A 57,671-nucleotide genomic window follows, 5' to 3' on the forward strand; every position below is an offset into this window, starting at 1 on the left:
ATCTATACAGGCAGTGCAAGTACCACAGTAATCTTTGTTGAGAGGGGTATCTGGGGCAACCTCCAGATCAATGATCAATTCAGCCAAGAAGAAAAAACTTCCTTGTTTTTTATTGAGCAATAAGCTGTTTTTACCGATCCAACCCAAGCCTGCTTTTTGTGCCCATTGACGTTCCATAACCGGTGCCGAATCCACAAAAGCCCGACCCTCGATTTCTCCTATTTCAGTCCGGAGGATTTTCAGGAAGTCTTTGAGTTTGTCTTTGATTACAAAATGATAATCCTCTCCGTAAGCATATTTGGCCAATTTGATGGATTCGGGAGAATCGGGAAGTGTGGTTTCAGGATAGTAATTATAGACCAATGATACTACTGTTTTGGCCCCTTCTACCAGTTTGGTTGGGTCCAGTCGTTTGTCAAAGTGATTAGCCAAATAGCCCATTTCACCTTGGTAATTTCGGCTTAGCCACTCTTCCAATCTCGGAGCCTCCTCTTCTAAAAAACCCGCTTTCGCTATGCCACAAGAATCAAATCCCAGCCGCTTGGCGGTGGATTTGATCAGGCTCGCATGTTTCTCGGCAGGAGTCATAGGGTAAAGATAAGAGAGTTAATTTTTTTCAATCAAACTAACCCTTCAATAAATCTGGCCTATCCTGATACCATTGCTCTTCGAAAGTTTCTTTGATTTCTACTGGAGCTGCCAAAACTGCCCAAACCATCCACAGTATTAAGGCTGGACCTGAAATAAATAGTAACCAGATCAGAGGTAAGGCTACTTCTAACTGGATTAAGGTGACGAAAACTATCAAAATCCCGGTCACGATTCCTATAACTTGCAAATAGTTTTTCATACGATTAAAATGTTTATTCATCGAAATTTGAAATCGCACTTTTTTTGACCCCGTTAGGGAGCTTTGTTCAAAATGCTCGATTTCAACTTTTTTTGGGATATTGTTTATTAGATTAAACTCATAAGCCACTTTAACTGTTACAAGTGCTATGAAAGGATTCCGATTTACGAAATTTGTTCCCTCTCAGGATCCGGAGAAAAACACCTTCGAAAACCTGCTGAATATATTTTTGCAACTGGTTACCATGACTGGTGGGGATGTTGCTGAAGCTTTGAGTTGGTTGACCAATTTAGATAATCGATATCAACTGACCAATCCCAACTATGGAATCGGTGACTTCATAGACGATCTGAAAAGCAAGGGTTACCTGACCGAGGAAAATCAAAAAGGAGAAATAAAAATTACCGGAAAAGCAGAGCAAACGATCCGAAAGTCTGCTTTGGAAGAGATTTTCGGTAAACTCAAGCGTGGAAAATCCGGACAACATAAAACCACTCACTCCGGACAAGGGGAAGAGCGTGGCACCGATCGAAGAGCCTATGAATTCGGAGATAATCTGGATCAGATTGCCTTGACGGATTCACTTCGTAATGCCCAGGCAAATCACGGGTTTGGAGGAGATTACTTGTTGACAGAAGATGATCTGGAAGTGGTAGAAAACGAATATCGCTCTCAGACTTCGACCGTGTTGATGATTGATATTTCCCATTCCATGATTTTATATGGGGAAGACCGAATCACTCCCGCCAAAAAAGTGGCCATGGCTTTGGCTGAATTGATTAAAACTCGCTATCCTAAAGATACCTTGGATATCATTGTATTTGGAAATGATGCCTGGCAGATAGAAATCAAGGATCTGCCCTATCTTCAAGTGGGACCATATCATACCAATACAGTAGCGGGATTGGAGTTGGCTATGGACTTGCTAAGAAGAAGAAAAAACCCTAACAAACAGATCTTCATGATCACGGATGGAAAACCGACCTGTTTGAAAGTGGGGATTAAATACTATAAAAACGCTTTTGGGATAGACGGCAAGATTCTAAGTGAGACGCTGAAATTGGCTGCTCAATGCAGGAAATTAAAAATCCCAGTAACCACCTTTATGATTGCTTCCGATCCATATCTGAAGGAATTTGTCAAAGAATTTACCAAAGTAAACAACGGGAATGCCTATTACAGTAGCCTGAAAGGGCTGGGCGACCTGATTTTTGAAGATTATAGAAGAAACCGAACCAAACGCTTTTAATCACCATGGAATACCAAAAACTGACTGGAAAAGAACTCAAGCAAATAAAAACATTAGGTCAGCTTAAGGCTGCCGGATACCAACCCAAATCCATTAAAGAAGAACTTCGTGACAATCTGATTCAAAAAATCAAAGCCAAAGAAAATGTTTTTGAAGGAATCTGGGGATATGAGGATACGGTGATTCCAGATATAGAACGCGCCATTTTATCAAGGCACAACATCAACTTATTGGGTCTTCGTGGACAGGCGAAAACTAGGATTGCCAGAATGATGACTCAACTATTGGATGAATATGTTCCGGTGGTTTTTGGATCTGAATTGAATGATGATCCAATGGCACCCTTGAGTACCTATGCAAAAGAGAAAATTGAAGAAAAGGGTGAAGATACACCTGTTGCTTGGTGGCATCGAGATGATCGATATACCGAGAAATTGGCTACACCCGATGTGTCGGTGGCAGATTTGATTGGAGATGTAGATCCCATCAAAGCAGCAACTATGAAATTGAGCTACAATGATGAACGTGTCATTCATTATGGGTTGGTGCCTCGCTCCCATCGCTCCATTTTTGTGATCAATGAATTACCGGATTTACAGGCAAGAATTCAGGTAGCCTTGTTCAATATTTTACAGGAAGGTGACATTCAAATTCGTGGTTTCAAATTGAGATTGCCTTTGGATATCCAGTTTGTCTTTACCGCAAATCCCGAGGACTATACCAACCGAGGAAGTATTGTCACTCCTTTAAAAGACCGGATTGAAAGTCAGATCATTACCCATTATCCGAAGTCTATTGAAATAGGTAGAAGAATCACTTCTCAAGAAGCGAATCTGAAAGGAAAGCCAATAGAGCATATTTTTGTGCCGGAATTGATGAAAGATTTGATCGAACAGATTGCCATCGAGGCTCGTGCATCTGAATATGTAGATGAGAAAAGTGGAGTTTCTGCAAGATTGACCATTTCTGCTTATGAAAACCTGATTTCTGCAGCAGAACGGAGAATGTATATGAATGGTGAATCCAATACCATGGTTCGAATTGCCGATTTGATTGGAGTAATACCAGCCATTACGGGTAAAGTGGAGTTGGTGTATGAAGGAGAACAGGAAGGTGCTGGAATTGTAGCGTATAGTTTGATTGGAAAAGCAATCCGTTCGCAGTTTGTGAATTACTTCCCTTCTCCAGAACAAAAGAAAAAGTCCAAAGAAGGAAATCCATATGTCATCCCGCTGGCTTGGTTTGGAGAGGGAAATGAACTGGATATTTTGGCTTCTCAACCCGACAAAGATTATAAGACCGCATTACAATCTGTTCCGGGATTGGAAGAAGTGGTTACTGGAATGGTGAAAAATTTGCCCGAAAAAGAAAAGGAATTCTTTATGGAATTTGCATTGCATGGACTGGCAGAATATTCTCAATTGAGTAAAAAAATGCTGGATACCGGTTTGAAATTCAAGGACCTCTTCAGTTCCATGTTTGATATGGGGCCTGGGGATCCCGACGATTTCGAGGAGGATGATTTATAGTTGATTTCCCGCAGATAAACGCAGATAAAAATCGCAGATATTCGCTGAATGTTTCTAATCAGCTTTTTTTTGCGAAAATAATTAGCGAAAATCTGCGGGAAAACCCTTTCCTTTCACCATTTCAAATGAAGTAAAATTAACGCTACCAAGGCCGGTAACCCCTGTATCCAAAAGATTTTTTTGCTTGCAGTCAAGGCTCCATAAATTCCCGCTATTAACACACAGCTCAAGAAGAAAATTGCGATATAAAATGACCAATGTGGATCTTTGATCAGTAAAGACCAAATGAGTCCTGCTACTAAAAACCCATTGTACAAACCCTGATTAGCCGCTAATACTTTGGTTTTAGGAAATACTTCGGGGGGTATTTGCTTAAATGTCTTGCGACCGATGGTATCCCAAGCGAACATTTCAAAGTACAAAAAGTAGAGATGCAGCGCTGCAATTAATCCAATTAGGATGTCTGTAAGAAGTGCCATGGAGTTGAAGTTTGGATTCAAATTACCTCTTTGTGATCAATAATTGAATAGGGATCTTCAGTGAATTAGAGTTTAGCCAGTTTAGGAAAAATATTCTTCGTCCGTGGTTTTTTGATCCATTTTCCTGGCAATCAACACCAAGAAATAAAGCAACGTTGAATTCCGTGGAAAATGGTAAGATGTATAGTTCTTATTAAATCTCCTCCAAAATAGATTCTCCTTTTGATCTGTCTCCCGAAGTCCATTGCCAGGATTCGTGGAGACGGATTTTTCCATTTTCCAGAAACTCAGGAACAGATTTGCAAAATCCAGTCATCAGCTCTCCTAAAATGTTGATTTGATGATACCGCATATCAATTTCTCCGGCATCGTTTACAATTCCGATCAAATGTCCTTTTATAATTTTTCCACCAGAATAGTCACAGGAAAGAATTTTTCCTTCTTGCTTGTAGTGAAAAAGGGTTTCTTCAGAAGTTTCCCCGTTCTCTGTATTGCTGATGGGGCGAAAAGATTTGCCATCGTAATTCATCATTGAGAGGAATTATCGGTTTCCTTCATTTCCCAATCCACTATTTCATTTTCAAGGTAATGTGGGTAAATTTTTCGATGGGCTTTCTTCACCTCAGTAACTAATGATTCTCGGAATTCCTCCACATGAAGTCCAGAGGCGGCGGCCATAAATACAGGCTTGATACCTGTTTTTTTCTCATAGGCATCAGACAAAGAAGGAAAATCCAAGTAATTAGCTTCTTCCAATTCCAGTTCACTCATATTCATGATGCCTTCCTCATCGGGCATGGTTTCTACCAAATCAATTTTGTTGAATACCAACAGAATGGGCTTGTCTCCAGCATTGATTTCTCTTAGAGTTTCAGTCACAACATTGATATGATCTTCAAAATTGGGATGAGAAATATCGACTACGTGGACCAATAAATCAGCCTCCCGGATTTCATCCAAGGTAGACTTGAAGGACTCAATCAAGTGAGTAGGCAGTTTTCGGATAAAACCTACCGTATCTGATAAAAGGAATGGAATATTATCCAAAACCACTTTTCTGACGGTGGAGTCCACGGTCGCAAAAAGCTTGTTTTCTGCAAGAATATCAGTTTTGGTTATCAGGTTCATCAAGGTACTTTTTCCCACGTTGGTATATCCAACCAAAGCAACCCTTACAATGCCTTTTCTACCTTTTCGTTGGGTAATCCCTTGCTTTTCAATATCCCTGAGTTTTGATTTCAGCAAGGTGATTTTATTCCGAATGTCTCTTTTATCTGTTTCAATCTCTTTCTCACCCGAACCACCACGAGTACTGGTTCCCCCTCTTTGACGCTCCAAGTGCGTCCACATTCGGGTCAAGCGTGGAAGTAAATATTGGAAACGAGCCAGCTCAACTTGGGTCTTTGCTTGGGCTGTTTGGGCTCTGTTTAGAAATATATCGAGGATTAATAAGGAGCGATCATAGATTTTTACTTTCAGCTCATTTTCCAAATTCCGCATTTGGGAAGGGGAAAGATCGTCGTCGAATATGACCATGTCCACTTCAAAATGCTCTACGTATGATTGTATTTCTTCCAGTTTTCCTGACCCTATAAATGTGCGGATATCAGGCTTTTCCATTTTTTGGGTAAAGCGATAAACTGTTTTGGCTCCCAAGGTTTCTGTAAGAAATGCCAGTTCATCCAAATGCTCTTCAGTTTCCCGCTCGGTTTCCCCTTGGCGGATGATCGTTACCAATACTGCTGTATCCACTTTTGGAGCGGTATCGTGTAATTTTTGAAGTTTTCTTGAAAATTTACCCATGAGATTCTGTTATATGCTACTAAAAAGCATTTGAGGTAGATTAAGTTTCATTTTATCAAATTCTCTCCTCTAAACTTAGAATTATACTCTATGCTTTTTATTATTCTGCAAAGTTCGGGATATTTCCTTAGAATTGATTAGGATACTCCGTATTGGCATGGTTATTTTACCATTTAATTAATTGCCGTATACGTACATCACCCATGGCTGAGATTTGTAAAACCAGTTTACCTGGTGTCTTAGAAATATTTCCTAAGGTTTTTAAGGATCAAAGAGGTTATTTCTTTGAATCATTCAGGGCAGACTGGTTAGAAAAAGAGAATGTTTTTGAAACTTGGGTACAGGATAATCAGTCTTATTCTCAGAAAGGAACGGTAAGAGGATTACACTTTCAAAAGGAGCCATTTGCACAAGCAAAACTAGTTCGGGTAATTCAAGGAAAGGTATTGGATGTGGTCGTGGACTTGAGGAGGGATTCCGAAACATTCGGGTCCTATTATTCTACTATTATGGACACTGAAAAGCATAATCTTTTGTATGTTCCAAGAGGATTTGCACATGGATTTTCAGTATTGGAAGATGCGATTTTTGTTTATAAGTGTTCCAATTATTACGATAAGGAAAGTGAAGGGGGTATTCTATGGAATGACCCAAGCCTTCAGATTGATTGGATGGTGAATGATCCGATCATATCTGAAAAAGATACACAGTGGCAAAGTTTAGAGGAATTCAAAGTAACTAGCGAAGGAGGATTGTAATGGGAATTTTTGATTTATTCAAAAAAAAGGAAGTAGTAGTTGAAGATTTGGACTTGAGTTGGATGCAAGTGGATATGCATTCCCACCTGATTCCTGGAATAGATGATGGCTCTAAATCTATGGAAGAGTCCTTGGGACTGATCAAACGCTTATCAGATTTTGGACTTAGGAAGATCATTACCACTCCCCATATCATGTCCGAATACTATCGAAATACGCCCGAAATAATAAATATGGGCCTTCAGGATGTTCGTCGAGCAGTAAAAAATGAGGGGATAGAAATCGAAATTGAGGCTGCAGCTGAATATTACATGGATGAGATATTCTTGGAGAAGGTAAAGTCCGGAGAGGAATTATTAACCTTTGGGCCTAATCATATTTTGGTAGAGACGGGATTTATCAATAAGCCTCAAATGCTTTTGGAAACTTTCTTCCAATTAGAAATGGCCGGTTATAAACCAATTTTTGCCCATCCTGAGCGTTATCAATATTTAATTTCTGATAAAAAACTTCTGGAAGACCTGGTAGATAGACAAATCAGTTTTCAAGTAAACCTTCTTTCTTTAACTGGGTTTTATTCCAAGCAAGTAAAAGATTTTGCGGAAATGCTATTGGAGCGAAACTTGATTAAATTTTTTGGGACGGACTGCCATAACCCAAGGTATCTAGACATGTTGGAGACCTTGACAAGGTCAAAGTCCTATCAAAAGATCAAGGAAATAGAAATTCTCAATTCAAGCCTTTAATCTATACAAGTGAAAATTTTTATCACTGGAATCACAGGTCTTTTAGGTAGCTATGTAGCCAAAGAGTTTGCCTCTTTGGGAGAAATACATGGTTTCAAAAGAAAGAGCTCTTCTACTCGACTATTGGATGGGATTAATTTTCCTATTCATTGGCATGAAGGCACTCTTTCAGACGTAGGGTCCATTGATGATGCAATTCAAGATATGGATTTGGTAATTCACTGTGCAGGGAAGGTCTCTTTTCTTCCAGGGGATGAGGAAGAACTGTTTGAAGTAAATGTTCGAGGTACTTCCAATTTGGTGAATTGCATGTTGAATGCTGGAGTCAAGAAACTAATTCATGTAAGCTCTGTGTCTGCATTGGGTAGAAATCCAGAATTAAGCGTAATTGATGAGGAGCATAAGTGGGTGGATTCACCTCTGAACACTAAATATGGCACCTCCAAATACCTTGGTGAATTAGAAGCCTGGAGGGGAGAACAGGAAGGGCTGGAATTGATTGTGGTAAACCCTTCTATCCTTTTAGGGAAAATAAGCGATGACAGAAGCAGTACCTCCATTTATTCTCATGTCTTAGGAAATTCGAGCTACTATCCTGTGGGTAGTATTAATTATCTGGACGTTAGAGATGCTTCGAAAATCATAAGGGAGCTTTATGAAAAGGCTTGTTGGGGAGGTCGATTTATTCTCAACAAAGAGACAATTAAATACCAGGAGTTTTTCGAAAAGATGGCGAAAGCATTTGGTAAAAAGGTTCCAACTAAACCTGTTTCTAATACCTTATTGAAGATAGGATTATTTTTCCTGGGCATAGCTCGAATGGTAGGGTTGAGTAAAAACCCGCTGAATAAGCAAACAGCAATGATTTCCCAACAGGACATTACTTTCAAAAATGATAAAATAGAAAAGCTCCTTCATTTTAACTATACTCCGATCGAGGAGACCTTTTTGTGGGCGAAATAAACTTATTTTTTGAAGCGATCGTTTGCTTCTTAGACGGTCGGAATCTTTTCGGAATTATTTCTAGATTTTGACATAAAAATTAACAAATTGAGATTTTGAGAGAACAATTTATTTGGTATCTTAAATAAACTTAACTCATCTTAATGACAGGAGATCACGATCACGAGTGGGAAAATGACAAAAAGCTGGTAGAACGGTTTGAAAATTCCCTGAAATCCAATTTGGAATTGTATTTTGAAGAGGAGGAATTAGAGGATATTATCCGATATTATTTTGATCAGCAAAAGTTCCTTAAAGCCTTGAGGGCTAGTGAGTTTTCTTTGGAAAAATTTCCCTACTCTGTTGAAATAAAGCTTTTAAAGGCGCAATGCTTGATTTTCAATGATGAATTGGAAGAAGGCTTGAGCATATTGGAAAATATCAACAATATTTCCCCTAACAACGAGGATATCCTGCTAGCCTTAGCCAATGCTCATATTTTGGCAGGAAGCCCCCAATACGGTATAGAATTATTGGAGAATTTTCTACCCTTGGCAGAAGATAAAGCTGAGGTTTATTATTCACTGGGAAATCTATACAGAGCGACTAGTGACAATAAAAAAGCTTCTTACTATTTCAAGGAAGCTGTAAAGCACCGAATCAATCATGAAGACGCTCTTTTCCAGTTGGCAATGATCACGGAAGAGGAAGGGTCTTTTGATGAGATTCTTCAGTTTTACCAAGAGTTTATAGATCAAGATCCGTATAGTGCAGGTGCTTGGTATAATTTAGGTGTGGTTTACAATAGACTCGGAAGATTTGAGGAAGCCATCAAAGCCTATGACTACGCCATCATTATCGATGATTCCTTTGCTTCTGCATATTTTAATTTGGGTAATGCCTTAATGAATACAGAGCAATATGAACTTGCTTTGGAGGCATATCAAAATACCATCAATTGTGAAGGAGCCAATGCGGAGAATTGTTGCTATATGGGTGCTGCCTATGAAAAGTTGGGAAATATTGAAGGGGCCTTTAAATATTTCAAAAAAGCAGCAAAGTTAGATGAGGAGTATGACGACGCCTGGTTTGGGCTTGGCATGTGTATGTTAAAAAAAGAGAAATTTTTTGAAGCGATTCACTACTTCAAGAAAGCGCTCAATTTGAATAAACAAAGTCCAAATTATTGGGTAGGTCTGGCAGATGCAGAGTTTAACCTAGGGAATTTACAAGCCAGTTCTGAGGCTTATGAAGAAGCTATCAACCTGGAACCCGGTATCTTAGAGACTTATATTAACCTATCGTTGATCTATTTTGATCAGAATAGATTTGAAGAAGCCGTGGATGTGATCAGTGAAGGAATTGACGAACTTCCTGAGGAAGCGGAGCTATATTATCGTATGGTTGTTTTTCAAATCAAACTAGCCAATTACAAAGAAGCGTTTTCATATTTGGAAAATGCATTAACTTTGGCCTACGATAGGCACGTGGTCTTGTACGAATTAATGCCAGAGCTGGAAAAGCAAAAGGCAATGTCCAAGATCATCGCCCAGTATCGGGAAGAAAATCCTGAGACATAACATATTAAAACCTAGCCAATGAATTATGAGCTGAAGAACATCCCTGTACGTACTGAAAAGCCACGTACCACGGGATTTACTATGGCCATGGACAAAGGTCTGAGCCTAAGAGCAACAGAGGATTTTGTCGATAGCTGTTCCGATTTTGTTGACATCGTCAAACTAGGATGGGCAACGTCCTATGTGACTAAAAATCTTTCTGAAAAAATTGCTGTTTATCGAGAAGCAGGTATTCCGGTTTATTTAGGAGGTACTCTATTTGAAGCATTTATCGTAAGGGGTCAATTCGATGATTACCGAAGAGTGTTGGATAAATATGGATTGGAGTATTGTGAGGTTTCCGATGGTTCCATCTCCTTAAACCATGATAGAAAATGTGAATACATTTCCACCCTAGCAAAGGATGTGACAGTATTATCAGAAGTTGGTTCAAAAGATGCCGCCAAGATCATTCCGCCATATAAGTGGATTGAACAAATGCAGACTGAACTGGATGCAGGTGCTTGGAAAGTAATCGGTGAAGCAAGAGAAGGAGGAAATGTTGGTTTGTTCAGAGATTCCGGTGAAGTTAGACAAGGGTTGGTAGAGGAGATTTTAACTCAAATTCCGGAAGAGAGAATCATCTGGGAAGCTCCGATCAAGGCACAGCAAGTTTGGTTTATCAAGCTTTTGGGCACCAATGTCAATCTTGGAAATATCAGTCCCACTGAAGTGATTCCATTGGAAACAATCCGCCTTGGGTTGAGGGGAGATACCTTCGATCATTTTATAGGAGAAATTAAATTATAAGTGGATCAAAACCATTAGAGGCTGATCGGTAATGCTTCCGGTCAGCCTTTCTTTTTATCTATGGATCTTATCAAAAAATATTTCCTGAATTACCTGAAAGGAATGGCGATGGGTGCTGCAGATATTGTACCTGGTGTTTCAGGCGGTTCTATTGCTTTGATTACGGGTATCTACAGCAAGTTGCTCGATAGCATTAACTCTTTCAATGCGAAGAATTTGAAATTATTGCTATCGTTCCATTTCAAGCCATTTTATAAAGCAGTTAATGGTACTTTTTTATTGAGTTTGTTTTTTGGGATCTTGACCAGCATTTTCACGCTCTCCAAAATCATTACCTATTTGATGGACGAGCATCCGGTGCCGCTCTGGTCCTTTTTCTGTGGATTGATCCTGATCAGTGCCTTTGTCATTTTGAAAGGGATAAAACGCTGGCATATTGGAGTGGTTTTGGCCATTATTCTCGGTACCATAATCGCTTATTTTGTGACGGAATTGCCTCCGGTTAGTTCTCCGGATTCTATTTGGTTTACTTTTATTTCTGGGTCCATTGCTATTTGTGCAATGATTTTACCGGGAATCAGTGGAAGTTTTCTATTACTGATCTTAGGAAAATATGAGACTATATTAAATGCGGTATCTGAACGGGATGTAATGACTTTAGGAGTTTTTGCTTTAGGATGTTTGGTAGGAATTTTATCTTTTAGTAGAGTAATCTCCTGGTTGTTAAAGAGATATTACGCAGTTACGATCGGGTTACTTTCCGGTTTTATGCTTGGCTCCATGAACAAGCTTTGGCCATGGAAAGTGGTAACTGCCTACAGAACTTCTTCTAGCGGAGAGGAAAAACCATTTCTGACAGAGAATCTGTGGCCAGGGGAATACTTGAACCAAGTAGGTCAGGACCCACAGGTTATGTATGCTGTTCTGGCTTTCCTTTTTGGAATAGTCTTAGTGATAGGAATTGATCGATTAGCAAGTATTTTGAATAAATCATGAGAAAATTCGGGTTGATAGGATATCCTTTAGGGCATTCATTTTCAAAAAAGTATTTCACTGTAAAATTTGAAAAGGAAGGAATTGAAGGATGCCAGTTTGATTTGTATGAAATCCCTAAGGTTGAGGATTTTATAGGCGTTTTAGAGGAAAATCCAACGCTGGAAGGAATGGCAGTGACTATCCCTTACAAGCAGCAGGTCATACCGTTGTTAGATCAGCTGGATTCAGCTTGTGAGGAAATCGGTGCCGTCAATTGTATCAAAATAAAGGACAAAAAACTCACCGGTTATAATACGGATTACATTGGGTTTAAGCATTCCTTAGAATTATGGATCGGGGAAGCAAGGCCAAATGCATTGGTTCTTGGTACTGGTGGCGCCTCAAAAGCAGTAAAGCAGGCTTTAAAAGATTTGGGGATGGGTTTTCTTTCCGTTTCGAGAACGAAAGATTCAGAGTCTATCAGTTATCAAGATCTGCTAAACGATCCTGAGATATTAAAATCACATCCCTTAATTGTCAATTGTACTCCTCTTGGAACGTATCCAAAAGTGGAAGGAATGCCTGCTATACCATTAGAGCAAATGGGGCCTGACATCCTGGTGTATGATTTAGTTTATAATCCTGCCGAGACCATGTTGATGAGGGCTTGCGTTCAAGCGGGAGGGAAAGCAAAAAACGGACAGGATATGCTTGAATTACAGGCAGAAGCTGCGTGGAAAATCTGGAATGATTAAATTATGCCGATGAACAAAGCAATTCTTCTAATTCAATGTCCCGATCAGAAAGGAATCGTCGCAGAAGTGTCGAGGTTTCTTTATGCTTACCATGGAAATATTTTGGAAATTGATCAGCATGTAGATGAAGAATTGAGTTTGTTTTTTATGCGAGCCGCCTGGGAATTGGATTCCTTTTCTCTCCAAAAAGATGAAATCGCCCAAAAATTTGAAGAAGAAGTAGGACAGAAATTCAAGATGGATTTCAAAGTTCATTTCAACTTTCCAAGGCCCAAAATGGCCATTTTTGTCAGCAAGTTATCCCATTGCCTTTTTGATATTTTGGCTAGGCATCATGCTGGTCAGCTAGAAGTGGATATTCCTTTGGTGGTTTCTAACCACCAGGAGTTAAAGTCCATCGTGGAGGCTTTTGGTATCCCTTTTTATTACATTCCGGTCAGCCGGGATACAAAAATGGAAGCTGAAAAGCAGCAATTGGAGTTGATGGAAAAGTATGAGATAGACTTTGTTGTATTGGCCAGGTACATGCAGATTATTTCAGCCAACTTCATCTCAAGATTCCCTAATAGTATCATAAATATTCACCACTCTTTTTTACCAGCCTTTGTGGGAGCCAAACCCTACCATGCTGCTTATGAGCGTGGTGTAAAAATCATTGGTGCCACTGCTCATTATGTGACAGAGGAATTGGATGCCGGTCCTATCATCGAGCAGGAGGTAGCGAGAGTAAGACATCATAATACTATCCCTGATTTAGTGCAGATAGGACAGGATGTTGAGAAAGTAGTGCTTTCCAAGGCGATTAAATACCATTTGGATAGAAAGGTATTGGCCTTCAAAAACAAAACCGTGATTTTTTACTAAGGAATAATCTTCCTTGGTATATCCTTGGGCAACCGGGTGAGCATCTCATAATTGACCTGCTGCGTAGATTCTGAAAAAGAGGCAACCGTAATTTCTTTATTCTTTTGCTTGCCAATCAAAACCACCTCATCCCCTACTTCTATATTTTTCAATTTGGTAATGTTTAGCGCAATGGCATTCATCATGACGGTACCCACCACCTGACAATATTGTCCTCCGATCAACACCTGCCCCTGATTACTCAGCAATCGACTATAGCCATGCCCATAGCCCACAGGAACAATGGCCAGCCTCATGTTGTGTAAAGCCATAAAGCTATTGCCATACCCTATAAACTCTCCCATTTTTACAGATTTGATGCTCATGACCGTACTTTTCCAGGTGATCAGCCGTTTTAGTGGATTTTTGTTTGCCTTAGGCAAGGAATTGAGTTTGGCATAAAACGTTTCCTTCGTCGGCCAGAAACCATATCCCGCAATCCCTATCCTGACCATATCCATGATGGTTTCAGGAAAAATCAAAGTTGCCGCCGAGCAAGCAGTATGGTATTTATGGAATACAATTCCTTTATGAGTGAAGTATTCTCTAAATTTATGGTAGACCTCAATTTGATTTTTTACTCGAACATAATTACTGATGCTCTCTGCCCCTGCATAATGGGTACACAGCCCTTCCAGTTCTAAAGAGTCAGATTCAGCAAGTAATATTTTAGAGAGACGATCTCGGGAGGACCATTCAAATCCTGTACGATGAAACCCCGTTTCCAACTCAATGTGTATTTTGGCAGGGATTCCAAGTTTTTTTGAAAGGTTGATGGCAAGTTCTAGCCTTTGAAAATCGTAGACATAAAAACTAATTCCGGCTTTGATCAGATCTCCCATCTCTTCGGGATAAAGCATCCCCAGAATCATGATCTGTGACTTTTTCTTGGAATGCCTGAAGACTTCCCAAGCCTCATCAGAACTGAAGGTACTGAAATGACGGATTCCTGCTTTTTCAGCAATTTCTACCATTTGAGGGATTCCATGTCCGTAGGCGTTTCCTTTTACTACGGCCGATATAATGGTTTTGGGACCTATTTCAGATCGGATATAGCGAATATTTTGGCGGTAAGCTTTTGCGCTAATTTCCAAGAAGGATGTAGCGATCATCGTTTTTAATTTATTGAAATGAAAAAGTAAGACATGCTGTACCTTTATCCCAATTCTCATTTAATTTTATTCTCAATCTTTTAGAAAATTTATATGAACGATCAAAAATCCCGATGTCCTTGGTGTTTGGGTTTCCCGGAGTATGTTGCATACCATGACGAAGAATGGGGAAAACCTGTTTGGGATGATCAAATCCACTTCGAATTTTTAGTATTGGAAAGTGCGCAGGCAGGCTTAAGTTGGGCTACTATTTTGAAAAAGCGACAAGGCTATAAAGATGCCTTTGCCAATTTTGATTATCGAGTAGTGGCGGAATTTCCTGAATCTTATGTGCAAGAACTACTTACGAATAAAGGAATCATAAGAAACGGAATGAAAATCCGAGCGGCCATCAATAATGCTCAACGCTTTATGGAAGTCCAAAAAGAGTTTGGAACATTTGCTGACTATATCTGGGGGTTTGTAGGTGGAAAGCCTATTCAAAATGAACTTAAAAAAGGAGATCCCTCTCCTGCCACCTCTCCTGAGTCCGATGCATTGGCAAAGGATCTCAAGAAACGGGGCTTTAAATTTTTAGGAAGTACTACGATATATGCGCATATGCAGGCAACGGGTCTTGTTAATGACCATTTAACGGACTGCTTTCGCCATTCAGAAGTTCAAAACTATTAGCCTACAAAGGCAAAGAACACCAGCCAAACCAAAATAAGGATTGGAAGTAATACAGGTAAGGAGAATCGAATGATATAGCCAAAGAAGGAAGGCATCTTGATTCCACTTTGCTCAGCAATGGATTTCACCATGAAGTTAGGTCCATTCCCAATGTAAGTCATTGCTCCGAAGAATACTGAAGCGACTGCTATAGCCATTAACTCAAAAGAAGAATCGGGGAATCCATTGGCTGCAAACTCCCGAACCTGACTAATATTATTGATGTCAGCCCCTTTAGAAGCCATGGCTGCGGCCAAGAAATTCAAATAGGTAGGTGCATTGTCTAAGAAGCCTGAGAGTGTACCAGTGCCCCAATACAAGGTATTATGGGAAATTAAGGATGCTCCTTCTGGAGATTTGGCAAAGTTCCCTACCAATTCCAATGCTGGCATCATGGTACCAAAGATTCCAATGAAAATAAAGGCCACTTCCCGGATTGGCTCGAAATTAAATTCATTTCCTTGGATCGCTCTTTTGTCTGCGAATCGATAAGAAAGGAATGCTACAGAAAGCATGATGACCTCTCTTAGGTAAGAAAACTTCTGTCCGTCATAGACGATAGCAGGAACTCCCTCAATCACATTTGGATCAAGGAATACAGAACAAATGATGATGAACAACCAACCAAAGTTTTTCATCCCGATCAGGGAGAATTTGTTGGTATAAGTGATTTCTTCTGGTTCAATCTCATCATCTGCTGCTTTACCCAATTTCTTATCAATGAAATAGAAAGCGATCGCTAGCAAGGCCAAAGCAAAAATCCATGCCGGCCAGTTATGCTCTAAGGTCCAGAAGAAAGGAATTCCCTTTAAGAAACCCAAGAACAATGGAGGATCTCCAATAGGAGTTAAAGATCCTCCCACATTACTAACCATGAAAATGAAGAAGATAATGTGGTAAGCTTGAATATTTCCTTTGTTCAACCGGATAAAAGGTCTGATCAGCAACATGGAAGCTCCTGTGGTTCCGATCAAATTAGAAATTAATGCTCCAATCAAGAGAAGGGAAACATTCGCAAATGGAGTCGCTTTTTTATCTATTTCAATCAAAATACCTCCAGATGCAATATAAAGTGAGGCTAGCAGGGCAATAAACTGTATATATTCCGCCAGCGCATGCACAGGAGCGTGGACATTTTGAAGGATAAACAAGTAATAGAAGACGACCAAAATGGCAAGAGCTATGGCTATTTTAGGGTAATTTTTATGCCAAAAGTGCTCATAGAATAATGGACCAGTGGCAATCATTAATAGTAAAACTACAAAGGGAATTACCAGCCAAGTTGGAGCTACATGATGCACTTCATCTCCATGATCGGCTTGATCGTTATGTTCAACAGTTGCGTGTTCTGTATCAGTTTGGTCTGCTTGGGCTAAGAATGTCTCTTTTGACTCACGTTCTTCAGCAAGGGCAAGCTGAGGTTGTAGGCCATTAAGAAAGAGTATTCCGAAAAGTATGGAGAAACTTAAGATGAAATTCTTCATTTGGCTAATAGGGTCTGCTGGGTAATCTTTTCGGTTAAATGTAATTAATTTCCAGCGGTTAAATTCCCAAAATGGGTTCTGCTAAACTACAGATTTTGGGTGAAAGACCCCAATAGAGAAATAACCGCTAGCAAGAATAATTCAAAAATTAACCTTTGCTAGCGATTCTACCTACTATTTTTTATACGAGTTGTGCTAGGGCTATTTTAAAGGAGCTTTGAGCTATGTTGGTCTTTTCTGGATTTTCCTGAAATGTTTTGTTCAAAGCCTTTTCTATCGTCTTGCTTACATCATTGAATATTGCCTGGTCGGTGACTTCAGCTTTCTTGCTCATCAAATAGGCAAATACTCTGGCCATTCCACAATTGGCAATAAAATCCGGAAGGACTGAAATTCGCTTATCTGCCCATACGCCAATAGGTCCAAAGAAAATTTCAGGGTCTGCAAATGGAACATTCGCTCCGCAGGAAATTACTTCCAATCCTGCATTTACCATACGCTCTACTTGGTTTTGAGTCACTAATCTGGATGCTGCAGCAGGAATAAATATTTCACTGCTAATATCCCAGATTTTTTCACTGATCTCCTCGAAAGGAATCATGTCTTTGGCTACCAGTTTGTTTCCTTCTCTGGCGATAAATAGTTCTCGTACTTCATCCAGACTCAGCCCTTCTTCACGAATGATTCCCCCTTCCCTATCAATAATCCCTACCACTTTTACTCCTTCTACTGCCAGAAAACATGCGGCTGCAGCGCCCACATTACCCCATCCTTGGATAACTGCTCGCTTTCCTTTGATCTGACCTCCCCATATTTTATAATAATGTCTTACAGCCTCTGCCACACCATATCCCGTAATCATATCGGCAACCGTATATTTCTTGGGTCCATTGGGCGTATAATGAGGATCTTCCAATACTTTGGAGACGCCTTGTCTTAACTGTCCAATCTTTTTGATTTTTTCCGGTTCTGTGGCATGAAAGTGTCCATTCACGATTCCTTCCTGAGGATGCCAAAGTCCGTAGGCTTCCGTAATAGGGATCACTTCATGGATTTCATCCACATTCATATCTCCCCCTGTTCCATAATAATTTTTCAACAGCGGCATAACAGCCTTATACCAGCGCTGAAGCACTTCGTTTTTTCTAGGATCATTCGGGTCGAAATTTATCCCTGATTTGGCTCCACCAATTGCGGGGCCAGAAACAGTGAATTTAACCTCCATGGTTTTGGCAAGAGATTCTACTTCTCGTTTGTCCAGTCCTTTGCGCATGCGGGTTCCACCTCCTGCAGCTCCTCCTCTTAAGGAGTTGATGACTACCCAGCCTTCGGCTTCAGATTCATTGTCGCTCCATTCAAAAACAATTTCAGCTTTTTTGTTTTCGAACTTCTTTAATAAGTCGTGCATTAATTTTTGGGTTTATATCTGCCCCAAAAATATAAAAATTTAGCCCCCCTCATAAATTTTGTGGAAGAGCAAATCAGCCAAAGATTGTTCCTCCAGAAGAATCTCTGCTCGCATGAGTAACAGAAGCCAGACAATTTGGTTCTCCCCTTAACCTGAGCACTCCTAAAAATCCAAAAATCAATGCTTCTTTAAACTCTATCAGTTCGTTGGAAGCTTCAAATTGTTGCCAATTACCTTGGAGCTGATGATGGAGCCGCTCTATAAAATATTTATGATAGGCACCTCCTCCTGTGAGGAGAACCCTTGGCTTTTCATGGAGCGAGTAGGTTTGAATTATTTGAGCGATTTGAATCGCATAATGCTCAGTTAGAGTGGCTAATTTATCTTTTTCAGTAGCGCGGCTTGATTGAAGGATGGGTGAGAACACCTCGTCCATATCCTCTCTTCCAAGAGATTTGGCCCCTTTCTTTTGATAAAAAGAAATCTGGTTTAGTTTTTCCAAGAGCTCATTGTCCACCTGTCCTTCACGGGCCCATTGCCCATCTTGATCATAAGGGCTTCCCAGTTTTTCCGCTATCGGGTTCAGTAAGAGGTTGAATGGACTACAGTCGAACGCAATTCGTTGTCCCTCCCATTGCATACTGATATTGGAAATGCCCCCAAGGTTGATGCAAAAGTCCAAATTGGGGAAAAGGAGTTGATCACCTATAGGAACCAAAGGTGCTCCTTGTCCTCCAAGTTGCACATCCAGCATTCTGAAATCATTGATTACTTTCATTTCCGAAGCTTGATGCAGTGCCCATCCATTGCCAATTTGTAAACTCAATCCTTTTTGTGGCTGATGGAATACGGTATGACCATGGGAACAGATTGCGATCGGAGAAATTTGCTTTTTAGAGCAGAACTGCTTCACTTCCTGACCCATCCATTTTCCAAATGCTACATCCAGGTAATTAAGATCCAGCGCATTCAATAGATGGGCTTTTTGGAGCTGTTCACCCAATTGGTCCGGAAAAGGGATGGTGATTGCTTCTAGAATCTCAAATTGCCAAGAGTCGGATTTTTCAAAATGGCAATAAGCGACATCTAAACCATCTCCTGAAGTTCCTGACATCAATCCTATGATGTGGTAATTAGCGTTGCTCATGGGTTAAAGTTTGTTAAGTATGGAGCAATCCAAAGATAATTTGCTGCTGTAGAAAAGCCCTCTTTTTTTTAATGCCTAATTTGCAGTCTATCCTATTTCTGAATGGACAATCTAATCATTGATATTGGCAATACCAGAATCAAATCGGCCTTGTTTAAGGGGACTGAATTTGTAAATGAATCAGTTTTTATAGATTTGCCCACTGCTTTGCAATATTGGAAAGGTCTTACTTTTCAAAATTGCTTGATAAGTTCTGTGAAATGGACGGAAAAAGATCTTAAAATTCAAATTCCATTTCCATTTATATACTTATCCACCAATCTTCAATTTCCTATTGGCAATGCTTACGGTAGCCCTGCAACACTAGGCTTGGATAGAATGGCCGCTGCTGTGGGAGGTTGGAAATTGGCCGGAACAGGTCCTGTGCTGGTAATAGACATGGGGAGTTGTATGACTTTCGATTTGGTAGATGAATCTAATACCTATCGAGGAGGAGCCATCAGTCCGGGGTTGTTGATGAGGGCCAAGGCAATGAACGCATTAACTGCTCGACTTCCTTTGGTGGAAGTGTCTGGTAAGCCGGAAAATTTTATCGGAACCAACACCATCAGTTGTATGCAGATAGGTATTTGGTATGGGATTGAATCAGAAATTCTAGGCCAAATCCAAAAATATGAGCAAAAATTTCCCCAAATAAAGGTCTTTGTTTGCGGTGGAGACGCTCAATCTTTTGAATCATTAGCAAAAGACCACATATTTGTAGTCCAAAATTTAGTCCTTCATGGATTGAATTGTATTCTAAACCACAATGTTGAGTAAAATCAAATTGCAATTGCTGGGTGTAATCTGCACCCTTTTCTTATTTAGTGAAGCCCAAGCACAGTCTTCAGCTTCTACGTATAGTGCCTTGGGCATTGGTGAATTTAATTATTCAGGATTAACTCAGAACCAGGGAATGGGAGGACTTGGAGTTAGTTATGGTACTGGGTGGAATGCCAATGTCGTCAACCCGGCATTGACTACTTACAACACCATATTTAATTTTCAGGCAGCCTTGAATTATAAAAGATTCAATGCTAAAAATAATTCTGAATCTTCTGATGTTGATGGTGGAGGTCTCTCCTATGTAGCCATGTCACTTCCGATAAAGTCAGGAAAAGTGACGATGGGACTTGGGTTGAACCAAATCACCAGTGTGAATTACCGACTTCAGGTAGAGAGCGCGGTAGAAAATGCAGAGTTAAGAGCCTATAATTATGTGCAGGGAGATGGAGGTATTTCGGAAGCTTACATGAGCTTTGGGGTGAAAGTTGCCAAGAATTTCAGCTTAGGTGCGCAGGCTTCTTATCTTTTTGGGTCCACTATTCGAAACAACCAATTGTCACTTTTGAATGATAATAACAACCAAGTGGGGAACACTACTGAATATTATGAAAGATTAACAGTTAGTGATATTGGCCTTAAAGCAGGTGCACATTACGTTGCAAAGCTTTCTGACAAGAATAACTTACACTTTGGTGCCATTTATCAGAATTTGGGGGATGTTAGTGGAAAAGCCTTTGCCAAATTGGCTGCTTTAGGTGAAGCTAGCGATCCCGATTCAGATGGTGATTTGATCGCCAATGATGAAAAAGGCAGTATATACATTCCAAATCGCTTCGGATTTGGGATAACATTTGAAAAAATGAATAAATTCGCCCTCGGTTTGGAGGGGCAATATCAGGATTTTAATAAGTTTAAATCCTTTTTTGGAGAGAGCCTTTCTTTAAGGGAAGCCATTAAAGTTGGTTTGGGATTTCGGATCGTACCCGATTACCTAGCGATTGACAGTCCATTGAAAAGAACTACTTATCGATTTGGATTAGAATATCAGCAGACTCCCTACTATCTGAACCAGACAAATATCAATGATATTGGCATTAACTTTGGAGCTTCATTTCCAGTTAATCAATTATCGTTGGTGAATTTGGCAGTGAAGGTGGGACAACGCGGCACTACCGATAATGGCCTGATCCAAGAAAATTATGTGAACTTCACGTTTGGATTTTCACTTAATGATAATAGTTGGTTTTATAAACGAGTATTTGAATAAAGCATAATAACCATGAAAATTAAATCAACCCTATTAGGTCTAGCAGCCGTTTTGATGGCTGGCGTGGTTCAAGCGCAAGATGGATGGAATTGGCCATCTGATCCTGCGCAAGAAGCCAAAGCAAGAGAATTGAATGCTGCATATACTGACTATATGAAGTCAGAGCAGTATGTTGACGCAACGAAGCCATTAAGTTGGTTACTAGTGAATGTTCCAGAATTAAATGAGTCTTTGTATATCAACGGGACTAAAATTTATGATGGTGCAGCAGATGCAGTTTCTGATGAAGCTCAAAAAAGAGTGTATCAGGATTCAGTTATTGCCCTTTATGAAAAAAGAGGTGAATTGTATGACAATGAATCAAAGTGGATCGAAAACAAAGCTTACTATGGCTATCAATATTACAAAAGTGATAAAGAGAAGCTAAAAGGAGCCATCAAAGATTTCGAGAAGGCAATGGAGTTGAATGGTACGATCAACTACCAATTGACAGCTGCTTACTTTGATTTGGTCTACAGAAACTATGCTTATAACAAAGCTTACACTCCTGAGGAGATTTTAGAGATCCACGATAAAATCCAGGCGATGCTTGCAGAAGCAGAAGCTGGAGGAAAAGATGTTACCAGCCAAAAAGGTACCTTAGAACAATTGTTGGTGGCAATGGAATTGATCGATTGTGATTTCATCGAAAACACCATGGGCCCTAAATTGGCTGCTGATCCTTCTAACGAAAAATTAGCTAATCAAATCTTTAATTACTCTGTACAATACAAGTGCTTCTCTTCTGATGCGTTCTTGCAGGCTTTGGAAATCATTGATAACAATAATCCTACATTCGCAACTTCTCAGGTAAGAGCAATGAGGTACCTACAGGAGAAAGATTACGAAAAAGCAGAGCCAGTATTGGAGAAGGCCATGACCTTGGCTGAGAACGATGCTCAGAAGGCTGAAGTGAAATTTGAATTGGCGAAGATCTATGGAGCTAAAGGCCAAAAGTCTGCTGCAAGAGCTGCTGCTAAAGAAGCTGCTGCAATGGATGAGTCTAAGTCTAAAGATGCTTGGAAATTGATCGGTGACTTGTACATGGGTTCTATGAACGATTGTAAAGGTGGAGAAAGCCGTGCAAAAGATTACTCTATTTACATTGCTGCTTACAATGCATACCAAAGAGCTGGTGATAATACAGGAATGGCCAATGCCAAAGCTAGATTCCCTTCCAAAGAGGAATTGTTTACTGAAAGTTTACAAGTTGGTTCTACCATCAACACTGGATGTTGGATTAGCGAAAGTGTAACTTTGGCTACAAGAGATTAATCTAAGATAATATTCTAAAAAGGGCAGCTACACGGCTGCCCTTTTTGCGTTTACTACTTATCATTTAATTTTCATTTATCTTTGTAACGTGAAGTATAGCACCCTTACTATCTTACTTTCTATTTGTGTGATGGCATTCTCTTCCTGCCGGGAAGATGTGGATGCGGCTGCCTTGCAGGTGTATGATGGGCCGATGAATACCTCCATTAATATCAATTTGGTTTCCAGTGATTCAGCCATTATAAGATCTGAAATCAAAGCTCCCAAGCAATTGGAGTTCGAAAATGGAAATTTGGAATTTCCAGAAGGGATTGACATTACTTTTTTTGATAAAGCGGGAAATATAACTACCACCATGCGGGCAGACAGAGGATATTACCTCCGAGAAGATAACATCTATAAAGGTGAGGGAGATGTGCAGGTGGAAAATCTGGAAAAGGATCAGGGTTTGAAGGCGGAAGAAATATTCTGGAATCCCAATCAAAAGAAAATTTATACGGAGAAATTTGTTACGGTTCGGGACGGGCAGACACTTTTTAATGGAACAGGGATGGAAGCGGACGAAAGCTTTTCCAATTATAAGTTGAAAAATATCAGAGATAGTAGGACCTTACTTCCTGGAGAAGAGAAATAAACTCCACATATATTAGATTTACCGAAAAATATTAGATTGAAATTACCTGACGTCCTTATTTTATCCCTTGCGCTAGCATTAGTAATCATTGGAATTCATCTCAGCCTGAGCCAAGGCGTAGAAGTGTCCTATCCAGTTTTTATGTTTGCGGTAGCCTTACTATTTTGGTTTCAATATAGAAGGACCAACGACCCAAAAGACCCCCAAAAACCAAAACAAAAAACTAAAAAGCGGATAAAGCATTAAACATGGATGTTTCTTATTTGATATACGTGATTATCACGCTGCTTTTTTCAGCATTTTTTTCGGGAATGGAAATCGCTTTTATTTCCTCCAACAAGCTTCAGATTGAACTTCAGCGAAAACAGGGGTCTTTGGTAGGGAGAGTACTCAGCACCTTCGTCAACAATACTGGACAATTTATCGGCACTACCTTGATGGGGAATACTGTCTCCTTGGTGCTCTATGGTATTTTCATGGCATTCCTGTTAGAGGATCCTTTAAACATGATGCTGCCGGAAGGCTTTAACAATGAAGCGCTTGTATTGGTACTCCAAACCGTGATTTCTACATTGATTGTATTGGTGACGGCAGAGTTCCTTCCCAAAAGTATTTTTATGCTGAACCCAAACAGCATGCTCACCTTCTTTGCATTGCCTTTTTTGGCAATCTATTTCTTAATGTACCCTATTGTTTGGGCGGTGGTAGGGCTTTCCAGATTCTTCATCACCAAGATATTGAGACTGGAATACAGTGAAGACAAACCGGTTTTTACCGTGACGGATTTGAATAGCTTTATCCAAAATCATTTGACCCAGGAAAAAGAAGAGGGGAAAGTGGATATAGATACCAAGATTTTTGACAATGCGGTGGAGTTTAAAACGGTACGGGTGAGGGAGTGCATGGTGCCAAGAACCGATATTGTGTCTGTAGAAATTGAGGATACCATTGAAGAGCTGAAAGAGGTATTTGCAGAAAGCGGTCACTCCAAGGTGATTGTATATCGTGAAACCATCGACGATGTGATTGGCTATTGTCATCAACTGGAATTGTTCAAGAAGCCAAAGAGCATCGAGGAAATCCTTACCCCTATTATCATTGCACCGGAATCAGCCTTGGCTAATGAACTGCTTATACAGTTTATTCAGGAAAGAAAAAGTTTGGCTTTGGTGGTGGATGAATTTGGGGGAACCAGCGGAATTGTTTCCATGGAAGACATCATTGAAGAGATCTTTGGAGAGATTGAAGATGAGTATGACAATGATGATTTGATCGAACAAAAGACCGGAGATCATGAATATTTGTTAAGTGCCCGTCACGAAATAGATTATTTAAATGATAAATATGGATGGGATTTACCTTACGGTGATTTTGAAACCTTGTCAGGATTAATTCTCTCTTTGACAGAAAACCTGCCCAAGAAGGGCGAATCGGTCGTTTTTGGTCCCTATACGTTTACGATTATGACCAAGCAAGACCATAGAATTGACTCAGTTAAGCTGAAAATTAATAGCTCGGGGATTTTTTAGATAAATGTTTGATTCAGAATATATTTTGAATTTCGACCCTAATGCTATTATTTTGCGACACTTCTAAAAAAGCGTAGAAATACAAATGGCGTTAATTAAACAAATAAGACAGAGAACGGGTCTCGCAATCGGTGTAATTGCCGGCGGGTTGATTTTATTCCTATTGGGTGGAGATTTGCTAAGTCCAAATTCCTCCATACTCAATTCAAATCAAAATGTTGTTGGGGAAATCGCAGGAGAGGAAATCTCCTATGAAGAGTACGTGGCAAGCATTGAGCAATTTAGAGTTGCTTTTCAGCAAAGAACAGGAAGAGCTCCTTCCGAGCCAGAAATGTTCACCGTAAGAGAGCAGGCTTGGCAGGCATTGATCGTTGAAAAGGTATTCAACGAAGAGTATGAAAAGCTTGGCTTGACGATCTCTGATGCAGAATTAGTGGATATGGTGCAGGGGAAAAACATTGTTGCCGAATTGCGTCAGCAATTAGTAAACCCTCAAACCGGTGAATTCGACAAGTCTCAATTAGTATCATTCCTTCAGTCTTTAGAAAATGCTGATCCTACTCAGCAAGCTTTCTGGGCTCAGCAGGAACAGCTATTTGCGGAATCCAGATTGAGAATCAAATATGACAACATGCTAACCTTCTCTGAATACGTAACTTCAGTAGAAGCAAAGCACGAATATGAAGCTGCTAATACCATTGCAGACGTTTCTCATTTGTTTGTTCCTTACTATGCAATTGCTGATTCAGCAGTTTCAGTGAGCGAAAGCGAAATGAAAGACTACCTAAGCAAAAATCAAAGCAAGTTCAGAACTGGCACTAGTGCCAACATTGAATATGTAAGCTTTAGTATTTTACCAAGTAGTGAAGATTCTGCTGAGGTGATTTCTGAAATCCAAAGCTTGACAGAAGAATTGAGAAATTCTGAGAATGACTCTGCATTTGTCGCTAGAAATTCTGAATCTCAGTTTCCTTTCTTTACATATGCTCCAGGTGCTAACCTTCCTGCAAGTTTCACTTCTAATGTAGATGAAATGGAAGAGGGTGCTACTTATGGTCCATTTGTAACTCCTAATTCCACCTATATTACTTACAAAGTAAGTGATCAATACGAAGGTCCAGCTAGAATGAGAGCATCTCATATCTTGTTGAGCACTGAAGGAATGAATGATGCGATGAAAGCAGCTGTCAAAGAACAAGCAGAGCAGATTTTAGCTGATTTGAAAGGTGGAGCTAACTTTGCCGTTACTGCAAGCCAGTATGGTCAAGATGGTACTGCTCAAAATGGCGGTGACCTTGGATACTTTGCGAAAGCAGATTTCGTAGAACCATTTGCCAATGCAGTGTTCGCTGCAAAATCAACTGGTTTGATCAATAATGTGGTTGAAACTGAATATGGTTACCATATCATTGATGTTACTGGAATGCCATTAACTCAGTATACTAAATTGGCAGCCTTGGAAATTGAGTTGGTAGCAAGTGATGCTACTAGAAATGAAGCATTCAGAAATGCAGATTCTTTTGCTGCCGAGAGCGGAAACAGAAACCAGTTTAAAGAAAATGCCGCTGAACAAGGTTACAGAGTTTTGGAGGCAAGTAATGTAGATGCTACTAGCAGAAACATCAACAACATCCAAAATGCTAGAGAAGTAATTAGATGGGCATTTACAGAAGCTTCTGCCGATGAGGTGTCTCCAGTATTCGAATTGGATAACAATTATATAGTTGCTTCTTTGATCAGTAAGAAAGAAGAAGGAGATGCGAAATTGGCTGATGTTCGTACTCAAGTAGAAGCACAGGTTAGAAATGATAAGAAAGCTGCCATGATTGCTGAGAAGTTAGCGGGTAAAGCTACTTTGGAGGAAATGCAAGCAGTATTCCCTGAGGCTTCATTAAATACTACTCCAGATTTGAAGCTAAGTGCTTCTGTGATTCCAGGCGTTGGATTTGCTCCTAGAGCAATCGGATCCATCTTCGGGTTGAAGAACGCTGGTGACATGACTGCACCGATTAAAGAAGATGTAGGAGTGATCGTTGGCAAGCTAAACAGCTTGAACCCAGCTGCAGAATTAGGAGACTATAGTGGTTTCCAAAGTCAATTGACTCAGAGTGCTTCACAAAGGACTTCCTATCAGGTCATGATGGCCTTACAGGATCTCGCAGATGTGAAAGACTACCGATATAAATTCTTTTAATTAAAGAAGCTCATCGGAACCCATGCCAATCGGCATGGGTTCTTTGTTTGAAGCTATTTCTAATCACATTGAATCGGAATACTATGGAAAAGAATTTTGATAGAGAAAACTTTAAAGAGAAATTAGAGGAGTCAGGACAATTTCCTATGCTCTATATGTTTAAATTTATAGTTCCAAAAGGAAAGGAAACTGAGATCGAAGCATTGTTTCCTAAGAATGAGGTAAAATTAAAGCCAAGCTCTGGAGGAAAGTACATAAGTGCCACTATTCAGGCGATGATGGAAACATCAGAGCAGATCGTGGAACTCTATGAAAAAGCAGCAAAGATCGAAGGAGTTATCTCACTTTAAAAACAACAGAAGATGTGGACCGAAGAAGACAATAAACTCAAGCAAACTTTTAAATTTAATGATTTTCAAGAGGCATTCGCTTTTATGACCCGTGTGGCTTTTCTAGCGGAAGCTTCCCAGCACCATCCCAATTGGAGCAATGTGTACAATCAGGTAACCATTGAGTTGACTACACATGATGAAGGAAATACAGTGACTGAAAAGGACCGGTCGTTAGCTAAAGAAATTGATGCCCTGATTAAATGAGTGAAACGTCTCGTCCCAATCTATACATTGTCCCTACACCCATAGGGAACTTAAAAGATATCACTTACAGAGCGGTAGAAGTGCTGAAGCAGGCAGATGTTATCCTTGCGGAAGACACGAGGACAAGTGGCGTTTTATTAAAGCATCTGGAGATATCCCGTCCTTTGCAGAGTTATCATATTTTCAATGAGCACAAAGCAGTTGAGAAATTGGTAAGTAGGATGAAGGAGGGAGAGCATTTTGCCTTGATATCAGATGCTGGAACCCCGGCTATTTCAGATCCTGGATTTTTATTGGTGAGAGCAGTACTGGAAGCCGGTTTGGAAGTTCAGTGTCTCCCAGGACCAACTGCATTTGTTCCCGCCTTGGTTAACAGTGGGCTTCCCAATGATCGATTTGTTTTCGAAGGGTTTTTGCCTCATAAAAAAGGCCGTAAGACCCGAATAGAAAGTCTGATGGAGGAAACCAGGACGATGATTTTTTATGAATCTACCCATCGGATACAAAAAACACTGCTTCAATTATCCGAAGCTTTTGGAGAAGATCGTCAAGCCTGCGTTTCCAGAGAATTGACGAAACTACATGAAGAGAATGTCAGAGGTTCACTGGCAGAATTAATAGAATATTACAATACCCACTCAGTCAAAGGAGAAATTGTTTTAGTAGTAGCCGGAAAGAACTCGAAAGCCTAATTAACAAACCTATTATTTTATGGATACCCAGATTCAATTAAGTGCGCTCCTGGAGCAAACTCAGGAAATTGCAAAGAACGTCGGTTCTTTTATCAGAAAAGAGCGTCAACATTTCAGTGCAGATAAAGTGGAGCACAAAGGATTTAACGATTTGGTTTCTTATGTAGATAAGGAAGCCGAAAAAATGATTGTAGCTGCTCTATCCAAAATCCTACCAGAAGCGGGTTTTATCACAGAAGAGGAGACCAATACTACCCAAGCGGATCAATACAATTGGGTGATTGATCCATTAGACGGAACCACCAATTTCATTCATGGAATACCTGTTTTTGCAGTGAGTATTGCCTTGATGGAATACGATGAAGTGATTTTGGGCGTGGTATATGAAGTGAATAGACATGAATGCTTTTATGCCATGAAAGGTGGCGGAGCTTTCTGTAACGATACTAAAATTAAAGTGAGTTCTGCTCCAGACCTGTCTGCTTCCTTGATTGCAACAGGCTTTCCTTATTACAATTTTGAATTGATCGATAAGTATTTGTTTGCCTTAAAGACCTTTATGCAAAAGACCCACGGAATTAGAAGATTTGGAAGCGCTGCAACAGATCTTTGCTATGTGGCCGCTGGAAGGATTGAAGGATTTTTTGAGTACAACCTGAATTCATACGATGTGGCTGCCGGTGCTTTGATTGTTCAAGAAGCAGGGGGAGCAGTAACCGATTTCTCAGGTGGTAAGAATTATATTTTCGGAAGAGAGATTATTGCCAGCAATCACCACATTCAAGAAGACTTTACCAAGGAGATTCAGGCAATCTGGCTATAGGATTAGCCCAACAAGTAATACCAGAACAACAAACTGAGTCCGGCGATAGGAATGCCCAAGCCTGCCAATAGCGTGGCTAATTTGGGCCTTAGATCAAAGCTGATGGCTACGATGGAGCCAGTGATCATAGGTGCCATGGCACTTTCCAAGACGGTTACTTTGAACGTAAGGCTATCCTGAGGTAGAAAATTACGATAGATTAGCCAGACCAGGATGGGAGCTAAAATCAATCGATACCCCATTCCCATCCAGAAATAACGTGATTTTAAGGAGTCAAAATCCAAAGAGAACTTTAACCCAATGGCAAATAAGGCCATTGGGGCCATCGTTCTTCCAATAAGTTTGAGCAAGGGCATTAGAAACTCGGGAGTAGGAACCCCCAGAATGCTCATCACTAAGGTGCCCATTAGAAATCCAAAAGGAGGAAAGCTGATGATTTTTATGGGAATGCTGCTGAGCTTTCCACTTTTATGACTGTAGAGTGACCCCACAATGATCGACAAAGAAGAAACCAATAAGAAGGATCCTCCTTGATCAATCAATAGAGCAATAGGCATCCCTTCCTTTCCATAGAGACCTTCCACAATCGGAAATCCCAAAAATGAAGTGTTGGCCAACCCTGCGACAATGATCAGACAGCCTGTTAAGCCTCGATCCCAGTGCAACAATTTTCCTAAAATCCCGAAGATGATCCAGGAAGTGATAAAGGTAAACCAGGCTGCAGAAATGGGGATCAATAAGCCCCATTCAGCTTTGATTTGTGGGATATAAAGCAATGCCAAGGCAGGCAATACAATATTCAATAAATAAAAATTGGTCCATTTTGTAGCTTTTTCGGTAGGGAATCCGTCTCGATTTTGAAGAAATAATCCCAAAAAAAGCCCTAAAACTGCAATGATTACTGGTATCATGTAGTTTTAGGATAAAATTGAATAGCTATTAACATAAAATTAATTTTCAAATTTTGTATCGTATTGAAAATCAGCATACTTTTACCTGACCTAAATAAATCTATATGACGAAACTTGTACCTATTTCAATTGAAGGGCGAAAATGGATTCAACTTTCACAATTAAGTTCGAAACAAGCTCAACAGCTTAAATCTTGGCTTCCTGTCAATAGTTTGAAGAAAATCCTATTTCAAGGAATGGAATTAAATGAATGTGTAGACTTTTCTACCTATGAATATTGGTTCCGCTCTCGTCATGTATCCAACAGAAGCCAAAATGCCTTAGATTTTTAATCTAAACCTGCATTTTCCCTTTTTTCTTCAAAATATTTTTCCAGCTCTGGGTAGAAAGCACTTTCTGCCTTCGGAATCCCATATAGGGTCATTTCGATATTTCCTTCATTCGAATCCTGATTCACTTGAATTCCTTCCAATAGATACACCAAATCCTCAAAATTTAAGGGTTCAAAGCTAGAGGCTGGATAAAGCATAAAGTCATTTCCATAAAAATCTACCGCCTCGAACTGAATCTTTCCCTCTATCCAGTGCGCATAGATGCTGATCTGTTCTCCCCATTGACTTTCCGGATACTGCATCCTGACCAATAGCACCGATGTAGTATCTTCTTGAAAATAGGTTTCAGGTGTAAATTTGAAATCAAACATGCTGCTAAAATAGTGAATCTGTGAAAGGAATTCTTTAATCTTTGATCAAAGCAGTATTTGGATTGGAATATCAAGAGTTTCAGGCTATTTTTGGGCTCGTTTTTGGGCTGTGATAATCAGCTCTTAATCCATAGCTAATCCGCTTTCAAACCCCTGATTATGAAAAGAGATACGGTAATATTTGATCTAATTGCCCAAGAAGAGGACAGACAAAAGAGAGGAATCGAACTGATTGCCTCCGAAAACTTCACCAGCAAACAAGTAATGGAAGCAGCTGGAAGCGTGTTGACCAACAAATACGCAGAAGGTTTACCAAACAAGAGATATTATGGTGGATGTGAAGTAGTCGATGAAATTGAGCAGTTGGCGATCGACCGTGCCAAGAAATTATTTGGAGCTACTTGGGCGAATGTGCAGCCTCACTCTGGGGCGCAGGCCAATGCAGCGGTATTATTGGCTTGCCTGAAAGCAGGTGATCCGATTTTAGGATTTGACCTTTCTCATGGAGGTCACTTGACTCATGGTTCTCCGGTGAACTTTTCAGGTAAATTATATGAGCCACATTTCTATGGTGTGGAAGAAGAGACTGGAAGAATCGATTACGATAAAGTGGAAGAGAAGGCCTTGGCCGTTTCTCCTAAATTGATCATTTGTGGTGCTTCCGCGTATAGCCGTGATTGGGATTACGAAAGATTGAGAGAGATCGCCGATGAAGTAGGTGCGCTTTTGTTGGCGGATATTTCCCATCCATCCGGATTGATCGCGAGAGGTCTATTGAATGATCCATTGGAGCATTGCCATATCGTAACGACTACCACCCATAAAACGTTGAGAGGCCCAAGAGGTGGTTTGATCTTGATGCGTGAAGACTTCGATAATCCTTGGGGATTAACTACTCCAAAAGGAGAAATTAAGAAAATGTCTTCCTTGTTGGATATGGGAGTTTTCCCAGGTACCCAGGGAGGTCCATTAGAACATATCATTGCTGCCAAAGCAATCGCTTTCGAAGAGGCGCTTTCGGATGAATACATGGAATATGTGTTGCAAGTGAAAAAGAATGCATCCGTCATGGCAGAAGAGTTCGTACGTTTAGGATATCAAATCATTTCAGGTGGTACAGATAACCACATGATGTTGATCGATCTTAGAAATAAGGACTTGACTGGTAAGATAGCTGAACAGACTTTAGGCAAAGTGGATATCACCATCAATAAGAACATGGTTCCGTTTGATACCAAATCTCCATTTGTCACTTCAGGAATGAGAGTAGGTACTGCTGCCATCACGACCAGAGGCCTGAAAGAAGATGATATGATCAAAATTGTAGGTTTGATTGACCGCGCATTGGTAAATCACGAAAATGAAGCTGAATTGGCTACCATCAGAAGTGAAGTCAATGCATGGATGAATCAGTTTCCATTATATTAGAATTTAAAAATCACCCGTGGCGTTAGATCAATATCAAGATGAGGAAGAAGAAGGAATGTCCTTTTTGGACCATTTGGAAGCCCTTCGTTGGCACCTTCTTCGTTCTGTTTCTGCAATTTTAATACTTTCTGTTGCTGCATTCGTAGCCAAAAGCTTTGTCTTTGGAGTCGTCATCTTGGGACCATCCAAGGTAGACTTCGTGACTTATCGATGGCTATGTAACGTCAGTGACTATTTCGGTATCACTGCTCTTTGTATCGACGAATTGCCATTTACGATTCAGAGTAGGCAGATGACCGGGCAGTTTACCATGCACATGACATCGAGTTTTGTGGTAGGATTTATTGCAGCCTTTCCTTTTGTATTCTGGGAAATATGGAGATTTATCAGTCCGGGATTATATGACCAGGAGAGAAATGCTGCTCGAGGAGCCGTATTCTTCGTCAGTTTACTGTTCTTCTTGGGAGCGGCCTTTGGATACTATATCCTATCACCACTTTCCATCAACTTCTTGTCAAACTACCAGCTGGATCCTTCAATCCTGAATGAGTTTGATATCACCTCCTACATTTCTACCCTCACGATGTTGGTCTTGGCTTCTGCCATCATGTTCCAACTTCCAGTAGTGGTGTATTTCTTGGCCATGTCAGGTTTGGTGTCTTCCGCCATGCTAAAAGCCTATAGAAGACATGCCATTGTAGTGATCTTGGTGCTTTCTGCGATTATTACGCCTCCGGATGTGATTTCTCAGGTCTTGATTGCCATGCCGATCTTGGTGTTGTATGAGGCCGGAATTCAGATTGCGAAACGTCTGGAAAAGAAAAGAGCGATCAAAGAAGCGGAGGAAGAAGCAAGAGATGCAATGGGAAATAGGGATTGAGGATGTAGGATTTGAGATGTATGATGTAAGATTTTGTTTTATTGTCATTTCAAACAAAGTGAGAAATCTCTAATCATTCGTTAATCGAGTCATTTCGACCTCACTTTCTTTGTCATTTCGACCGAAGGGAGAAATCTCAGAATCATCAAACTACTCAGAATAGCAATTAAAAAAACATAAAATCATGGCAAAGAAGATAGCAATAGGAGGAGATCATGCAGGTTTTGAATACAAAGCCCAACTAGTCGCCAAATTAGAGTCCTTGGGATATGAAGTGAAAGACTTTGGTCCATTCTCTACGGCTTCCGTGGATTATCCGGACTATGTTCATCCGTTGAGTGATGCGATCGAAGCAGGAGAGTATGAACTCGGGATCGTGATCTGTGGAAGTGGAAATGGGGTGGCGATCACTGCCAACAAGCACCAGGGAATCCGTGCGGCCCTTTGCTGGAATGAGGAATTGGCAGCTTTGGCTAGACAACATAACAATGCCAATGTACTTGCTTTGCCAGCAAGATTTATTTCCTACGAACTAGCTGAGAAATTGGCCAAGATCTTCTTGACTACCGAGTTTGAAGGAGGAAGACATCAGAATCGAGTGAATAAGATTGCTTGTAGCTAATGCGATTAAATAATAGAGAACAAGCCCAAACTTGAGTATTCAGGTTTGGGCTTTTTTGTAAGGTTTAGTATAGGGTTTTTGGTGGTATCGAAGTACTTTCCTGTAAGGGAAACCAAAGCTGGTTAGGGAGCGAAAACCTTGATATCAGAAGTTCCCTGCCATTAGCTATATATATTGTTACCAAAAAAAGTTATTGTTTTTTCACTCCAAATTTATTGTTGACCAAATCAATGACGATCACATTGTCTATGAAAAAGTCATTTCCTACTAGCCCGTCAATCCCAACCTGATTCAAGGTTTCTACAATTTTTTGCTCTTGGGTAAAAAGAATATTCTTATTTGCACTTAGCTTCATTTCCCCCAATTCAATAGGAGATTCAATTATTGATTTTTCAAATGTGGCCAATGTCCCCCAACTATTCAACTTTACGGTGTCTGTAGGAGTTGAATTACTTTTTACTTTATCAAAGAAAGCTTTATCAATTGTAGTTATCGCAGATATGGACGCTCCTGTATCATAAATGAAGTCATAGCTTTGTCCATCAACTGCTAAAGAAATGAATATTTTGCCGTATTTATATTCAAGTGGTGCTAGACGATAGTCTGATTTGTCGAATTTGCTCTCATCGTTAAGAATGGTAATTGTAGTATTTGGAAAATCAATGAGAAGAATTTTGTTTTCCACCTCATTAGCTCCAATTGACCCAATTACCGAAAGAGAATCGTAGCTTTTTTGGTCTCCATAATCTTTGTAGATGAATAAGGTATCGACCGAAGAACTGTAATTACCAATACTGGTGTTTACTCTCAGTATTTCATAGTCACTTCTGGCAACAATCTTTCTTTTTAAATGGGGATGTGCTGAAAGAATTGTCTGAAGGGGGTTCTCATAAATTGCTGAGACATTTAAACCTAAATCTAACTGCATTTTAAATTCTCTATCAATTGAATCTATATAAACTGGTAAGAACATCGCGCCGTGCTCATACTTGATACCATCAAGTTCAAAGCCTTGCCATTCGAATTTAATTTCATTTTGCAGCAATTCATCAGTGTTCGATCTTTCAGTTTTTTGATCGCCTGAGTTGCAAGAGGACAGGGCAAGTGTAAGAATGATGCAGATTTTTAGGAATGAGTTCATCTTCTATGATGGTCTGTTTTTGAGATCAATTGTAATTTTTGCTAACACTTGTATCAACCCAAGTCCGACTATTCTATTGCGTATATAGCTATATTGTCCACAGGGGAATTTGGTGTTGTGGAAACCAAATTAAGAATTTCGGTTCTGACTTCCTTAGCGATATTGAATAGTTCGAAATTTATTTACCTTCTTTATTAAAAAAGTGCCTCAGATCGTGCTGAAGGAATTGCAAATTCCTAATAATAAAAAAGCGTAGATGCATCCGTTAGGTATGGTGGTTTATCCTTAGGGGGGAAATATTTCGAACGATCAAAATTATTTCCCCATTTAAATAAACGATTAGTTTAAGCTTTCACTAACTTATTTAGAAAATTGTGATTAGCAATACGAGTTTGTTGCATTAGTCTTAAATGTTGAACATCTCTTACAATTTTATAAAATTCAAATAGAGGTCATTTAAATCTTCCTGTGTTAGTGTATGTATTTGACCCTGATTATTGAGCCAGGCAATAATTTGTTCAGTGTTCAGTACTAAAGCTCTTAGACTATCAAATTCTTTTTTAAAAGGCGCTTGATTACTTAATATTCTTGAAATTTTATTTCTATCGGCAGAATCTACCATCATGATTGGAGCTCCTTTTGCCAGGCTTTCTAAGGTGTCATTGATTTCCAATTGACGGTCATAATTCGATATAAATTCTGTAAATTTCAAATCCCATATTTTAACATAGTCTAAACTTGCTGTAACTATTTTATTGCCATCAGATGAAAAAGAAATACTTGAAAACTTTTCAAACCTAGAAGGTCTTAAGACAGCAATAGTATCTCCCGTTTCAGATTTCCGAAGAATTGCATCTCCCATAATGCTTCTTGTTGCGATGATCTTGTCGTCAGGCGAAAATTTAGCTTCACGGAAAAAATCCAAACTTTTTCCTTCATGAAAATTGGTAATAATTTCCCCTGTATTTACATCCCAAATTCTGCTTAAATGTGGTTTAATATATGGACTAAAATAAAAAACCTTATTCCCGTCAGTTGAGAAAAAGAGTTCTGATGAAAAGTGAATGTATTCTTTTAAATTGCTAATTTGCTTTTGGCTTTCTCTATCCCAAATGCTCACATTGTATTCAGAATTTCCAATCGGCTTGAAAGTCATGATTTTTGCCCCATCAGGAGATAATCTGCAACTGGCGCAATCCAAATCATCAATCAATTCACCTGTTTTAACATCCCATATTCCAGCAGCCCTTTTTCCACTATTTGTAAGATAATTGACTATTATTTTAGTTCCGTCAGGGGAAAAGTTTGCGTTATAAATAGACACATCATTCTCAAGTGGTTTAAAAATTTGGACGTTGCCTGGAATACCTGTTTTAGCATCATATATTATAGGAGGGCCTTTAGCATAAATTATCATTACTTTTTCTCCATCTGGTGAGAATTCTATTCCCTGGTTTAAATTGTATTTAGTATCTACCGCTGATAACTCAATCAAATTATCTGATTTATAATCGTATATAACACCTGGTATTACAGAATTATCTTTGTTAAAGGCAATTGCTATTTTATTTTCATCTGGAGAGATTGCGGCGCTTGTAAGTTGCACTGGCAGCGGGGTTCCATTTATTTTATTAGAAGAATACTTAAACCTATTCCCATTAATTTTTTTTTCATAAAAGAGCAGTTTTTTCTCTACGGCATTTGACCAAATATCCTCTAAGGTCTTTTCAACCGAATAATATTTCTCTTGAGATAGACGGTCATTTGATGGATGTTTTTTGTAACCATATTCCGCCAAACGAATAGCTATTGTTGGATCATCATTTGTTAAATCTTTTGCAATTACTGACACCAATAGGCTTTGGGCTTTATTATTTTCAAAAATTGCTTTTACTGCCAGTATTGTTGCAGAAATTAAAAGCAAACTAAGAACTATGAAAACTCCATTTCTTAACCTAATCATTTTGCGATGAATAGACACTTCCTCACTGGCCAGGTCATTGGGAGCTTTACCATGTAACTTGGCAGCTAGTTTTAAAATCTCTTTTTTAAAAATGGGATTATTCAACGAAAGGTCTTGCTCCGTTTTAGATTGGCGCAAATCAATAAAAAAGGGTTCATCCGTGAATTTGTCATCCAGAGTAGGTGGCAATGAATTTTTATCTGGATTTAGAAAACAATTATTTTGATTATCCCATTCCATTTTGCCCGCAGTTAAGGCAATTAATATTTTGTCAATCGATTTATGTTCCAGCCAGTATTCAACTTCCTTGTTAACCCAAGGCGAATTTTCAGATATTGGAGATGCCAATAAAATAAGGTATTCTGATTGGTCCAATGCTTTAGTTATATTCCCCCATAGATGTGGGGAGGCATCCAGGCTTGATTCATCCCGAAAGATTTCCAAGTTTCGTTTTCTTAACCATGGTTTTGCAAATTTTTGCAATGCATTTTGGAGTGCAGGAGCAAAATTGTCATCTGAGGAATGTGAATATGAAATAAATGCGTTATACATGGAGATCTATTATTTTTCAGCTTGAAGGTTAAAATTGTATTAACCCAATTCCGACTATTCCATTGCCTATATATCTGCCTAGCCCACAGGGTTATTCGGTCTTGCGTAAACCAAATTAACAATTTCGATTATGACTTCCTTGGCGATATTGAATAGTTCGAAATTTATTTATCCACTTTATTGGTAAAGTAATTCCGATCGCTCTAAGGGAATTTCAAATTCCTAATAATTGAAAAGCGTAGATGCACCCGATAGTTATCGTGGTCTACGCTTAGGGGGGAAGGCACCAAACCAGAGTGAATAAAATTGCTTGTAGCTAATTCAGGAGGTTTCATCAATCAAAAGCCCATCTTGTTAGAACAAGATGGGCTTTTTTGTAACATTTGTATATACGCATTGCGTATATTTCCATTATAGTTAGAATAGGAGCTTGGGTTTATAAAGCGTTGAAAATCAGATATTAATAAATCGTAACCGACAACAAACGACAACAATCATTTGTTGTCGGTTAAAAGGCTGGATTTAAGCCCAATCCCACTAACTCTTGAAGTACGGAAACTAAAAGTTGAGTTCCTATACCCAATACTGGGTATTTTTTACTTTTTTGAGCTGTTTTCAGTATTACCTCCACCTATTTTTGGGTTTAGTTATAGAGTTTTTTTGTTCGACCACTTCAGGGTCGGTGGTTGAAGTCTAGAGGTTTCATACCATGGGTTTCACCCAAGGTTAAAAATGGTTTGACTCTTACAGGGTTATGAAGATGTGGGTATCGAAAGCTTAATTCAGCGCATTAACTTTATTTTGAACCCCTATAAATTTGTCGGGACGCTACGGAAAACAATATACTTTTTTGCTTTAGACAAGAGTGGGTTTGTCTTAAAGTTTTCAATCAATCCTTTTTATGTGATATAAATCTTTTGCTTGTTTTTGATTTCTCCGTCCTTTTTCCTGTAGGTGAAAAAGGACCAAAAAACCCACCGCTGTCCATTTTTGGGTTAAAATCAATTTCCTCCCCACACGTCGGCAAACTCCTCAATTTTGCATTAAATCTTGCCAAATTATGATGTTTAGGATAGCAAAATTTTCGTCAAACAAGCCTCCTAATTAACACCCTCACAATTGATTTCTTAACCCCCAAAATTGGAAGGCGGGTTCAACCTAAAACCTTTAAATATCATATGAAATTTCAATTGGACGATTTGCTTTGAATTGGCCTGAAAATGTCCGAAGGCATTTTCAGGCCAATTCAGGCAAAAGACTCCCGATACCTATCGTGGAGGGGGACTTTTGCCTGCATGCCGGTAGGCAGGGTCTTTCAAAAGTGCCAAACATAGAAAAACCTGTCATTCACTTTTTCTATGTTTGAAGAATATTTAAGACTCATTGTGAAAAAACTATTTATTAGATAGCCTCATGTCTTTGGAAAGTGAATGGGCTTGCAGAAGGTGCCACCAAAAAACAATAACTCTTAGGAGGGGACTTCAAGGTTAAAACCACAAAACCCATCCTGGATCACCAAATGGGTTTTGATGGTTAGCTTGGTTTTGGCTTTACAGACTTGCTTTCCCGTTGGCCACTTGATTGGCCAAGATCAGGGCGTTGTATAGATTGGCGATTTTACCGGAAGAAGAAATCTCTGAGAAGGGTTTCTCTTCTCCTTCGGGTCCACCTACCATTACTTCCATATCCAGCGCAACACCAGACTCCAGGATTATCTTCTTCACCTGAGCGGCAGTAAGGCTAGGATAATACGATCGGATCATGGCAGCCAATCCCGCTACTGCAGGAGCGGCCATGGAGGTGCCGTCCTGAAATTCATAGGCATCATTGGGCATGGTCGATAAGATCTCTTGTCCAGGGGCAAAGATATCCACATATTTCTTTCCATAGTTGGAGAATACAGCGACCATTTCCGATCCCAGCATAGGAGTCAAGGCACCTACCGTCAGATAATTATCGGAAAAGTCTCCAGTTCCTCCATTTGGATGGTCATTCGGGAAACTTGGGTTCTCTGGATCATCCAAATCCATTCCATCATTTCCAGCAGCATGTACAAACAGCACATCTTTGGAAGCGGCATAGTTTAAGGCATCATATACCCATTCGGAATTAGGGGAGAATCCCTTTCCAAAACTTGCATTGATGACCTTGGCTCCATTATCTGCTGCATAGCGAATTGCCAATGCGATGTCCTTATCGTATTCATCTCCATTAGGCACCGCCCGGATAGACATGATTTTGACACGATTCGCGACGCCGTCCACGCCCTTTTTATTGTTTCGGGTAGCAGCGATGATTCCTGCCACATGCGAACCGTGACTTTCCTCTGTATCTCTGATGTTTGGATCCCCATTGCCATAATCCTGATCGGAATAATCATAAGGATCATCTCCTACGGGAGTTCGACCGTTGAAATCCACATTCAGATGATAGTTTACCTGCGTCTCATAATAGTTGATTCCTGCTTGAAGGTCTTTGATCGCATCAGGTACATTTTCTCCCATGCTGATCACCTGCATCAACATCCCTACGGTTCTTTCTTCCTGTACATTCTTAGGCTCATATCCTTGTAGATCGGCTAAGGAATAGTATTCTTTCCCCAAAGCAGTCTTGATATTCTTATCGGCTAAGGTCACCAACGCTTCGATCTGCTTTAGCTGAGGAAGGGCTGCTCTGGCTTCAGGAAGCTTTTCATTGATCTTTTCTTGGGCAGCTGCTTGGTAGGCCTCATCTCCGATTTTCAACCGGACGATTCTCGCCATTTCCATTTGTTCATTGAAGGATTCTCCAAGGAAGTTGTATCCATGGATGTCGTCAATGTATCCATTTCCATCATTATCGATGCCGTCTCCCGGCTTCTCTCCCGGATTGATCCAAAGAACTTCTTGGATATCCTCATGATCCAAGTCAATGCCTGAGTCAATCACGGCCACGATGACTTCCTCTCCTTTCTTCTTTTTCAGGAGTTCCGCATAGGCACGGTCTACGCTCATGCCCGGGATCGTATCTTTCTGTAAATCTAGATGTCCCCAATGTCTGGATTCCTGATCGGTCAGTTCGGCTACTTTGGGGCTGGTGTTGGTATAGCTGATCGGCGGGGCGGTGATTAAGGAGGAGGAAGTACATCCTACGACCATCAGGCCTACTCCCAACCCGGCCAACAGCTGGATTTTGCTTCTAATCATAGTCCAATGTAACGCTCCCAATTGAAAAATGGATTGAAAAACGCTGTTAAAATTGGTGAAGGGAATGTGGTTTTACTTGAGTGGCATTTTGGATGAATCCATGGTTTTTTAAAGTGGTACATAGACCACAATTAATGCCCAGGCAATGAAAAACAGGATAAAAGGGATGAATAAATACCCCATGACGTCCCGTGCCTGGATTTTAATGCCAAGTCCCATAATGGGAAGGATAAGCAGCAAATAGAAGGGCTGTAATGAATTCGTCAAACTTTCCCCAAAAGCGATAGACATGGAGGCTCTAGCAATCATTTTGGTGACTTGGAGTTCAGGAAGCCCTACTCCAAGTTCTTTTACCGCATCGATGACGCTTGGACCGACGACCGCAAACTCTCCTCCTGCAGATGGGATCGCAAAATTGACGATTGCGCCATTGAGAAAAGCCAAGAATGGAAAGCTTTCTATCGTGCCGATGGAGACCATGGCTTTGGTAAGTTCATTTCCTAACCCAGTATATTTCATGATTCCCATGATTCCTGCATAAAAAGGAAACTGAAACAGAATTGCCGAAATATTACTACTGGAGCGTTTCATCACGATTCCATATCGGATGGGGGTTTGATGCAAAAACAGGCCCATCACAATAAAAATAAAAATCATGATGTTCAGGTTGATGTCCAATCCTTTGGTACTGAAATAATAAATGATGTAAACTAGCCCCATCAGCCCGATAACATATTGAAGGATAGGGCTATTGTTTTGTCTATCTGAAAAAGAAATTTCCTTTTGCTTCATACTTTCGGCTTCTTCCAGGATGGTAAGTTCCTGATTTTGAGGTTTTGAGGAAAGCATTTCTTCCAGCCCATTTGATTTTTTTGGAGCTAATAAAAAGAAAAGGAGGGGACCAATGAATAAAGAAAAACCAATAATGGAGATATTTAAAATAGATCCTAAGGTATAAGATGTTGGAATGGTACCAGACAAAACTCCCGCCTCAATTAAGTAGTTATTTTCAGTGTTAAGCAAGAGTGGGATAGTACTTGAAAATCCACTGACCCAAACCCCTCCGGAGAAATAAACACAAGCAATGAGGTAGGGGTAATTGACCCCTTTGATCCGTAAGGCAAGTTCTCTTCCCAGCACGGCAGTAATCACGATCCAACCCCAACTGACGGCACTAAGAATCATTCCAATGAGGATGATGAATGGATAAAGCTGCCTAGGAGTTTGAATGAATTGGGTGAGTTTGGAAAAGAATCGTTTTAGAATGGGAGAGAGGGCGATGGAATAGCCTGTTACCAATAGGAGGGTCATTTGCATACCAAACTCTAAAAGCTGCCAAAACCCTTGGTACCAAGCCGAAAGAGTATCCATAATGGTGGATTCTGTCCATACTAGTGCGGAAACAGCAGTTATGACGGTCAAGACCAACGCAAAAACAAAAGCATTTGGCATATACTTTTTAAATAGGTTGGTGAATTGCTCTCCTAGGTCTCCCATGACACATAACTTTTAAATTAAATGGTATTTGAAACAGTACCTAAAAATCCACTTTTGGATCAAATAGGGATAAAGCGACAGGATGCGATAACTGGTACTATGCTGGTGAAAAATCAACCAACAAAAATAAATCTCATTTGGAGTAGGAATAAATGCTTTCTCAATCCTGAGTAGGTATTGGAAAAGAATTCAGCAAAGTGGTTGGCTTAGTAGAACTTAATGAAAGGAAACGTAGATCAATATAAAGCTCATTACATCGAATGTTTCATGTATTAATCCTATCTATTGCATTCAATATCGGTAAAATATGAAAGAGTTCCATACCCAATACTGGATAAATGCTACTTTTAAATGTCGAAGCTTGATCTAGGTAGCCCTGAGGTTAAACTTTTAGAATGACCTTGAATTCTAAGTTTAAGGAAGAGAATTCTCTTTTGTTGATTGAGCTATTTGAATGCATGTTTCTCAAACTCAGATTTTACCAAAAAAACCTTCGGTCACAGCTTTTGCAATAATCAATAAAAAAGATTTTTGATTTAGGATTTTCTGGGAGTGAAGCAAGGTGATAGTTGGTAAATTAAAGTATGAAATCTTACCTATACCTCCTTTTTTGTGCTTTACTATTCTCATGTACCGATAAAGATGAAGTAGAACCGGACGTTCCAGGTATTGAAAATATTGTGGGGAGCTATACAGGTTCTTTATTCCATGATGTCATTAAGATTAATGAAACATTTGATACAACCTATACAGTAAATGGAGTCCGACCCGTTGTAGCTTTTAATGATCAAGAACAGATAGTCACCATACAAATTCTGAATACGGGAAGATATATTTTGCCCGAATTAAAATATAAAGTCAGAAAAATAGAGAATTTAGAACCATTGAAAATAGTTGATGTTTATCTGGAGCTACTAAACACGAATGAATACCGAATGAAAGCAAGTCCTAATCAGATAGACACACCTGTTTTTAGGATTTGGCCAAAAAACAGCCTTATTAGACCAGAATTATTACAATTTGAAATTTTTCTAAGAAGTCAGGATCCTGATAGCGTGTATAATATTTCTGTTATTGGAGTGAAAAATTAATTACGCCTCATCATTCCATTTTATTCCCCCCCCATCAAAGGAAAGATAGGAAGACTTAACTGGATTAGACTAAGTAGGCGGGAGGGAAAGTCGCACCAGCGAGGCAGGGGATGGGATGCGGGTAGAAGCTTTGGTGGCGACTAGGCCTTTTGGTACTTTTGGGCTATGGCAAAAGTACATAAAGAGTGAATAAAATTAATTTTAAATGGTCGAGGTCTATCTTAAATTTTTGGGAAATAAATCTGTGCTCAACGAATATTTTTCTGTGTAATTGGTCCTAATCTGGGTGTAGTTTGTCCTGAACTAGGTGTAGTCCTCGACAGTTGTCGGGATAAACTACACCCTCATATCCTTATCAATTTGCAATTGGGCTTAAATTTTCACAAATAATCCAATTCAATCAACCCCTTAAATCTTGTATAATTTTTTGCACTTGAATACGTGTAATCCTCATCATTTCGAGGAAAACTCCATGATGGTATTATTTAATCGAATTTCAAATTCTAAAATAGAAAGGGATTTTACCAAAAAAACCTTCGGTCACAGCTTTTGCAAAAATCAATAAAGAAGATTTTTGATTTAGGATTTTCTGGGAGTGAAGCAAGGTGATAGTTGGTAAATTAAAGTATGAAATCTTACCTATACCTCCTTTGTTGTGCACTTTTACTTTCATGCAGCAATAGTGATAAAGTGGAAATAGAACCTAGGAGTCCAAATATTTCAGGTATTGTTGGGACCTATTTAGGCACGCTTCAACATGATGTCTTTAAGAAAAATACGGGCATTTATGAGGTAGGTGATACTACCTACAAAGTTGATGGATTCAAAACAATAGTCACTTACGAGAACCAAGAGGTCACTCTCAAATTCCCTATATCTGGAGATTATATTTTGCCCGAATTAAAATATAAAGTCAAAAGAATCGAGGAGAGTTTTAGCTTAACTGATGTTTACATAGAACTGTTTACAACCGATGAATACAGAATGAGAGCTAAGACAAATCAAGTAGTTTTTCCTGCCTTTAGAATCTGGGACGGTACTGGCAGTATCAATGGATCTTCAGGGGTAGAATTGAATATTTTTCTAAGAAGCCAGGATCCTGATAGTGTTTATAATATTATTATTCAAGGAAGGCAATGATAGGGTGCTTGATAGGGACTGATTATTCTTTTTTATTCACCTGAAATACCGCCATTACAGGAAAATGATCCGAAAGTGTTTCGCGCGCTCCATGATTAAAAATTTCTACCTGGGAACAGGTTTTAGCAAGTGATGGGCTGGCCAAAATGTAATCGATCCGAACTCGGTTCTGGATAATGCTTTCGGCGGTTTGATCGTATAATCCAATCAATGCCGGGGTAGGGAAAGTAAAACTTGCTTCCAGATCTGCTTTTCCCAAACTCACATCAATGGCTGGAATGGATAAGAATTCTGACATGGGTGCATAATCAAATTCCCCCATTCGCAAATTGGAATACTTTTCATTTTTCTCATTCGCCATCTTGTTTTTAAGCGCTGTTTTCGGTTCCATCCAATACGCATCCAGAGGAGAATGGGAGTTGAAATCTCCCAGGATAATGTAAGAGTCTGTGGATAACTCCTGAATTCTGGATTTGATCTGCTGGGCTTCTTGCAAGCGGATATTGGCGTCGGATGGTGATAAATGTACTACAAAGAAATCTATCCCATACGTCTGGACGTGAAGCAGCCCATGCCAGAAGTTATCCACATTCTTTTCGATCAAAATAATAGGTTCCTTTGATGTGAGGGCAGTTGGATAGCCTTTTTCCTTTAAAATCTGTACATAGGGATGCCCCCATTGAGCTGCGTCTTTTTTGAGTTTATCCACATCATAATCGCAAAGCTCCTGTAAGGCCAAAACATCTGGATTTTGTTCTTTTACCCATTGGATCAGGCGCTCATTTCGAGCAGTATCCTTTCCCCAATCGAAGCCATTCCAGATATTATAGGTCATGACTTTGAGGTCTTTGTTGGCTTGCTGGGAGAATGTGGATAAGTGTGTTCCAAAAATCAAAAAAGTAAAAAATAGAAAATGGATAAGGATGCGCATGCTGCTAATCGAGGGGTTTTATGATATCCCAAAAATTGGAAATACTGCTTACTTAGGAAAGTGTTTTTAGAAAAGTTTTCGATGAGGATTACCTCTAATCTGGTTGTGGTTCTCGAAAGTTGTCGGGAGCAACTACACCTAGGTAAAGAACCTTTTTTGAATATCAGGAGAATCAAAAAGTATCTCGCGATACCTAAAAAGAATCAACAGAGACGCTTAATAGGTCTTAATAGATACTCAAAGAATCAATCGACATTCAAAAAGAATGTCGGGAGATACAAAAAGAGTCTCGATTGAAGCAAAAAGAATCAAGCGAGATATGAAAAGAATCTCCGGTAATACTCAGAGAGTCTCGGGAGATATAAAACGAATCTCCGTTGATACTCAAAGAATCTCGCGAGATTCTTTTTACCCCTCCCCCCCAGTCCATATACCCCCAGGGGGTGGGTGCCACTAGGGGGAAGGGGGGTAAAGCTATTTTAGGACAAGGCACTAAACCCAGCATTGGGTATTTTTTAATTAGTTATTTCGTTGATACCATCGAAAACTCACATACCCAAATCCTACCAATCCCCAGAAAATAGCCATTAAGGTCAGGTTATAAATACTCATGGCCACCATGGCGACAATCGCAATCACTAAAGCGATGGCGGGGAAATAAGGAAAGGCCGGAACCCGAAAAGGACGCTCCAAGTCCGCATGATTTTTACGCAAGGCAAAAAAGGCAATCATCGACACGATGTATAAGGTCAAAGCCCCGAAACAGGCGATGGTGATGATTTCACCGGTTTTACCTGTCAGCAAGGCCAAAATCCCGATGCCCATATTTACGATCAGGGCGTTCACCGGAGTCTTGGTCTTGGAATGGACTTTTCCTACAAATGGCGTCACATAGCGCTCGCGTCCCAGTTCCAAGGTGGATCTTCCAGCTGCCAGGATAATCCCATGAAAGGAGGCCACCAAGCCAAACAACCCCACCGTAATTAGCAAATGGTAGAGAATATTGCTTTCGCCTACAATCTTGGCCAAGGCTAAGGGAAGGGGAGAGTCGGAGGGTTCCATGCTACCTGGAGGATAGACGATGGCTTCCCAGCCAGCCACCCCGATGGAGGAGGTAAAGGTCAGCAAACATAAAATCACCAGGGTCAGCAAGGCGGAACCGAAACCGATCAGGATATTGCGCTGTGGGTTTTTGGCTTCTTCGGCTACATTGGCCACGCCTTCGATCGCCAAAAAAAACCAGATCGCAAATGGAATGGCTGCAAAAGCGCCGCCCCAGCCGTTGGGAAGGGCATTTTGGCTTAGATTCTCAAATTTGAATTCGGTAAAACTCACCCCAGAAAAAAGCAGGAGTTCGGCTACTGCGATAATAGTAATGATCAGTTCGAAGTAAGCCGCAAACTTCACCCCAGAGATATTGATTCCTGTAAAAATAAGGTAGGCCGTAATCGCAATCGTGGTGATGCTGATCTCTGGGAAAAACACGTTGAAATAGGCGCCGATGGCTGCGGCGATAGCGGGTGGAGCAAAGATAAACTCGATACTTTGAGCCATTCCGGCCAAAAATCCCCAGTTTTTACCCAATCCCAGCCTAGCATAATCAAAAGCACCTCCGGCTTTGGGAATGGCACAGGCCATCTCCGTGTAGCTAAAGGTAAATGTAACATACATGATGATGATAAATAGGGTGGCAACAGCCAATCCCAGGGTGCCTCCTTCCGCCAACCCGAGGTTCCAGCCGAAGTACATTCCCGAAATCACATAACCTACGCCAAGCCCCCAAAGCATAAATGGCCCGAGCGTACGTTTTAATTCAGTTTTTTCCTGATTCATTGTTCAATAGATGGTGGTCAAAAGTATCCTTCAAGTGGACACCGGATAGTTTTAGTCTCAGAGCCTCTGAGGTTAAAAAAGCGAGTTTCTCTGCTGCATAGGCATAGGGCAAACCGCCTGTTCTGATATTGGAAATACAGTTTCGTTTTTCGTCTGTATTTCCTGCTTTTGGGTTGTATGTCAAATAAATCCCCATGCTATACGGGGAACTCAAACCGGGTCTTTCCCCGATCAAAATAATGGATAGTTCACTGGAAAATAATTCTCCTATTTCATCACTGATGGCCACTCTTCCTTGTTTCACAATGGAAAGGGGAGAAAGGGAATAGCCTGATAGTTTGGGTAACAATTCCTTCAAAAATGGCATGGCATGCAAGGCAATTGCCTGCGCACTGAGCCCATCTGCCAAGATGATGGAAAGATCGGATGGAGCCAATTTTAAATTCTGGATGGCTTGTTTGGAATGTTCATCCAATTTTCTGCCCAAATCAGGCCTTTTGATATAGCTTTCCCGGTTTTCGGCTTGGCTTTGCAAAATCAGGTTTTTCAGCTTGAGTTTTTGGAGTCCTTGTTCCAGATGAGGGATGTCCAATTCGGTCCAAACCGCATCTTTAGCTAGGGCATGGTCCCTTCGGAATTGGAGCAATTCTTGGGTTTTGAGGCTTCCGCCCGTTCTTCCCAAGGCAATTCGGGCATCGGTAAAGGCTTTAAGTTTTTCCCAGGGGTTGGTTTCTTCACTCATAGCTTTAGCAATTTATTTCCCTGAACGTCCAAGACTTTTCCCGTAGCGTCGATCAGATTCATTTTAAGCAGCCACTCGTCAAATTCCGGGGCTCTCTTGAGTCCTAACACCTGTCGGATGTAGAGTTGATCGTGGAAGGAAGTACTTTGATAATTGAGCATCACATCGTCGGCACCAGGGATTCCCATGATAAAGTTGCATCCTGCCACGCCCAATAAGGTCAGCAGGTTATCCATGTCATCCTGATCCGCATCGATATGGTTGGTATAGCAGATATCGCAACCCATGGGAAGGCCCATGAGTTTGCCACAGAAATGATCTTCCAATCCAGCTCGGATGACTTGCTTTCCATCATATAAATATTCCGGACCGATAAATCCCACGACGGTATTGACTAGCAGCGGCTTGAATTTTCTTGCAACTGCATAGGCACGAACTTCACAGGTTTGTTGATCTACGCCATGGTGTGCATTGGCAGAATGTGCACTTCCCTGGCCTGTTTCGAAGTACATGAAATTATCCCCGATGCTTCCTCGATTCAGCCCTTTGCCTGCCTGATAGGCTTCTTCGAGGGTATCCAAGCTGAATCCAAAACTGGTATTGGTTGCCTCTGTGCCTCCAATGGATTGAAAAATCAGATCTACAGGTGCTTTTCTTGCGATAAGTTCCAAGGTAGTGGTGACATGAGAAAGGATACAGGATTGAGTGGGAATATCATATTGCAGCCGGAGCTTTTCCAGCATTTCTAGCAATCGAAGGGTAGTCTCTGCAGAATCCGAAACAGGATTGATTCCGATCACCGCATCGCCTACTCCATAGAGCAATCCGTCGATGGTGCTCGCCATGATTCCTTTGGCATCGTCGGTGGCATGATTGGGTTGAAGTCTTGTGGAAAAGTGGCCTTTGAGACCTAGGGTATTTCTGAATTTGCTGATGACTCTGATTTTGGAAGCGGCTAAGATCAGATCTTGGTTGGCCATGATTTTACTGACAGCGGCCACCATTTCTGGAGTCAGGCCTGGACTGATCTGAGCGATTTTTTCCCCATCGGTTTGGTAATCCAACAGCCAATTTCTAAAATCCCCAACCGTCATATGAGAAATGGGTTGAAAGGCTTTGTGATCAAGACTATCCTGAACCAATCGGGATACTGCATCTATTTCGGACGGGATTACCTCTTCGGATAGGAAAAGCTTGAGAGGCAGGTCAGCCAATACGAGTTTGGCGGCCACCCGTTCCTTTTCAGTGGAAGCAGCCAAACCTGCCAGTTGATCCCCGGATTTTTCTGGGGAAGCCTTTGCTAAAACGGTTTTCAGATCGGGAAAAGAATAAGAAAAATTGCCGATGGTATGCTGGTAAACCATGTAATCAAAATGGGGATTTATTTCAAGTTTTCCAATGGAAATGTGATTTTGATAAGGATTTGTGAATTGGTGAGGTATAAAAATAAATTGATTTGATATCGTCATTGCGAGGGAAGCACGATCGAAGCAATCTCGGTTTATTAATACTGGATTGCTTCGTTTCACTCGCAATGACGATCAGTGCTAATCGCCTTGAAATGGCTGGTGACGGGGATTGGAGTCAATAAGCGTTTAGAAAATCGGCTAGTTCCGAACTTGTTCGGAAATCCGCTGATTTTTAGCGTTTGACCCAATCTGTCAGAAAATGTCCGAAGGCATTTTCAAGCCAATTCAGGCAAAAGACTTTTGGACACTTTTGGTCTTTCAAAAGTGTCAAACTTTGTAAAATCTTTCTTATCCTTTTTATGTTTGAAGAATATTGAAAACTCAGCCTGACTTAAGTTGGTAGTAGGTAATTGTCTAATTTATAATTTGGTCAAAAGGAATTCTACTTTGTTTGATTAGATAAACCTTCCTCCTATGTCCTTTTGTCTTGATACAAAAGGACGAAAAAATCAAGATTTGGCAAAGCTTCAACCGCACTAGTCCCCCGCACCCTCGCTGCCAAATCCTCCCACCGCGCCGACAAAAAATCTATTTCTTATTGGAATATTACTTTAGCTAGTTAAAATTTTAAGAATACCTTGAAGCATTCATTACAATGGAAATACTTAATCCTCTTTATAAAACTGAAAACTTCCTCCCCAGAGCATTCCAACAGGGTTTTCGGAAGGCTGGAATTTCACTCGGTCACCAGTGGTCAAGTCTACAAAATCAGTTTCTGAAGTAGGGGAGAGTAGATTTTCGTCGCCATTGTTAGGATCGTAAACGAAGATGTGTTTTCCTTTGACGCTTACTTCCACCACATAACTTTCGATTCCATTCAAAGGTCTATCCAATTGATAGGACCCGGCAAGTTGCTTCAGTTGTTCCTGAGATAAATCAACGAGTTCTATCTCACCTGCATTTCTCAAATTCATTTTGTAATAGTGAGATATGCCCCGTAATATTTCTGACATCAACCGTACTCCCTGATCCGCACTTGTCATTACAATAATGGCATCTCCCTGATCTGCATAACCCATCATGTCATTGCTGAAGCCTGCATTTTTCCCACCATGTGCAAAGACGACTTTCCCATCGCGTTCCCCTAAAGCTGGTCCTAACCCCCAATGGTTTTTGTGTTCGGTGAGCATTTGATCTACTATCACCTTAGATAGGACCCCATCGGTTTTACTGGCTCGAATGGCTTGAATTTCCAGGTAATATTTGGCCAAATCAGAGGGTGTAGTCCAAAGTCCGGCCGCTGCTTGTTCCGGGTAATTATGATACAATCCGTCAATTAGTTTTCCTTCATTATCATATGCAGCACTGAAATTGACTTGATAATTTTGAGGGAGTGGTTGGCCGAAAGTACTATGGTTCATTCCGATAGGCTTTAACACATTTTCCGCTAAAAATACATCCAAGGGTTGCCCTGAAACATCTTCCACAGCTTTCTCCATGACGGTATATCCACCTCCTGAGTACCTCCAAATGCTTCCTGGAATGGTATCCACAAAGATCGCCGGCGTATTGCCCTTTCCTTCCAAAACGGTAATAATATCAGGGAAGGTGTCAGTTTGGGTATAGCCTGGGAAACCATGAACGGTCATACCTGCGGTATGCGTCAACAGTCTTTCAAGTGTTACTTTTTCAGTTTCGGTAAATTGATTTTCCGGTACTTTCCAGCCTTGAAGGTAGGTGTTGATATCTTCATTCAATTCCATTTTTCCTTCTTGCACCAATTTAAGTGCTCCCAAGGCAGCAAGGGGTTTACTGATGGAACCCGCTTGAAAAATGGTTTCGGTAGTCACGGAATCTCCGCTTTTAGTATTGGCAATGCCATAACCTTTGGCCCAATGTAGCTTTCCATCTTTTACTACGGCGATACTTACCCCTGGAACATGATAGTGTTCCATCCGCTCATAGATGTTCATTTTCTGAATGGAATCTCCTTTGACCACAAAAGGCGGAATCAGACCGTTTTCTATGGCTGAAATTTCATTTTGGATGGGATCAGTTTGAGTTTCTTGATTTCCGCAAGAAAATAAGAGGAAGCATAAAAGCGTAATAAGGTAGGATAGACTTTTCATTCTGGATGGGTTATTTGATGAAGAAGGTACTAGAATCCTTTAAAAAATTTGAATGGGCTATTTCATCCAAGACAAATAGAAGACCTAAACAAAGCTTTATCAGAACTTTAAATATAGAGGGGTTTACGTTTAATGATAAAAAAGCAACTGATGATAGGGTAGGGTAGTTGTCTATTTTAAAATAAAGATTCCTTTCCCTTGAGGTTGGTAATGCCTACTCAACTCAGGAAAATCATTTAAAATGGACTGGAAAAGCCCTTCTTGATCCAGGATGATTTCCGGCTGCTGATGTTGCAGCATTTGATAAAGTTTGGCTTTTTCGGGAATATCCCTGTCTTGGTCAAGATACAGTTTACTCAATTCGAAATTGAGAAACGGACCTCCTAATTTAGCATGTTGATAACCCGAAATATCCGGCCCTAGTATCATAATTTCCTTCCCCTCCAACGAATTATCTGCCTGTTCAGAAACGAAATAGGCAGCGTTATCCACGTTGAATTGCCAATACCACCAGGCAAATGCCGGTAAGCCCAAGATCAACAAGTAAAAGGCAATATTTGGGACAATTCCTCTTCGTACATGAAGAAAAAACTGTGTAATCAAATAGGAAAGTCCGGGAACAAAAATGATGAGCTGGAAGCCCGCTTGATTTTTAATAAGTAGGAAATCAGAAGCCGCAAAAATTAGCCCTAAAATGATTAATTGTCTTTGTTTTTGCTGGTTGATGGTAGATCCTTTTAGTACAGCTCCCAAGAAATAGCCCACTAAGGATAGCAGGATAGGGAAAGATCCAATGATTAACCAACTCCAATAAGATTGGAAAAGAACGCTCGAAGATTTAAATATCAGTGGCCAAATATCTATAGCTTCCTGAAGCCCGTCATTCCAATAATAGAACACTGCTATTAGAAGAATAGGTAAGAAATATCCAACCAGTGAAAGCATAAGTTGGCGGAAGGAAAAGCCACTGATGGCGATCCCAGTCAGGATCATATACGGTAAGAAAAAGACGTAACTTGGATGAAATCCTGCCGCTAGACCTCCATAAATACCGATCAAGAGGGTGGATTCACTGGTTTCTTTTTGAAGCACCGTTTGGGAAAACAATTGTCCTAATGCCAAAATCAAAAATGTACTTCCCAGCATGGCAGGGTTTAAAGAAAGCATATCGAATGAGAAATGAAAAAGTGCTGCCATGATCATCGCAGGCAAATAAGTGTTCTCATCAAAAACCCGGTATTTAATTAAGATGGTATTCCAATAAATGATCTGAAACAAAATGAAAATTCTACCGATTAACTCATAGGCTAACGGACTTCTTCCAAGGATAAAATCAACAATTGTAAAAAATCCCGCTGAAAGTGGCCCGGTATTATCAATGATGTCTTGATATAGGAAATAACCTTGTCCAAGCCTTTCACCTAACACCATCCAGGAAAGTTGGAGTGTAGTAAGCGGGAAAGGATCCCAAATCAGAAATATGGCAGTAAGTAAAAGCAAGTAAATCGCTAAACCTACGAGTCTGAAAGGGTCATTAACTTTGAAAAATCTAAGCAAGATGTCTGGAAAATTGAGTTTGTATTGGGTAGTCTAAGCCCGAAATTAAAGGTTGCCCAACTATTTCGCTAAATTTGTACCACAAATACTTCACATGGAAAGTAAAAGACAACAAAAATACGCCAAATTGATCCAAAAAGAGCTTGGAGATATCTTTCAAAAAGACGCCAAGCATCTTGTAGGGAAAGCAATGATCACCATCACTCACGTTTTGGTCAGCCCTGACTTGGGTTTTGCAAAAGTATACTTAAGCTTTTTGCTCACAGACCCGGATGCAACTTATAAGTTGATCAATGAACACAAAAAAGAAATCAGGCATCAATTGGCTAAAAGAATCGGAAAGTCAGTCCGCATCATTCCTGAGATCGCATTTTTCCCGGATGACTCTGCTTCCTATGCCCAGCATATGGACAAGGTCATTTCAGATTTGAATATTCCGGAGGCTCCAGAAGAGGAAGACGAAGATTCAGAGGATTAATTCTTAAGGCTATTGACACTTAGTTTCTTCATAGCGCGCCGATATTTTCGCAGTAAGAAAAAGCGAAATTTTATCACGATCCTGTCCACCATTTCTATGGTGGGAGTAGCTGTGGGGACCATGGCATTGGTAATCGTGATGTCGGTGTTTAATGGCTTGGAGGATTTAATCCGTAGTCTTTTTGTAAGCTTTGATGCGGAATTAAAGATTGAAGTCGCTGAGGGGAAAAGTTTTGAAGTAACGGAAGACTGGTTAGATAGTATTAGGTCTTTGGAAGGAGTGGAGGTCTTGACAGAGGTGATTGAAGATAATGCCTTGTTTGATTACAATGGAAATCAAATTGTGGCAAGATTGAAAGGGGTTTCTGATAATTTCTTGGATCAGGGTAGGTTTACAAATGGCTATTTTTGGGGGGATACTACCTTGGGAACAGATTTGAGACCGGCTGCGATTTTAGGAAGAGGGGTTGGTTTTTTTCTTTCGGTCAACTTGAATGATGTCATTGTTCCATTAAAAGTCTTCTATCCCAAGGCTCCTAGATCTGCAGCATCCATTGACCCAAATCAATTGTATTCTTCGGCAATCTTGGATCCAGTTGCCTTTTTCAGTATAGAGCGTCAGTTTGATGATGAGTACGTGATTGCTCCGCTGGAATTCGCAAAAAATCTTTTGAATTATGGAAATAGAAGGACCTCATTGGAAATCAAAGTGGAAGAAAGCTATTCTATTAACTCTGTTCAATCTAGCTTAAAAGAATTACTAGGTCCGAAATTTTTGGTCAAAAATACAGATGAGCAACATGCGGGATTATTACGAACGGTGAAGTTGGAAAAGCTTTTCGTCTTTCTCACCTTGACTTTTATTTTGGCCATTGCGTCATTTAACATCTTTTTTTCATTGAGTATGCTGGCCATTGAGAAGAAAAAGGATATTGCCGTTTTAAAAGCCATGGGAGCTCCTGATAAATTGATCAGAAGGATTTTCCTGAAGCAAGGGGCATTGATTGCTTTGAGTGGAGCTATTATCGGATTGATTTTGGGGTTTTTGATTTGTCTGGCACAAGAAAAATTCGGACTGGTATCCTTGGGGATTTCATCGGCCGTGATCGACTCCTATCCTATAAAAATAGCCTGGACAGACTTTATTTGGATAAGCTTGGCTGTTATTGGAATTACTTTATCGGCTAGCTATAGGCCTGCATTTATCGCATCCAAAGTGGATACAGTGAAGGAACTGTAATGTTCCTTTTTCATAAACATGAATTAATCCTTATTAATCTGTTGAAAATCAGTGTTTAATACTGAATTTTCAATGTTAGTTAAAAAGAGGATCAAAAAAATCGTGTTATTTTTGCCTCGAGGCATGTTTATTGAAGCCCCGATATCAATCCCCCAATTTGTAAATTAAATACCCAATGTTAAAAGTATTGACCCTTTGTAGTTTGATGATGTTGTTTGTTGGACTTGGAAATCTAGCTCAAGCACAAGGCAGTTCCTCAGATCAGGGATCTCTAAACGGTGGCACGATCGATAGTCAATTTGATTATATCTACAATGTGTCCAATAATTACCAGGAATATAAGGTCGTTAAACGGACCAATCTGGATAAGTTAAAGTCTAATATTTTGGATTCCATGAGAACTATGAGACAGGAAGTACTGGATCTTAAAACCCAGATTTCCAGTCAAAAAGACTCGATTGGCACCATGAATACGGTATTATTGCAGGTAGAAGCAGATAAAGAAGAGGCCATTGCAGCCAAAGACAATTTCACCTTTTTTGGCATTGGCATCCATAAAGGAGTCTACAGTTCTATGATGTGGCTTTTGGTGGCAATCTTGGCTGTTGCGCTGGCATTTTTCTCCATGCAATATTTGAGAAGTTTTAAAAAAATCAAGAAAGCCCAAAAGGATTTAGCGGAAGTTCAGGAAGAATTTGACTCCCACAGAAAAAATACCTTGGAACGCGAACGAAAGTTAAAGCGTGAATTGGTTGATGCTCAGATGGGCAAAAAGTAGAAAAATACTACATAATGAATTTTGACCTTCCCATGGGTTAAAAACTGAGTTTTTCGGTTTTTAACCCATTTTTTTTTGATTTCCTTGTAATTTGAAAATCAAAATGGATCTTTTCTTATTCTTTTACTGCATGTATGAAATTTCGGGATTTTGAGGTAATAGTAATAGGCTTGGGAGCAGTGGGATCTGCTACACTTTACCAACTTTCAAAAGCTGGAATTTCTGTTTTGGGCATTGATCGATTTGATCCGCCCCACCATAAGGGGTCTTCACATGGGGAAACCCGAATCACCAGATTGGCAGTTGGAGAGTCGGATACCTATGTTCCTATGGTCAAACGATCTCATGAAATATGGAGAGAAATTGAGGCGATTTCAGGAGCATCTATTTTAACAGAATGTGGAGGTGTTTTATTGGATTCCGGAAAAACCCCTTGGGCCAAACATGGAGTGAAAGGGTTTTTCAAGAACACTGTAACTATTGCAGCTCAATTTGGGATTGCACATCAAATGATGTCCTCTGATGAATTGAAAAAGAAATACCCTTTACTTCAACTTGAGAAAGAAGGAGCTGCCTATTTTGAATTTGCTGCAGGATATTTAAAACCTGAAATAGCCATTCAGTCCCAAATCAATCTTGCAGAAACGAATGGAGCTATAGTTTTAAGAAATAGCCCAGTACTTCAGGTGAAAAAACGGTCTGATTCAAAAGTACAAGTAGAATTGGAAGGAGAAAGGGTGGTAGCAGATGTAGTGATCAATTGTTCCGGAGGTTGGATCAAAGATTTCTTATCCCAGACTGATCGTTCCAAATTTAAAATATGCAGACAAATCCTCCATTGGGTAAAAATTGACCATGAGGGTTGGAAAGACTATCCGGTTTTTATGTGGGGCCACGGTCCGAATCCAGAGGATTTTATCTATGGCTTTCCCTGCTTGGATGGGGTTTCTATCAAGATGGCAACCGAATCATTTGAAGCTGTGGACCATCCGGACCAAATCAATCGGGAAGTAACAGTGGAGGAGCAGCGTAGGTTCTGGAAGGAACAAGTTGAACCGAGGTTTGGGGGGCTGAAGCCAGAGTTTTTGAAATCTGAAGTTTGCTTTTACACGGTTAGTGAGGATGCAAAATTTTTCATCCAGAAAAATGTGGATAATGAACAGGAGTGGATGGTATCTGCTTGCTCGGGACATGGGTTTAAGCATTCTGCTGCTTTGGGAGAATATTTGGCTGATAGGATATTACAAAGGCCTCCTCGTTTCATTTTATAAGTAGAATTTTATTCTGGGAAAGGGAATTCTAAAATCTGGGAGGATAAACATCCAAAAACTCTTACTTTTGTCTGTTCAATTACCAAGAAAGTCTAATGGCAAAACAAAGAGGCACTGCTTTGGAAGAGCACGAAAAGAGGAAGTTGTCAAAGCAGAATTTAGAAAAGATCGGAACCATATTCCGTTTTTTGATGCCCTATAAATGGGCATTTATTTTGGGTTTGGTGTTCCTACTCTTTTCTTCTTTAACTTTATTGACATTTCCTTTTGTTGCTGGTAAGCTCATTGATGCTGCTCAAGGCACGGAATGGATTGTATCTGATATTAATTCTATAGCTCTTATTCTCGTTGGGATATTAGCTGTACAAAGTATTTTCTCATTCTTTCGGGTTTGGCTATTTGCATTAGTGTCTGAACGCTCCATGCGGGATATTCGATTGGCTTTGTATTCTAGGATGGTCCGTTTGCCTATGAAGTTTTTCGATACCCGAAGAACAGGTGAGCTAATTTCAAGAATCACTTCGGATGTAAGTTTGCTTCAAGATACCTTTTCAGTTACGCTGGCAGAATTTTTCAGACAGATTATCACGTTAGTAGCAGGGGTAGCATTTCTGTTGATCAATACGCCTAAGCTTACTTTGTTCATGCTGGGCACATTCCCTGTCTTGGTGTTAATTGCGATGGTTTTTGGAAAATTTATCAGAAAACTTTCCAAGAAAACTCAAGATGAATTGGCTGCTGCCAACGTGATCGTAGAAGAGACTTTGCAGTCCATCAGTACGGTCAAGTCTTTTGTCGGGGAAGTATATGAGTCTGCTCGTTATGGGAAAGGATTGAATTCTGTAGTAGGAGTAGCCTTGAGACAAGCCAAATACAGAGGTGCATTTATCTCATTTATCATCTTTGCTTTATTTGGCGGGATTGTAGCCGTGATGTGGTATGGGGCAAGCCTAGTGGGTTCAGGTGATATGAGCGTGGGCGAGCTGGTTTCATTTGTGTTGTATACCACGTTTATCGGGGGATCCATTGCAGGATTAGGGGATATCTACGGTCAAGTTCAAAAAGCCATTGGTTCATCTGAGCGGGTGTTGGAGATT

General features: G+C 40.2%; 53 protein-coding genes (2 of these 53 only partly in view). 32 read left to right on the forward strand and 21 right to left on the reverse strand.

Features of this window, described 5'->3' with window-relative positions; translation table 11 throughout:
* Both queG and JYB62_RS15015 read right to left on the reverse strand, forming a co-directional pair.
* Positions 1–588 carry the 5' portion of a tRNA epoxyqueuosine(34) reductase QueG gene (gene queG, locus JYB62_RS15010; RefSeq protein ID WP_205646231.1) on the reverse strand. The gene continues 351 nt to the left of window position 1, outside the view, so 588 of the gene's 939 nt are visible here — the first part of the coding sequence; the start codon lies at positions 586–588; its stop codon lies beyond the left edge, outside the window.
* 37 nt (positions 589–625) lie between these two features.
* Entirely contained in the window at positions 626–850 is a 225-nt protein-coding gene (locus JYB62_RS15015) for a hypothetical protein (RefSeq protein WP_205646232.1), read from the reverse strand.
* Between the two features lie 148 nt (positions 851–998).
* On the opposite strand from JYB62_RS15015, the gene JYB62_RS15020 reads away from it, so the two are divergent.
* Both JYB62_RS15020 and JYB62_RS15025 read left to right on the forward strand, forming a co-directional pair.
* A complete protein-coding gene (locus JYB62_RS15020) occupies positions 999–2,099 on the forward strand; it encodes a vWA domain-containing protein (RefSeq protein WP_205646233.1) in 1,101 nt (366 codons plus the stop codon).
* Between the two features lie 5 nt (positions 2,100–2,104).
* Positions 2,105–3,628: a P-loop NTPase family protein gene (locus JYB62_RS15025; RefSeq protein ID WP_205646234.1), complete on the forward strand. Its 1,524-nt coding sequence runs from the start codon at positions 2,105–2,107 to the stop codon at positions 3,626–3,628.
* A 113-nt stretch (positions 3,629–3,741) separates the two neighbouring features.
* Here JYB62_RS15025 and JYB62_RS15030 read toward each other — a convergent pair whose 3' ends face one another.
* The 3 genes from JYB62_RS15030 to hflX all read right to left on the reverse strand — a co-directional run bounded on the left by JYB62_RS15030 (position 3,742) and on the right by hflX (position 5,910).
* The gene (locus JYB62_RS15030; protein ID WP_205646235.1) at positions 3,742–4,107 is read right to left on the reverse strand and encodes a DUF1304 domain-containing protein; all 366 of its coding nucleotides are present in this window, start codon (positions 4,105–4,107) and stop codon (positions 3,742–3,744) included.
* A 193-nt stretch (positions 4,108–4,300) separates the two neighbouring features.
* Positions 4,301–4,636, reverse strand: a complete 336-nt coding sequence (locus JYB62_RS15035) for a n-acetylglutamate synthase (protein WP_205646652.1) — start codon at positions 4,634–4,636, stop codon at positions 4,301–4,303.
* A complete protein-coding gene (gene hflX, locus JYB62_RS15040) occupies positions 4,636–5,910 on the reverse strand; it encodes a GTPase HflX (protein ID WP_205646236.1) in 1,275 nt (424 codons plus the stop codon). The genes JYB62_RS15035 and hflX overlap by 1 nt, the downstream gene beginning before the upstream one ends.
* Before the next feature lie 203 nt (positions 5,911–6,113).
* On the opposite strand from hflX, the gene rfbC reads away from it, so the two are divergent.
* From rfbC to purU, 8 genes are all read left to right on the forward strand, one after another.
* Positions 6,114–6,668, forward strand: a complete 555-nt coding sequence (gene rfbC, locus JYB62_RS15045) for a dTDP-4-dehydrorhamnose 3,5-epimerase (protein ID WP_205646237.1) — start codon at positions 6,114–6,116, stop codon at positions 6,666–6,668.
* On the forward strand, positions 6,668–7,414 hold the full coding sequence (locus JYB62_RS15050; protein WP_205646238.1) for a tyrosine-protein phosphatase: 747 nt from the start codon (positions 6,668–6,670) through the stop codon (positions 7,412–7,414). The genes rfbC and JYB62_RS15050 overlap by 1 nt, the downstream gene beginning before the upstream one ends.
* A 9-nt stretch (positions 7,415–7,423) precedes the next feature.
* Positions 7,424–8,377, forward strand: coding sequence for an NAD-dependent epimerase/dehydratase family protein (locus tag JYB62_RS15055; RefSeq protein WP_205646239.1), 954 nt, complete (start codon positions 7,424–7,426; stop codon positions 8,375–8,377).
* Positions 8,378–8,520: 143 nt separating this feature from the next.
* Positions 8,521–9,936, forward strand: a complete 1,416-nt coding sequence (locus JYB62_RS15060) for a tetratricopeptide repeat protein (protein WP_074226000.1) — start codon at positions 8,521–8,523, stop codon at positions 9,934–9,936.
* Positions 9,937–9,954: 18 nt separating this feature from the next.
* Positions 9,955–10,725: a phosphosulfolactate synthase gene (locus JYB62_RS15065; RefSeq protein WP_205646240.1), complete on the forward strand. Its 771-nt coding sequence runs from the start codon at positions 9,955–9,957 to the stop codon at positions 10,723–10,725.
* A 60-nt stretch (positions 10,726–10,785) separates the two neighbouring features.
* Complete coding sequence (locus JYB62_RS15070; RefSeq protein ID WP_205646241.1) at positions 10,786–11,721, forward strand: DUF368 domain-containing protein; 936 nt, start codon at positions 10,786–10,788, stop codon at positions 11,719–11,721.
* Complete coding sequence (locus tag JYB62_RS15075) at positions 11,718–12,455, forward strand: shikimate dehydrogenase family protein (protein ID WP_205646242.1); 738 nt, start codon at positions 11,718–11,720, stop codon at positions 12,453–12,455. Before JYB62_RS15070 ends, JYB62_RS15075 begins: the two co-directional genes overlap by 4 nt.
* Before the next feature lie 9 nt (positions 12,456–12,464).
* Positions 12,465–13,319: a formyltetrahydrofolate deformylase gene (gene purU, locus JYB62_RS15080; protein WP_205646243.1), complete on the forward strand. Its 855-nt coding sequence runs from the start codon at positions 12,465–12,467 to the stop codon at positions 13,317–13,319.
* On the opposite strand, the gene alr is transcribed toward purU, so the two are convergent.
* The gene (alr, locus tag JYB62_RS15085) at positions 13,316–14,470 is read right to left on the reverse strand and encodes an alanine racemase (RefSeq protein ID WP_205646244.1); all 1,155 of its coding nucleotides are present in this window, start codon (positions 14,468–14,470) and stop codon (positions 13,316–13,318) included. The two genes, purU and alr, sit on opposite strands and share 4 nt — an antisense overlap.
* 93 nt (positions 14,471–14,563) lie before the next feature.
* On the opposite strand from alr, the gene JYB62_RS15090 reads away from it, so the two are divergent.
* A complete protein-coding gene (locus tag JYB62_RS15090; RefSeq protein WP_205646245.1) occupies positions 14,564–15,142 on the forward strand; it encodes a DNA-3-methyladenine glycosylase I in 579 nt (192 codons plus the stop codon).
* Here the strand turns inward: JYB62_RS15090 and JYB62_RS15095 are convergent.
* The 3 genes from JYB62_RS15095 to JYB62_RS15105 form a co-directional block, all read right to left on the reverse strand.
* Complete coding sequence (locus tag JYB62_RS15095; protein ID WP_205646246.1) at positions 15,139–16,665, reverse strand: sodium:proton antiporter; 1,527 nt, start codon at positions 16,663–16,665, stop codon at positions 15,139–15,141. The two genes, JYB62_RS15090 and JYB62_RS15095, sit on opposite strands and share 4 nt — an antisense overlap.
* A 181-nt stretch (positions 16,666–16,846) precedes the next feature.
* The gene (locus JYB62_RS15100; RefSeq protein WP_205646247.1) at positions 16,847–18,073 is read right to left on the reverse strand and encodes a Glu/Leu/Phe/Val dehydrogenase dimerization domain-containing protein; all 1,227 of its coding nucleotides are present in this window, start codon (positions 18,071–18,073) and stop codon (positions 16,847–16,849) included.
* A 73-nt stretch (positions 18,074–18,146) separates the two neighbouring features.
* Positions 18,147–19,220 carry an anhydro-N-acetylmuramic acid kinase gene (locus tag JYB62_RS15105; RefSeq protein WP_205646248.1) on the reverse strand — a complete coding sequence of 358 codons (1,074 nt, stop codon included), beginning with the start codon at positions 19,218–19,220 and terminating at the stop codon, positions 18,147–18,149.
* A 102-nt stretch (positions 19,221–19,322) separates the two neighbouring features.
* Here JYB62_RS15105 and JYB62_RS15110 point away from each other — a divergent pair, with 102 nt between their 5' ends.
* From JYB62_RS15110 to JYB62_RS15155, 10 genes are all read left to right on the forward strand, one after another.
* Positions 19,323–20,039, forward strand: coding sequence for a type III pantothenate kinase (locus JYB62_RS15110; RefSeq protein ID WP_205646249.1), 717 nt, complete (start codon positions 19,323–19,325; stop codon positions 20,037–20,039).
* Complete coding sequence (locus tag JYB62_RS15115) at positions 20,029–21,312, forward strand: hypothetical protein (protein WP_205646250.1); 1,284 nt, start codon at positions 20,029–20,031, stop codon at positions 21,310–21,312. The genes JYB62_RS15110 and JYB62_RS15115 overlap by 11 nt, the downstream gene beginning before the upstream one ends.
* A 12-nt stretch (positions 21,313–21,324) precedes the next feature.
* Positions 21,325–22,626, forward strand: coding sequence for a tetratricopeptide repeat protein (locus JYB62_RS15120; protein WP_205646251.1), 1,302 nt, complete (start codon positions 21,325–21,327; stop codon positions 22,624–22,626).
* Between the two features lie 88 nt (positions 22,627–22,714).
* Positions 22,715–23,260, forward strand: a complete 546-nt coding sequence (gene lptC, locus JYB62_RS15125) for an LPS export ABC transporter periplasmic protein LptC (protein ID WP_317194677.1) — start codon at positions 22,715–22,717, stop codon at positions 23,258–23,260.
* Positions 23,261–23,508: 248 nt separating this feature from the next.
* A complete protein-coding gene (locus JYB62_RS15130; RefSeq protein ID WP_205646252.1) occupies positions 23,509–24,789 on the forward strand; it encodes a hemolysin family protein in 1,281 nt (426 codons plus the stop codon).
* An 85-nt stretch (positions 24,790–24,874) separates the two neighbouring features.
* Positions 24,875–26,983 carry a peptidylprolyl isomerase gene (locus JYB62_RS15135; RefSeq protein WP_205646253.1) on the forward strand — a complete coding sequence of 703 codons (2,109 nt, stop codon included), beginning with the start codon at positions 24,875–24,877 and terminating at the stop codon, positions 26,981–26,983.
* A gap of 83 nt (positions 26,984–27,066) precedes the next feature.
* Positions 27,067–27,333: a DUF493 family protein gene (locus JYB62_RS15140; protein ID WP_205646254.1), complete on the forward strand. Its 267-nt coding sequence runs from the start codon at positions 27,067–27,069 to the stop codon at positions 27,331–27,333.
* 12 nt (positions 27,334–27,345) lie between these two features.
* Positions 27,346–27,579 carry a 4a-hydroxytetrahydrobiopterin dehydratase gene (locus JYB62_RS15145; RefSeq protein ID WP_205646255.1) on the forward strand — a complete coding sequence of 78 codons (234 nt, stop codon included), beginning with the start codon at positions 27,346–27,348 and terminating at the stop codon, positions 27,577–27,579.
* Complete coding sequence (gene rsmI / locus JYB62_RS15150; RefSeq protein WP_205646256.1) at positions 27,576–28,271, forward strand: 16S rRNA (cytidine(1402)-2'-O)-methyltransferase; 696 nt, start codon at positions 27,576–27,578, stop codon at positions 28,269–28,271. Before JYB62_RS15145 ends, rsmI begins: the two co-directional genes overlap by 4 nt.
* 19 nt (positions 28,272–28,290) lie before the next feature.
* On the forward strand, positions 28,291–29,094 hold the full coding sequence (locus JYB62_RS15155; RefSeq protein WP_205646257.1) for an inositol monophosphatase family protein: 804 nt from the start codon (positions 28,291–28,293) through the stop codon (positions 29,092–29,094).
* 2 nt (positions 29,095–29,096) lie between these two features.
* Here JYB62_RS15155 and JYB62_RS15160 read toward each other — a convergent pair whose 3' ends face one another.
* The gene (locus JYB62_RS15160) at positions 29,097–30,005 is read right to left on the reverse strand and encodes an AEC family transporter (protein ID WP_205646258.1); all 909 of its coding nucleotides are present in this window, start codon (positions 30,003–30,005) and stop codon (positions 29,097–29,099) included.
* 104 nt (positions 30,006–30,109) lie between these two features.
* On the opposite strand from JYB62_RS15160, the gene JYB62_RS15165 reads away from it, so the two are divergent.
* Entirely contained in the window at positions 30,110–30,337 is a 228-nt protein-coding gene (locus JYB62_RS15165; RefSeq protein ID WP_074226022.1) for a hypothetical protein, read from the forward strand.
* On the opposite strand, the gene JYB62_RS15170 is transcribed toward JYB62_RS15165, so the two are convergent.
* The gene (locus JYB62_RS15170) at positions 30,334–30,708 is read right to left on the reverse strand and encodes a UDP-glucuronosyltransferase (RefSeq protein ID WP_205646259.1); all 375 of its coding nucleotides are present in this window, start codon (positions 30,706–30,708) and stop codon (positions 30,334–30,336) included. The two genes, JYB62_RS15165 and JYB62_RS15170, sit on opposite strands and share 4 nt — an antisense overlap.
* Before the next feature lie 159 nt (positions 30,709–30,867).
* Between JYB62_RS15170 and glyA the strand changes: the two genes are divergently transcribed.
* The 3 genes from glyA (at position 30,868) to rpiB (ending at position 33,638) form a co-directional block, all read left to right on the forward strand.
* The gene (gene glyA, locus JYB62_RS15175; RefSeq protein WP_205646260.1) at positions 30,868–32,136 is read left to right on the forward strand and encodes a serine hydroxymethyltransferase; all 1,269 of its coding nucleotides are present in this window, start codon (positions 30,868–30,870) and stop codon (positions 32,134–32,136) included.
* A 16-nt stretch (positions 32,137–32,152) separates the two neighbouring features.
* On the forward strand, positions 32,153–33,016 hold the full coding sequence (tatC, locus tag JYB62_RS15180; protein ID WP_205646261.1) for a twin-arginine translocase subunit TatC: 864 nt from the start codon (positions 32,153–32,155) through the stop codon (positions 33,014–33,016).
* Between the two features lie 184 nt (positions 33,017–33,200).
* Complete coding sequence (gene rpiB / locus JYB62_RS15185) at positions 33,201–33,638, forward strand: ribose 5-phosphate isomerase B (protein ID WP_205646262.1); 438 nt, start codon at positions 33,201–33,203, stop codon at positions 33,636–33,638.
* Between the two features lie 190 nt (positions 33,639–33,828).
* On the opposite strand, the gene JYB62_RS15190 is transcribed toward rpiB, so the two are convergent.
* From JYB62_RS15190 to JYB62_RS15205, 4 genes are all read right to left on the reverse strand, one after another.
* On the reverse strand, positions 33,829–34,779 hold the full coding sequence (locus JYB62_RS15190) for a pepsin/retropepsin-like aspartic protease family protein (RefSeq protein ID WP_205646263.1): 951 nt from the start codon (positions 34,777–34,779) through the stop codon (positions 33,829–33,831).
* 424 nt (positions 34,780–35,203) lie between these two features.
* Positions 35,204–37,294 (reverse strand): toll/interleukin-1 receptor domain-containing protein, encoded by a 2,091-nt coding sequence (locus JYB62_RS15195; protein ID WP_205646264.1) that lies wholly within the window; start codon positions 37,292–37,294, stop codon positions 35,204–35,206.
* A gap of 1,550 nt (positions 37,295–38,844) precedes the next feature.
* Positions 38,845–40,479: a S8 family peptidase gene (locus JYB62_RS15200; protein WP_205646265.1), complete on the reverse strand. Its 1,635-nt coding sequence runs from the start codon at positions 40,477–40,479 to the stop codon at positions 38,845–38,847.
* Positions 40,480–40,587: 108 nt separating this feature from the next.
* Complete coding sequence (locus JYB62_RS15205) at positions 40,588–41,976, reverse strand: short-chain fatty acid transporter (RefSeq protein ID WP_205646266.1); 1,389 nt, start codon at positions 41,974–41,976, stop codon at positions 40,588–40,590.
* 584 nt (positions 41,977–42,560) lie between these two features.
* Here JYB62_RS15205 and JYB62_RS15210 point away from each other — a divergent pair.
* Positions 42,561–43,067, forward strand: a complete 507-nt coding sequence (locus JYB62_RS15210) for a hypothetical protein (RefSeq protein WP_205646267.1) — start codon at positions 42,561–42,563, stop codon at positions 43,065–43,067.
* Between the two features lie 627 nt (positions 43,068–43,694).
* The gene (locus tag JYB62_RS15215; RefSeq protein WP_205646268.1) at positions 43,695–44,207 is read left to right on the forward strand and encodes a hypothetical protein; all 513 of its coding nucleotides are present in this window, start codon (positions 43,695–43,697) and stop codon (positions 44,205–44,207) included.
* Positions 44,208–44,229: 22 nt separating this feature from the next.
* Here the strand turns inward: JYB62_RS15215 and JYB62_RS15220 are convergent, their stop codons facing one another.
* From JYB62_RS15220 to JYB62_RS15245, 6 genes are all read right to left on the reverse strand, one after another.
* On the reverse strand, positions 44,230–45,138 hold the full coding sequence (locus JYB62_RS15220) for an endonuclease/exonuclease/phosphatase family protein (RefSeq protein ID WP_205646269.1): 909 nt from the start codon (positions 45,136–45,138) through the stop codon (positions 44,230–44,232).
* 519 nt (positions 45,139–45,657) lie between these two features.
* On the reverse strand, positions 45,658–46,971 hold the full coding sequence (gene eat, locus JYB62_RS15225; RefSeq protein WP_205646270.1) for an ethanolamine permease: 1,314 nt from the start codon (positions 46,969–46,971) through the stop codon (positions 45,658–45,660).
* Positions 46,952–47,713 (reverse strand): ethanolamine ammonia-lyase subunit EutC, encoded by a 762-nt coding sequence (eutC, locus tag JYB62_RS15230; RefSeq protein ID WP_205646271.1) that lies wholly within the window; start codon positions 47,711–47,713, stop codon positions 46,952–46,954. Before eutC ends, eat begins: the two co-directional genes overlap by 20 nt.
* On the reverse strand, positions 47,710–49,077 hold the full coding sequence (locus JYB62_RS15235) for an ethanolamine ammonia-lyase subunit EutB (RefSeq protein WP_205646272.1): 1,368 nt from the start codon (positions 49,075–49,077) through the stop codon (positions 47,710–47,712). Before JYB62_RS15235 ends, eutC begins: the two co-directional genes overlap by 4 nt.
* Before the next feature lie 710 nt (positions 49,078–49,787).
* Positions 49,788–51,251 carry a serine hydrolase domain-containing protein gene (locus JYB62_RS15240; RefSeq protein WP_205646273.1) on the reverse strand — a complete coding sequence of 488 codons (1,464 nt, stop codon included), beginning with the start codon at positions 51,249–51,251 and terminating at the stop codon, positions 49,788–49,790.
* 171 nt (positions 51,252–51,422) lie between these two features.
* Positions 51,423–52,808, reverse strand: a complete 1,386-nt coding sequence (locus JYB62_RS15245) for a hypothetical protein (RefSeq protein ID WP_205646274.1) — start codon at positions 52,806–52,808, stop codon at positions 51,423–51,425.
* Between the two features lie 94 nt (positions 52,809–52,902).
* On the opposite strand from JYB62_RS15245, the gene rbfA reads away from it, so the two are divergent.
* The 5 genes from rbfA to JYB62_RS15270 form a co-directional block, all read left to right on the forward strand.
* On the forward strand, positions 52,903–53,286 hold the full coding sequence (gene rbfA, locus JYB62_RS15250; protein ID WP_205646275.1) for a 30S ribosome-binding factor RbfA: 384 nt from the start codon (positions 52,903–52,905) through the stop codon (positions 53,284–53,286).
* 12 nt (positions 53,287–53,298) lie between these two features.
* Entirely contained in the window at positions 53,299–54,525 is a 1,227-nt protein-coding gene (locus JYB62_RS15255; protein ID WP_205646276.1) for an FtsX-like permease family protein, read from the forward strand.
* Positions 54,526–54,700: 175 nt separating this feature from the next.
* Positions 54,701–55,303, forward strand: a complete 603-nt coding sequence (locus JYB62_RS15260) for a hypothetical protein (RefSeq protein ID WP_205646277.1) — start codon at positions 54,701–54,703, stop codon at positions 55,301–55,303.
* Between the two features lie 134 nt (positions 55,304–55,437).
* Positions 55,438–56,574 (forward strand): N-methyl-L-tryptophan oxidase, encoded by a 1,137-nt coding sequence (gene solA / locus JYB62_RS15265; RefSeq protein ID WP_205646278.1) that lies wholly within the window; start codon positions 55,438–55,440, stop codon positions 56,572–56,574.
* Between the two features lie 95 nt (positions 56,575–56,669).
* Positions 56,670–57,671, forward strand: the 5' portion of a protein-coding gene (locus JYB62_RS15270) for an ABC transporter ATP-binding protein (protein ID WP_205646279.1). 789 nt of this gene lie beyond the right edge of the window; only the first 1,002 of its 1,791 coding nucleotides appear in the window; its start codon is at positions 56,670–56,672; the stop codon falls past the right edge of the window.

Origin of the sequence: Algoriphagus lutimaris, assembly GCF_017051705.1 — a bacterium.
GTDB lineage: Bacteria > Bacteroidota > Bacteroidia > Cytophagales > Cyclobacteriaceae > Algoriphagus > Algoriphagus lutimaris.

Excerpts from the sequence above, each read along its gene's own strand:
- JYB62_RS15100 (WP_205646247.1), bottom strand. The coding sequence starts at position 18,073 with ATGCACGACTTATTAAAGAAGTTCGAAAACAAAAAAGCTGAAATTGTT.
- JYB62_RS15015 (WP_205646232.1), bottom strand. The coding sequence starts at position 850 with ATGAAAAACTATTTGCAAGTTATAGGAATCGTGACCGGGATTTTGATA.
- JYB62_RS15105 (WP_205646248.1), bottom strand. The coding sequence starts at position 19,220 with ATGAGCAACGCTAATTACCACATCATAGGATTGATGTCAGGAACTTCA.
- JYB62_RS15160 (WP_205646258.1), bottom strand. The coding sequence starts at position 30,005 with ATGATACCAGTAATCATTGCAGTTTTAGGGCTTTTTTTGGGATTATTT.
- JYB62_RS15170 (WP_205646259.1), bottom strand. The coding sequence starts at position 30,708 with ATGTTTGATTTCAAATTTACACCTGAAACCTATTTTCAAGAAGATACT.
- JYB62_RS15135 (WP_205646253.1), top strand. The coding sequence starts at position 24,875 with ATGGCGTTAATTAAACAAATAAGACAGAGAACGGGTCTCGCAATCGGT.
- glyA (WP_205646260.1), top strand. The coding sequence starts at position 30,868 with ATGAAAAGAGATACGGTAATATTTGATCTAATTGCCCAAGAAGAGGAC.
- JYB62_RS15220 (WP_205646269.1), bottom strand. The coding sequence starts at position 45,138 with ATGCGCATCCTTATCCATTTTCTATTTTTTACTTTTTTGATTTTTGGA.
- rbfA (WP_205646275.1), top strand. The coding sequence starts at position 52,903 with ATGGAAAGTAAAAGACAACAAAAATACGCCAAATTGATCCAAAAAGAG.
- purU (WP_205646243.1), top strand. The coding sequence starts at position 12,465 with ATGAACAAAGCAATTCTTCTAATTCAATGTCCCGATCAGAAAGGAATC.
- JYB62_RS15050 (WP_205646238.1), top strand. The coding sequence starts at position 6,668 with ATGGGAATTTTTGATTTATTCAAAAAAAAGGAAGTAGTAGTTGAAGAT.
- JYB62_RS15120 (WP_205646251.1), top strand. The coding sequence starts at position 21,325 with ATGAAAATTAAATCAACCCTATTAGGTCTAGCAGCCGTTTTGATGGCT.
- hflX (WP_205646236.1), bottom strand. The coding sequence starts at position 5,910 with ATGGGTAAATTTTCAAGAAAACTTCAAAAATTACACGATACCGCTCCA.
- JYB62_RS15165 (WP_074226022.1), top strand. The coding sequence starts at position 30,110 with ATGACGAAACTTGTACCTATTTCAATTGAAGGGCGAAAATGGATTCAA.
- JYB62_RS15025 (WP_205646234.1), top strand. The coding sequence starts at position 2,105 with ATGGAATACCAAAAACTGACTGGAAAAGAACTCAAGCAAATAAAAACA.
- eutC (WP_205646271.1), bottom strand. The coding sequence starts at position 47,713 with ATGAGTGAAGAAACCAACCCCTGGGAAAAACTTAAAGCCTTTACCGAT.
- JYB62_RS15215 (WP_205646268.1), top strand. The coding sequence starts at position 43,695 with ATGAAATCTTACCTATACCTCCTTTGTTGTGCACTTTTACTTTCATGC.
- JYB62_RS15145 (WP_205646255.1), top strand. The coding sequence starts at position 27,346 with ATGTGGACCGAAGAAGACAATAAACTCAAGCAAACTTTTAAATTTAAT.
- JYB62_RS15035 (WP_205646652.1), bottom strand. The coding sequence starts at position 4,636 with ATGAATTACGATGGCAAATCTTTTCGCCCCATCAGCAATACAGAGAAC.
- JYB62_RS15195 (WP_205646264.1), bottom strand. The coding sequence starts at position 37,294 with ATGTATAACGCATTTATTTCATATTCACATTCCTCAGATGACAATTTT.
- JYB62_RS15140 (WP_205646254.1), top strand. The coding sequence starts at position 27,067 with ATGGAAAAGAATTTTGATAGAGAAAACTTTAAAGAGAAATTAGAGGAG.
- rpiB (WP_205646262.1), top strand. The coding sequence starts at position 33,201 with ATGGCAAAGAAGATAGCAATAGGAGGAGATCATGCAGGTTTTGAATAC.
- alr (WP_205646244.1), bottom strand. The coding sequence starts at position 14,470 with ATGATCGCTACATCCTTCTTGGAAATTAGCGCAAAAGCTTACCGCCAA.
- JYB62_RS15240 (WP_205646273.1), bottom strand. The coding sequence starts at position 51,251 with ATGAAAAGTCTATCCTACCTTATTACGCTTTTATGCTTCCTCTTATTT.
- JYB62_RS15110 (WP_205646249.1), top strand. The coding sequence starts at position 19,323 with ATGGACAATCTAATCATTGATATTGGCAATACCAGAATCAAATCGGCC.
- JYB62_RS15065 (WP_205646240.1), top strand. The coding sequence starts at position 9,955 with ATGAATTATGAGCTGAAGAACATCCCTGTACGTACTGAAAAGCCACGT.
- JYB62_RS15235 (WP_205646272.1), bottom strand. The coding sequence starts at position 49,077 with ATGGTTTACCAGCATACCATCGGCAATTTTTCTTATTCTTTTCCCGAT.
- rsmI (WP_205646256.1), top strand. The coding sequence starts at position 27,576 with ATGAGTGAAACGTCTCGTCCCAATCTATACATTGTCCCTACACCCATA.
- JYB62_RS15020 (WP_205646233.1), top strand. The coding sequence starts at position 999 with ATGAAAGGATTCCGATTTACGAAATTTGTTCCCTCTCAGGATCCGGAG.
- JYB62_RS15205 (WP_205646266.1), bottom strand. The coding sequence starts at position 41,976 with ATGGGAGACCTAGGAGAGCAATTCACCAACCTATTTAAAAAGTATATG.
- JYB62_RS15060 (WP_074226000.1), top strand. The coding sequence starts at position 8,521 with ATGACAGGAGATCACGATCACGAGTGGGAAAATGACAAAAAGCTGGTA.
- JYB62_RS15155 (WP_205646257.1), top strand. The coding sequence starts at position 28,291 with ATGGATACCCAGATTCAATTAAGTGCGCTCCTGGAGCAAACTCAGGAA.
- JYB62_RS15030 (WP_205646235.1), bottom strand. The coding sequence starts at position 4,107 with ATGGCACTTCTTACAGACATCCTAATTGGATTAATTGCAGCGCTGCAT.
- JYB62_RS15070 (WP_205646241.1), top strand. The coding sequence starts at position 10,786 with ATGGATCTTATCAAAAAATATTTCCTGAATTACCTGAAAGGAATGGCG.
- JYB62_RS15200 (WP_205646265.1), bottom strand. The coding sequence starts at position 40,479 with ATGATTAGAAGCAAAATCCAGCTGTTGGCCGGGTTGGGAGTAGGCCTG.
- JYB62_RS15090 (WP_205646245.1), top strand. The coding sequence starts at position 14,564 with ATGAACGATCAAAAATCCCGATGTCCTTGGTGTTTGGGTTTCCCGGAG.
- JYB62_RS15115 (WP_205646250.1), top strand. The coding sequence starts at position 20,029 with ATGTTGAGTAAAATCAAATTGCAATTGCTGGGTGTAATCTGCACCCTT.
- JYB62_RS15075 (WP_205646242.1), top strand. The coding sequence starts at position 11,718 with ATGAGAAAATTCGGGTTGATAGGATATCCTTTAGGGCATTCATTTTCA.
- JYB62_RS15095 (WP_205646246.1), bottom strand. The coding sequence starts at position 16,665 with ATGAAGAATTTCATCTTAAGTTTCTCCATACTTTTCGGAATACTCTTT.
- JYB62_RS15130 (WP_205646252.1), top strand. The coding sequence starts at position 23,509 with ATGGATGTTTCTTATTTGATATACGTGATTATCACGCTGCTTTTTTCA.
- rfbC (WP_205646237.1), top strand. The coding sequence starts at position 6,114 with ATGGCTGAGATTTGTAAAACCAGTTTACCTGGTGTCTTAGAAATATTT.
- JYB62_RS15260 (WP_205646277.1), top strand. The coding sequence starts at position 54,701 with ATGTTAAAAGTATTGACCCTTTGTAGTTTGATGATGTTGTTTGTTGGA.
- JYB62_RS15190 (WP_205646263.1), bottom strand. The coding sequence starts at position 34,779 with ATGAACTCATTCCTAAAAATCTGCATCATTCTTACACTTGCCCTGTCC.
- solA (WP_205646278.1), top strand. The coding sequence starts at position 55,438 with ATGAAATTTCGGGATTTTGAGGTAATAGTAATAGGCTTGGGAGCAGTG.
- JYB62_RS15210 (WP_205646267.1), top strand. The coding sequence starts at position 42,561 with ATGAAATCTTACCTATACCTCCTTTTTTGTGCTTTACTATTCTCATGT.
- eat (WP_205646270.1), bottom strand. The coding sequence starts at position 46,971 with ATGAATCAGGAAAAAACTGAATTAAAACGTACGCTCGGGCCATTTATG.